The 53,951-nt window shown below is 60.4% G+C and carries 58 protein-coding genes and 1 pseudogene (1 of these 59 running past the window's edge); 30 read left to right on the forward strand and 29 right to left on the reverse strand.

What is annotated here, in order from left to right; translation table 11 throughout:
• From urtA to urtE, 5 genes are all read left to right on the forward strand, one after another.
• Positions 1-1,207, forward strand: the 3' portion of a protein-coding gene (gene urtA, locus A1WC_RS13465; protein ID WP_012968272.1) for an urea ABC transporter substrate-binding protein. It extends 65 nt beyond the left edge of the window; 1,207 of the gene's 1,272 nt are visible here — the last part of the coding sequence; its start codon lies off the left edge, out of view; the stop codon is at positions 1,205-1,207.
• 61 nt (positions 1,208-1,268) lie between these two features.
• A complete protein-coding gene (urtB, locus tag A1WC_RS13460) occupies positions 1,269-2,843 on the forward strand; it encodes an urea ABC transporter permease subunit UrtB (protein WP_016160987.1) in 1,575 nt (524 codons plus the stop codon).
• Positions 2,843-3,916, forward strand: a complete 1,074-nt coding sequence (gene urtC / locus A1WC_RS13455; RefSeq protein ID WP_008804969.1) for an urea ABC transporter permease subunit UrtC — start codon at positions 2,843-2,845, stop codon at positions 3,914-3,916. Before urtB ends, urtC begins: the two co-directional genes overlap by 1 nt.
• Positions 3,916-4,713 (forward strand): urea ABC transporter ATP-binding protein UrtD, encoded by a 798-nt coding sequence (gene urtD / locus A1WC_RS13450; protein ID WP_002904321.1) that lies wholly within the window; start codon positions 3,916-3,918, stop codon positions 4,711-4,713. Before urtC ends, urtD begins: the two co-directional genes overlap by 1 nt.
• Before the next feature lie 9 nt (positions 4,714-4,722).
• Entirely contained in the window at positions 4,723-5,421 is a 699-nt protein-coding gene (urtE, locus tag A1WC_RS13445) for an urea ABC transporter ATP-binding subunit UrtE (RefSeq protein WP_016160988.1), read from the forward strand.
• Between the two features lie 35 nt (positions 5,422-5,456).
• Here urtE and A1WC_RS13440 read toward each other — a convergent pair whose 3' ends face one another.
• Together A1WC_RS13440 and ydeE are read right to left on the reverse strand one after the other, a co-directional pair.
• A complete protein-coding gene (locus A1WC_RS13440; protein ID WP_012541779.1) occupies positions 5,457-5,939 on the reverse strand; it encodes a helix-turn-helix domain-containing protein in 483 nt (160 codons plus the stop codon).
• Positions 5,940-6,068: 129 nt separating this feature from the next.
• Positions 6,069-7,262, reverse strand: a complete 1,194-nt coding sequence (ydeE, locus tag A1WC_RS13435) for an efflux MFS transporter YdeE (protein WP_012541778.1) — start codon at positions 7,260-7,262, stop codon at positions 6,069-6,071.
• A 194-nt stretch (positions 7,263-7,456) separates the two neighbouring features.
• On the opposite strand from ydeE, the gene eamA reads away from it, so the two are divergent.
• Positions 7,457-8,356, forward strand: a complete 900-nt coding sequence (gene eamA, locus A1WC_RS13430) for an O-acetylserine/cysteine exporter (RefSeq protein ID WP_008804965.1) — start codon at positions 7,457-7,459, stop codon at positions 8,354-8,356.
• Between the two features lie 46 nt (positions 8,357-8,402).
• On the opposite strand, the gene marB is transcribed toward eamA, so the two are convergent.
• From marB to marR, 3 genes are read right to left on the reverse strand one after another with little or no spacing between them, the layout of a single operon-like run.
• A complete protein-coding gene (gene marB, locus A1WC_RS13425; RefSeq protein WP_008804964.1) occupies positions 8,403-8,621 on the reverse strand; it encodes a multiple antibiotic resistance protein MarB in 219 nt (72 codons plus the stop codon).
• Positions 8,622-8,661: 40 nt separating this feature from the next.
• Positions 8,662-9,036 (reverse strand): MDR efflux pump AcrAB transcriptional activator MarA, encoded by a 375-nt coding sequence (gene marA / locus A1WC_RS13420; protein ID WP_002904397.1) that lies wholly within the window; start codon positions 9,034-9,036, stop codon positions 8,662-8,664.
• 19 nt (positions 9,037-9,055) lie between these two features.
• Positions 9,056-9,490, reverse strand: a complete 435-nt coding sequence (gene marR, locus A1WC_RS13415) for a multiple antibiotic resistance transcriptional regulator MarR (RefSeq protein ID WP_008804963.1) — start codon at positions 9,488-9,490, stop codon at positions 9,056-9,058.
• Between the two features lie 261 nt (positions 9,491-9,751).
• Here marR and A1WC_RS13410 point away from each other — a divergent pair, with 261 nt between their 5' ends.
• Positions 9,752-10,420: a MarC family NAAT transporter gene (locus tag A1WC_RS13410; RefSeq protein ID WP_002904403.1), complete on the forward strand. Its 669-nt coding sequence runs from the start codon at positions 9,752-9,754 to the stop codon at positions 10,418-10,420.
• A gap of 70 nt (positions 10,421-10,490) precedes the next feature.
• Here the strand turns inward: A1WC_RS13410 and A1WC_RS13405 are convergent, their stop codons facing one another.
• Positions 10,491-11,690, reverse strand: a complete 1,200-nt coding sequence (locus tag A1WC_RS13405; RefSeq protein ID WP_008804962.1) for a sugar transporter — start codon at positions 11,688-11,690, stop codon at positions 10,491-10,493.
• Between the two features lie 201 nt (positions 11,691-11,891).
• Here A1WC_RS13405 and A1WC_RS13400 point away from each other — a divergent pair, with 201 nt between their 5' ends.
• The gene (locus A1WC_RS13400; RefSeq protein ID WP_012968269.1) at positions 11,892-12,683 is read left to right on the forward strand and encodes a PhzF family phenazine biosynthesis protein; all 792 of its coding nucleotides are present in this window, start codon (positions 11,892-11,894) and stop codon (positions 12,681-12,683) included.
• Between the two features lie 63 nt (positions 12,684-12,746).
• Here A1WC_RS13400 and A1WC_RS28390 read toward each other — a convergent pair.
• The 6 genes and pseudogenes from A1WC_RS28390 to A1WC_RS13370 form a co-directional block, all read right to left on the reverse strand.
• A pseudogene (locus A1WC_RS28390) lies at positions 12,747-13,425 on the reverse strand (SDR family NAD(P)-dependent oxidoreductase).
• A complete protein-coding gene (locus tag A1WC_RS13390; protein ID WP_016160990.1) occupies positions 13,422-13,895 on the reverse strand; it encodes a YhcH/YjgK/YiaL family protein in 474 nt (157 codons plus the stop codon). Before A1WC_RS13390 ends, A1WC_RS28390 begins: the two are co-directional and overlap by 4 nt.
• On the reverse strand, positions 13,892-15,058 hold the full coding sequence (locus tag A1WC_RS13385) for a sialidase family protein (RefSeq protein WP_016160991.1): 1,167 nt from the start codon (positions 15,056-15,058) through the stop codon (positions 13,892-13,894). The genes A1WC_RS13390 and A1WC_RS13385 overlap by 4 nt, the downstream gene beginning before the upstream one ends.
• Before the next feature lie 3 nt (positions 15,059-15,061).
• Positions 15,062-16,471, reverse strand: coding sequence for a sodium:solute symporter family protein (locus A1WC_RS13380; protein WP_004151621.1), 1,410 nt, complete (start codon positions 16,469-16,471; stop codon positions 15,062-15,064).
• Between the two features lie 76 nt (positions 16,472-16,547).
• Positions 16,548-17,432 carry a dihydrodipicolinate synthase family protein gene (locus A1WC_RS13375; protein ID WP_016160992.1) on the reverse strand — a complete coding sequence of 295 codons (885 nt, stop codon included), beginning with the start codon at positions 17,430-17,432 and terminating at the stop codon, positions 16,548-16,550.
• Between the two features lie 13 nt (positions 17,433-17,445).
• The gene (locus A1WC_RS13370) at positions 17,446-18,594 is read right to left on the reverse strand and encodes an iron-containing alcohol dehydrogenase (RefSeq protein ID WP_016160993.1); all 1,149 of its coding nucleotides are present in this window, start codon (positions 18,592-18,594) and stop codon (positions 17,446-17,448) included.
• 175 nt (positions 18,595-18,769) lie between these two features.
• Between A1WC_RS13370 and dtnK the strand changes: the two genes are divergently transcribed.
• The 3 genes from dtnK to A1WC_RS13355 are packed head-to-tail and all read left to right on the forward strand — an operon-like array spanning position 18,770 to position 21,747.
• The gene (gene dtnK / locus A1WC_RS13365) at positions 18,770-20,005 is read left to right on the forward strand and encodes a D-threonate kinase (protein ID WP_016160994.1); all 1,236 of its coding nucleotides are present in this window, start codon (positions 18,770-18,772) and stop codon (positions 20,003-20,005) included.
• Positions 19,998-20,984: a D-threonate 4-phosphate dehydrogenase gene (locus A1WC_RS13360; protein ID WP_012541770.1), complete on the forward strand. Its 987-nt coding sequence runs from the start codon at positions 19,998-20,000 to the stop codon at positions 20,982-20,984. Before dtnK ends, A1WC_RS13360 begins: the two co-directional genes overlap by 8 nt.
• 1 nt (position 20,985) lies before the next feature.
• A complete protein-coding gene (locus tag A1WC_RS13355) occupies positions 20,986-21,747 on the forward strand; it encodes a DeoR/GlpR family DNA-binding transcription regulator (RefSeq protein ID WP_012968265.1) in 762 nt (253 codons plus the stop codon).
• Positions 21,748-21,761: 14 nt separating this feature from the next.
• Here A1WC_RS13355 and A1WC_RS13350 read toward each other — a convergent pair whose 3' ends face one another.
• The gene (locus A1WC_RS13350) at positions 21,762-22,706 is read right to left on the reverse strand and encodes an L-lactate dehydrogenase (RefSeq protein WP_012541768.1); all 945 of its coding nucleotides are present in this window, start codon (positions 22,704-22,706) and stop codon (positions 21,762-21,764) included.
• A 145-nt stretch (positions 22,707-22,851) separates the two neighbouring features.
• Here A1WC_RS13350 and A1WC_RS13345 point away from each other — a divergent pair, with 145 nt between their 5' ends.
• Positions 22,852-23,334 (forward strand): GNAT family N-acetyltransferase, encoded by a 483-nt coding sequence (locus A1WC_RS13345; RefSeq protein WP_008804952.1) that lies wholly within the window; start codon positions 22,852-22,854, stop codon positions 23,332-23,334.
• On the opposite strand, the gene ptrR is transcribed toward A1WC_RS13345, so the two are convergent.
• A complete protein-coding gene (gene ptrR / locus A1WC_RS13340; protein WP_012968263.1) occupies positions 23,288-24,166 on the reverse strand; it encodes a putrescine utilization regulator PtrR in 879 nt (292 codons plus the stop codon). The genes A1WC_RS13345 and ptrR overlap by 47 nt on opposite strands.
• A gap of 106 nt (positions 24,167-24,272) precedes the next feature.
• Between ptrR and sad the strand changes: the two genes are divergently transcribed.
• The 7 genes from sad (at position 24,273) to A1WC_RS13305 (ending at position 31,447) form a co-directional block, all read left to right on the forward strand.
• On the forward strand, positions 24,273-25,658 hold the full coding sequence (gene sad / locus A1WC_RS13335; RefSeq protein ID WP_008804950.1) for a succinate-semialdehyde dehydrogenase: 1,386 nt from the start codon (positions 24,273-24,275) through the stop codon (positions 25,656-25,658).
• A 60-nt stretch (positions 25,659-25,718) separates the two neighbouring features.
• Entirely contained in the window at positions 25,719-26,666 is a 948-nt protein-coding gene (glsB, locus tag A1WC_RS13330) for a glutaminase B (protein ID WP_022065782.1), read from the forward strand.
• Complete coding sequence (locus A1WC_RS13325; RefSeq protein ID WP_016160995.1) at positions 26,666-27,034, forward strand: DUF4186 domain-containing protein; 369 nt, start codon at positions 26,666-26,668, stop codon at positions 27,032-27,034. Before glsB ends, A1WC_RS13325 begins: the two co-directional genes overlap by 1 nt.
• Before the next feature lie 114 nt (positions 27,035-27,148).
• Positions 27,149-28,573 (forward strand): GGDEF domain-containing protein, encoded by a 1,425-nt coding sequence (locus tag A1WC_RS13320; RefSeq protein WP_016160996.1) that lies wholly within the window; start codon positions 27,149-27,151, stop codon positions 28,571-28,573.
• Between the two features lie 77 nt (positions 28,574-28,650).
• Positions 28,651-29,181 carry a GNAT family N-acetyltransferase gene (locus A1WC_RS13315; protein ID WP_016160997.1) on the forward strand — a complete coding sequence of 177 codons (531 nt, stop codon included), beginning with the start codon at positions 28,651-28,653 and terminating at the stop codon, positions 29,179-29,181.
• 113 nt (positions 29,182-29,294) lie between these two features.
• Positions 29,295-30,746, forward strand: coding sequence for a tagaturonate reductase (locus A1WC_RS13310; protein WP_016160998.1), 1,452 nt, complete (start codon positions 29,295-29,297; stop codon positions 30,744-30,746).
• 254 nt (positions 30,747-31,000) lie between these two features.
• Complete coding sequence (locus tag A1WC_RS13305; protein ID WP_012968261.1) at positions 31,001-31,447, forward strand: GNAT family N-acetyltransferase; 447 nt, start codon at positions 31,001-31,003, stop codon at positions 31,445-31,447.
• A 211-nt stretch (positions 31,448-31,658) separates the two neighbouring features.
• Here A1WC_RS13305 and A1WC_RS13300 read toward each other — a convergent pair whose 3' ends face one another.
• The 5 genes from A1WC_RS13300 to A1WC_RS13280 all read right to left on the reverse strand — a co-directional run bounded on the left by A1WC_RS13300 (position 31,659) and on the right by A1WC_RS13280 (position 35,165).
• The gene (locus tag A1WC_RS13300; protein ID WP_016160999.1) at positions 31,659-32,039 is read right to left on the reverse strand and encodes a tautomerase family protein; all 381 of its coding nucleotides are present in this window, start codon (positions 32,037-32,039) and stop codon (positions 31,659-31,661) included.
• Positions 32,030-32,350: a carboxymuconolactone decarboxylase family protein gene (locus A1WC_RS13295; RefSeq protein ID WP_008804942.1), complete on the reverse strand. Its 321-nt coding sequence runs from the start codon at positions 32,348-32,350 to the stop codon at positions 32,030-32,032. The genes A1WC_RS13300 and A1WC_RS13295 overlap by 10 nt, the downstream gene beginning before the upstream one ends.
• 156 nt (positions 32,351-32,506) lie before the next feature.
• Complete coding sequence (gene tam, locus A1WC_RS13290; protein ID WP_012541762.1) at positions 32,507-33,268, reverse strand: trans-aconitate 2-methyltransferase; 762 nt, start codon at positions 33,266-33,268, stop codon at positions 32,507-32,509.
• Between the two features lie 202 nt (positions 33,269-33,470).
• On the reverse strand, positions 33,471-33,761 hold the full coding sequence (locus tag A1WC_RS13285) for a hypothetical protein (protein WP_008804940.1): 291 nt from the start codon (positions 33,759-33,761) through the stop codon (positions 33,471-33,473).
• A 216-nt stretch (positions 33,762-33,977) separates the two neighbouring features.
• Entirely contained in the window at positions 33,978-35,165 is a 1,188-nt protein-coding gene (locus tag A1WC_RS13280) for an MFS transporter (protein ID WP_008804939.1), read from the reverse strand.
• 229 nt (positions 35,166-35,394) lie between these two features.
• Between A1WC_RS13280 and A1WC_RS13275 the strand changes: the two genes are divergently transcribed.
• Complete coding sequence (locus A1WC_RS13275) at positions 35,395-35,841, forward strand: VOC family protein (RefSeq protein ID WP_016161000.1); 447 nt, start codon at positions 35,395-35,397, stop codon at positions 35,839-35,841.
• A 38-nt stretch (positions 35,842-35,879) separates the two neighbouring features.
• Here A1WC_RS13275 and A1WC_RS13270 read toward each other — a convergent pair whose 3' ends face one another.
• The gene (locus A1WC_RS13270; protein WP_016161001.1) at positions 35,880-36,305 is read right to left on the reverse strand and encodes a VOC family protein; all 426 of its coding nucleotides are present in this window, start codon (positions 36,303-36,305) and stop codon (positions 35,880-35,882) included.
• Positions 36,306-36,513: 208 nt separating this feature from the next.
• On the opposite strand from A1WC_RS13270, the gene A1WC_RS13265 reads away from it, so the two are divergent.
• Entirely contained in the window at positions 36,514-37,671 is a 1,158-nt protein-coding gene (locus tag A1WC_RS13265; RefSeq protein ID WP_008804936.1) for a YbfB/YjiJ family MFS transporter, read from the forward strand.
• Here the strand turns inward: A1WC_RS13265 and A1WC_RS13260 are convergent.
• On the reverse strand, positions 37,668-38,513 hold the full coding sequence (locus A1WC_RS13260; RefSeq protein ID WP_016161002.1) for a LysR substrate-binding domain-containing protein: 846 nt from the start codon (positions 38,511-38,513) through the stop codon (positions 37,668-37,670). The genes A1WC_RS13265 and A1WC_RS13260 overlap by 4 nt on opposite strands.
• Positions 38,514-38,602: 89 nt before the next feature.
• Here A1WC_RS13260 and A1WC_RS13255 point away from each other — a divergent pair, with 89 nt between their 5' ends.
• Entirely contained in the window at positions 38,603-39,661 is a 1,059-nt protein-coding gene (locus A1WC_RS13255) for an NAD(P)H-dependent flavin oxidoreductase (RefSeq protein WP_012968253.1), read from the forward strand.
• A gap of 10 nt (positions 39,662-39,671) precedes the next feature.
• Here the strand turns inward: A1WC_RS13255 and A1WC_RS13250 are convergent, their stop codons facing one another.
• From A1WC_RS13250 to A1WC_RS13235, 4 genes are read right to left on the reverse strand one after another with little or no spacing between them, the layout of a single operon-like run.
• Positions 39,672-40,331 (reverse strand): methionine ABC transporter permease, encoded by a 660-nt coding sequence (locus A1WC_RS13250; protein ID WP_004217626.1) that lies wholly within the window; start codon positions 40,329-40,331, stop codon positions 39,672-39,674.
• Entirely contained in the window at positions 40,328-41,119 is a 792-nt protein-coding gene (locus A1WC_RS13245) for a methionine ABC transporter ATP-binding protein (RefSeq protein WP_008804932.1), read from the reverse strand. The genes A1WC_RS13250 and A1WC_RS13245 overlap by 4 nt, the downstream gene beginning before the upstream one ends.
• The gene (locus A1WC_RS13240) at positions 41,116-41,922 is read right to left on the reverse strand and encodes a MetQ/NlpA family ABC transporter substrate-binding protein (RefSeq protein ID WP_002904638.1); all 807 of its coding nucleotides are present in this window, start codon (positions 41,920-41,922) and stop codon (positions 41,116-41,118) included. The genes A1WC_RS13245 and A1WC_RS13240 overlap by 4 nt, the downstream gene beginning before the upstream one ends.
• Positions 41,923-41,945: 23 nt before the next feature.
• Positions 41,946-42,974, reverse strand: a complete 1,029-nt coding sequence (locus A1WC_RS13235; RefSeq protein ID WP_016161003.1) for an isopenicillin N synthase family dioxygenase — start codon at positions 42,972-42,974, stop codon at positions 41,946-41,948.
• 283 nt (positions 42,975-43,257) lie between these two features.
• Between A1WC_RS13235 and A1WC_RS13230 the strand changes: the two genes are divergently transcribed.
• The 3 genes from A1WC_RS13230 to A1WC_RS13220 all read left to right on the forward strand — a co-directional run bounded on the left by A1WC_RS13230 (position 43,258) and on the right by A1WC_RS13220 (position 44,787).
• The gene (locus A1WC_RS13230; protein ID WP_002904643.1) at positions 43,258-43,521 is read left to right on the forward strand and encodes a VF530 family DNA-binding protein; all 264 of its coding nucleotides are present in this window, start codon (positions 43,258-43,260) and stop codon (positions 43,519-43,521) included.
• 21 nt (positions 43,522-43,542) lie between these two features.
• Positions 43,543-43,854, forward strand: coding sequence for a cupin domain-containing protein (locus A1WC_RS13225; protein ID WP_016161004.1), 312 nt, complete (start codon positions 43,543-43,545; stop codon positions 43,852-43,854).
• Positions 43,855-44,031: 177 nt separating this feature from the next.
• Positions 44,032-44,787: a VOC family protein gene (locus A1WC_RS13220; RefSeq protein WP_008804929.1), complete on the forward strand. Its 756-nt coding sequence runs from the start codon at positions 44,032-44,034 to the stop codon at positions 44,785-44,787.
• A gap of 9 nt (positions 44,788-44,796) precedes the next feature.
• Here the strand turns inward: A1WC_RS13220 and A1WC_RS13215 are convergent, their stop codons facing one another.
• Positions 44,797-45,741 carry an AraC family transcriptional regulator gene (locus tag A1WC_RS13215; protein WP_008804928.1) on the reverse strand — a complete coding sequence of 315 codons (945 nt, stop codon included), beginning with the start codon at positions 45,739-45,741 and terminating at the stop codon, positions 44,797-44,799.
• A 105-nt stretch (positions 45,742-45,846) separates the two neighbouring features.
• Here A1WC_RS13215 and A1WC_RS13210 point away from each other — a divergent pair, with 105 nt between their 5' ends.
• A complete protein-coding gene (locus tag A1WC_RS13210; RefSeq protein WP_008804927.1) occupies positions 45,847-47,085 on the forward strand; it encodes an MFS transporter in 1,239 nt (412 codons plus the stop codon).
• Here the strand turns inward: A1WC_RS13210 and hpxE are convergent.
• Both hpxE and hpxD read right to left on the reverse strand, forming a co-directional pair.
• Positions 47,062-48,036: a molybdenum cofactor-independent xanthine hydroxylase subunit HpxE gene (gene hpxE / locus A1WC_RS13205; RefSeq protein WP_016161005.1), complete on the reverse strand. Its 975-nt coding sequence runs from the start codon at positions 48,034-48,036 to the stop codon at positions 47,062-47,064. The genes A1WC_RS13210 and hpxE overlap by 24 nt on opposite strands.
• Before the next feature lie 11 nt (positions 48,037-48,047).
• Positions 48,048-49,085, reverse strand: coding sequence for a molybdenum cofactor-independent xanthine hydroxylase subunit HpxD (hpxD, locus tag A1WC_RS13200; protein WP_004148366.1), 1,038 nt, complete (start codon positions 49,083-49,085; stop codon positions 48,048-48,050).
• Between the two features lie 125 nt (positions 49,086-49,210).
• On the opposite strand from hpxD, the gene hpxR reads away from it, so the two are divergent.
• The gene (hpxR, locus tag A1WC_RS13195; RefSeq protein ID WP_016161006.1) at positions 49,211-50,134 is read left to right on the forward strand and encodes a LysR family hpxDE operon transcriptional regulator HpxR; all 924 of its coding nucleotides are present in this window, start codon (positions 49,211-49,213) and stop codon (positions 50,132-50,134) included.
• Here the strand turns inward: hpxR and hpxO are convergent.
• Complete coding sequence (gene hpxO / locus A1WC_RS13190) at positions 50,115-51,269, reverse strand: FAD-dependent urate hydroxylase HpxO (protein ID WP_016161007.1); 1,155 nt, start codon at positions 51,267-51,269, stop codon at positions 50,115-50,117. The genes hpxR and hpxO overlap by 20 nt on opposite strands.
• Positions 51,270-51,613: 344 nt before the next feature.
• On the opposite strand from hpxO, the gene A1WC_RS13185 reads away from it, so the two are divergent.
• Genes A1WC_RS13185 through uraH form a run of 3 tightly spaced genes read left to right on the forward strand, consistent with a single transcriptional unit; the run spans position 51,614 to position 53,794 of the window.
• Positions 51,614-52,993, forward strand: a complete 1,380-nt coding sequence (locus A1WC_RS13185; protein ID WP_012968246.1) for a nucleobase:cation symporter-2 family protein — start codon at positions 51,614-51,616, stop codon at positions 52,991-52,993.
• The gene (gene uraD / locus A1WC_RS13180; protein ID WP_016161008.1) at positions 52,971-53,471 is read left to right on the forward strand and encodes a 2-oxo-4-hydroxy-4-carboxy-5-ureidoimidazoline decarboxylase; all 501 of its coding nucleotides are present in this window, start codon (positions 52,971-52,973) and stop codon (positions 53,469-53,471) included. The genes A1WC_RS13185 and uraD overlap by 23 nt, the downstream gene beginning before the upstream one ends.
• Positions 53,468-53,794, forward strand: a complete 327-nt coding sequence (uraH, locus tag A1WC_RS13175) for a hydroxyisourate hydrolase (RefSeq protein ID WP_016161009.1) — start codon at positions 53,468-53,470, stop codon at positions 53,792-53,794. Before uraD ends, uraH begins: the two co-directional genes overlap by 4 nt.
• Positions 53,795-53,951: the final 157 nt, after the last annotated feature.

The following is a 53,951-nucleotide window of genomic DNA, read 5'->3' on the forward strand; positions in this document are numbered from 1 at the left end:
ATTCCAGGCCTATGCCGCCGACACCATCAAAGTCGGGATCATGCATTCGCTCTCGGGAACGATGGCGATTTCCGAAACGCCGCTGAAGGACGTCGCGCTGATGGCCATCGACGACATCAACGCCAAAGGCGGGGTACTGGGCAAGAAGCTGGAGCCGGTGGTGGTCGACCCGGCCTCCAACTGGCCGCTGTTTGCCGAGAAGGCACGCCAGCTGCTGGCCCAGGATAAAGTGGCGGTGGTGTTTGGCTGCTGGACATCGGTCTCACGTAAATCGGTGCTGCCGGTGTTTGAGGAGCTGAACGGCCTGCTGTTCTACCCGGTGCAGTATGAAGGGGAAGAGATGTCCCCCAACGTCTTCTATACCGGCGCGGCGCCTAACCAGCAGGCTATCCCGGCGGTGGAATACCTGCTAAGTGAGGATGGCGGCGGCGCCAAACGTTTCTTCCTGCTGGGGACGGATTACGTCTATCCGCGCACCACCAACAAGATCCTCCGCGCCTTCCTGCATGCCAAAGGGATCCAGGACAAAGATATCGAGGAGGTCTACACCCCGTTCGGCTACAGCGATTACCAGACCATCGTCGCCAATATCAAAAAATTCTCCGCCGGTGGCAAAACGGCAGTGGTCTCCACCATCAATGGCGATTCCAACGTGCCGTTCTACAAAGAGCTGGCTAACCAGGGTCTGAAAGCGACCGATGTGCCGGTGGTGGCCTTCTCGGTGGGGGAAGAGGAGCTGCGCGGCATCGATACCAAACCGCTGGTCGGCAACCTCGCGGCATGGAACTACTTTGAGTCCGTCGATAATCCGACCAACAAAGCCTTCGTCGCCGACTATCGCGCGTACGCCAAAGCGCACAAGCTGCCGAATGCCGATACGGTGGTGACCAACGATCCGATGGAAGCGACCTGGGTGGGTCTGCATATGTGGGCGCAGGCGGTGACCAAAGCGGGCACCACCGATGTCGATAAAGTGCGCGAGGCGATGGCCGGGCAGACCTTCAACGCGCCATCCGGTTTTACCCTGACCATGGATGCCACTAACCATCATCTGCATAAGCCGGTGATGATCGGTGAAATTGAAGGTAACGGTCAGTTCAACGTGGTCTGGCAGACCGATAAACCCGTTCGCGCGCAGCCGTGGAGTCCGTGGATCCCCGGTAACGATAAGAAACCTGACCATCCGGTGAAAACCGTCAGCCAGTAAGCGCCAGGGCCGACGGGGCTGGAGCATAGCGCCCGTCGGCTGCTGACCAGAGGAGAACGACATGAACGCATTGCGTCTCATGAGTGTGTTGGCGCTACTGCTGATCCTGCTGCCGTGGCGGGCGCAGGCCGCGGAGGCGGACGACTTTGTTGCCGCCAGCCGCAGCCAGCAGGCGCAGCTGTTGACCCAGTGGGCGGCAGCGCCGCAGGCGGATCGTTTGCCGCTGCTGCGGGCGTTGACCACCGAGAGCCTGGTGATGGACGACGGAAAACATGCTTTCCGCACCCGACAGGGCGGATTACAGCCATTGGGCGCTGCCGCCGCGCCGCAGGGCGAAACCCGACCGGTCCGTCTGACCAACCGGCTACGCAATCTGGCTGCCGGCGCGCTGGCCAGCCACCTTATATTAAGTGACAACGTCACGGAGAGGGCTTCCGCCGCGCGCACGCTTCAGCGGGAAGCGACCCCGGCCATGGCCGCGCTGCTGCAACAGCGGCTGCAGGCGGAAACCGATGAGAATGTGCGGGGCCTGCTGGAGGTGGCGCTGGCGCGCCTGCAGTTGACTCAGCCTGAGGCCAGCGCGCGGCTGGCCGCCGTGACGCTGCTCGGCCATTCCGCGGACCCGGAAACCCAGGCGCTGCTGATCCCCTTTACCGATGCCCAGCATGAGCCGGATGCGGCGGTGCGCGAGGCGGCCAGCGACAGCCTGCAAAAGATCAAACATCGTCTGCTGCTCGGCGATCTGCTGGGCCAGGCCTTTATGGGGCTGTCGCTGGGATCGGTGCTGTTGCTGGCCGCGCTGGGGCTGGCGATCACCTATGGCCTGCTGGGGGTGATTAACATGGCCCACGGTGAGATGTTAATGATCGGCGCCTACAGCTGCTGGCTGGTACAGCAGGCGCTGGCGCAGCTCGCGCCGCAATGGCTGGCCTTTTATCCGCTGGTCGCGCTGCCGGTGGCGTTTCTGGTGACCGCCGGGATCGGCATGGCGCTGGAGCGCACCATTATTCGTCATCTGTATGGTCGGCCGCTGGAAACGCTGCTCGCCACCTGGGGGATCAGCCTGATGCTTATCCAGCTGGTGAGGATGCTGTTTGGCGCGCAGAACGTGGAGGTGGCAAACCCGGCCTGGCTCTCCGGCGGCGTGCAGGTCCTGCCGAACCTGATCCTGCCGTGGAACCGGCTGGCGGTGCTGGCGTTCGTCCTGCTGGTGCTGTGTTTTACCTGGCTCATCCTGAACCGTACCCGTCTGGGGATGAACGTCCGCGCCGTGACGCAGAACCGGGCGATGGCCGCCTGCTGCGGCGTGCCTACCGGGCGGGTGGATATGCTGGCCTTTGGCCTCGGCTCCGGTATTGCCGGGCTGGGCGGCGTGGCGCTGTCGCAGCTTGGCAACGTCGGGCCTGAACTGGGTCAGGGATACATCATCGACTCGTTTCTGGTAGTGGTGCTGGGCGGCGTCGGCCAGCTGGCCGGCAGCGTGGCGGCGGCCTTTGGGCTGGGCATTTTCAACAAAATTCTCGAACCCCAAATGGGCGCGGTGCTGGGCAAAATCCTGATCCTGGTGATGATTATTCTGTTTATTCAGAAACGCCCGCAGGGTCTGTTCGCGCTGAAAGGGAGGGTTATTGACTGATGAGCCAACCAATCACCTTAACGCTGGCGCAGCGCGCGCCGCGGCCTCTGCGCTGGCTGGGGATCCTGCTGGTGCTGGGGCTGCTGAGTATGCCATTCCTGGCGCTGCTGCCGGCCTCGCATCCGCTGGCGGTGCCGAGCTGGCTGCTGACGCTGAGCGGCAAAATCCTCTGCTACGCCATTGTGGCGGTGGCGCTGGATCTGGTCTGGGGCTATGCGGGTATGCTGTCGCTGGGGCACGGGATCTTCTTTGCCCTCGGCGGGTACGCCATGGGGATGTACCTTATGCGCCAGGCGGCGGGCGACGGTCTGCCGGCGTTTATGTCTTTTCTCTCCTGGAGCGAGCTGCCCTGGTTCTGGTGGGGCACGCAGCATTTCGCCTGGGCGATGGCGCTGGTGGTGCTGGTTCCCGGTCTGCTGGCCCTGGTTTTCGGCTGGTTTGCCTTTCGCTCGAAGATCAAAGGGGTCTATTTCTCGATCATGACCCAGGCCCTGACCTATGCCGGTATGCTGCTGTTCTTTCGCAACGAGACCGGGTTTGGCGGTAACAACGGCTTCACCGGTTTTACCACGCTGCTGGGTTTTCCGGTCACCGCCACCGGCACCCGCGCCACCCTGTTTATGGCCACGGTTTTGCTGCTGTTGCTGACCCTGTGGCTGGGCTCGGCGCTGGCGCAGAGTAAGTTTGGCCGGATCCTCACCGCGGTACGTGACGCCGAAAACCGGCTGATGTTCTGCGGGTACGACCCGCGCGGCTTCAAGCTGCTGGTATGGACGCTGTCGGCGGTGCTCTGCGGTCTGGCGGGGGCGTTATATGTCCCGCAAGTCGGGATCATCAACCCCAGCGAAATGTCGCCGACCAACTCCATCGAGGCCGCCATCTGGGTGGCGCTCGGCGGCCGCGGCACGCTGATCGGCCCGGTGCTTGGCGCCGGTCTGGTCAACGGCGCGAAAAGCATTTTCACCGTGGCGATGCCAGAGTACTGGCAGCTGTTTCTGGGCCTCATCTTCATCATCGTGACCCTGTTTTTACCCCGCGGAGTGATGGGCCTGCTGCGTCGAGGAGACCGCTAATGCAACCGGATGAAGGACTGTTTACCCGTCAGCTGCCCGGCGATCGCTTTCGCGAACAAACCGATCCGGTGCTGCAGCTGGAGAATATCAACGTCAGCTTTGACGGTTTCCGGGCGCTGACGGATCTGTCGCTGGCGATAGGCGTCGGCGAACTGCGCTGCGTGATCGGCCCCAACGGGGCGGGCAAGACTACCCTGATGGACGTGATCACCGGCAAGACCCGGCCGCAAAGCGGCAAAGCGCTCTATGACCAGTCGGTGGATCTGACCACTCTTGACCCGGTGGCCATCGCCCGCCAGGGCATCGGGCGCAAGTTTCAGAAGCCGACGGTCTTCGAAGCGCTGACGGTGGCGGAAAATCTCGCCCTGGCGATGAAGGGAGATAAATCGGTGTGGGCCAGCCTGCGCGCCCGGCTGAGCAGCGAACAGGACGATCGGCTGAATGAGGTACTGCGCCTGCTGCGTCTCGATGGTGAGCGCTACCGCCAGGCCGGTCTGCTGTCCCATGGCCAGAAACAGTTCCTTGAGATCGGCATGCTGCTGGTGCAGGAGCCGCATCTGCTGCTGCTTGATGAGCCGGCGGCCGGCATGACCGATGCGGAAACGGAGTATACGGCGGAGCTGTTTCGTACCCTGGCTGGACAGCACTCCCTGATGGTGGTGGAGCACGACATGGGATTTGTCGAGACCATCGCCGACCGGGTGACGGTCCTGCATCAGGGCCAGGTGCTGGCGGAGGGATCGCTGCGGGAGGTGCAGGCCAATGAGCAGGTCATTGAAGTTTATCTGGGACGTTAAGGAGCGCCAATGTTACAGGTGAGTCAGCTACATCAATACTACGGCGGCAGCCATATTTTGCGTGGGGTGGATTTTTCCGCCCGTCAGGGCGAAGTCACCTGCCTGCTGGGGCGCAATGGCGTTGGTAAGACCACGCTGCTGAAATGCCTGATGGGGCTGATCCCGGCGCGCAGCGGTGAGGTACGCTGGCAGGATCAGAACATCACCCATCGCAAACCGCACCAGCGGGTGCAGGCCGGGGTCGCCTACGTCCCCCAGGGGCGCGAGATATTTCCGCGCCTGACGGTGGAAGAAAACCTGCTGATGGGGCTGTCGCGCTTTCCCGCCCGCGAAGCGCAGCAGGTGCCGGAGGAGATCTACCAGCTTTTCCCGGTGCTCAAGACCATGAAGCAGCGGCGGGGCGGTGACTTATCCGGCGGTCAACAGCAACAGCTGGCGATCGGCCGCGCGCTGGCCAGCCGTCCGCAGCTGCTGATCCTCGATGAACCCACCGAGGGGATCCAGCCTTCGGTTATCAAAGAGATTGGCGAGGTGATCCGCCAGCTGGCGAGCCGCGGGGATATGGCGATCCTGCTGGTGGAGCAGTTCTATGACTTTGCCGCCGGGCTGGCGGACCACTACCTGGTGATGTCGCGCGGCGCCATCGTCCAGCAGGGCAAGGGCGGTGATATGGAGCGCGACGGCGTGCGCGCCATGGTGACCATCTGACCAGGCCGGCGGCGTGCGCGCCGCCGGTTTGCGGGCTATTTGCGCAACAGCCGCTGCAGGCGCGCCTGGCGCCAGTTTTTGATCCATTCGCCGAACACGAACAGGCGTAATCCTCTCACCACCAGCAGGGCGCCCCAGATCAGGGCGACCCAGCCGGACCAGTAGTACTGCGGATTAGTGAAGCGGTTAAGCACCGCCAGCAGCACGCAAACCACCAGCGCCACCGACAGCGAACGGAAAAAGCGGCTCTCCTGATGCACCCGCGCTTTGGCTTCCTCTATGCGCAGATCCAGCGAGGCTTCCGGGCCCGGCGCACCCTCCCGCGAGGCTTCGCCGCCGATCTCGGCCACCGTGACCTCAAAGACCGCGGCGAGGGCGCTGAGGGTCTCCAGCCCCGGGCGTTCTCCATTCTCAATGCGCTGGATCGTGCGGACGCTGAGACCCGCCATTTCGGCCAGCTGCTCCTGGGACCAGGCGCGCTGTAGCCGTAATTGTTTGACCTGATTGTTGCTGTTCATATTCGTATGCTCCATGACGTTCTGCGGATGTAAACCTGTGATGGAGTATGGTGAACCGGGCCGCCAGCCACCACGACAGCGACCCGACAGCGGCCCGACATCAACCCGACAGCCGCATGCCAGCTGGCGTCAGGCGTTAGCCAGCGGACAATCCGGCTGCCAGGGACGGGCATTCATCCCGCGGAAAATCATCAGCCAGGCGGCGACAATCGCCACGATAAGAATGACAAAAAGCGACCAGTGCGGCAGATGGGTGAGGATCATCCCGGTGAACATCGGGTTGAATGCCGCGCCCAGCCACCCCAGCGACTGGGCGGAGAAGTAGCTGGCCTTCATCCCCGGCGGGGCAATATGGTCAATCAGCATATACTCCCCGGGGGCATAAATCACTTCCCCGAGGGTGAAGATCGCCGCCGAGATCCCCCACGCCCACAGGCTGGCGCCAGAGAACATAAAGCCCACGAGGCCGATAACAAAGCAGACGGTGCCGAAGGTCATCAGCGGGCGAATATTTCTGGCGCTCAGCCGCCGGCCAACCGCGTACTGCAGAGCAACCACCACCGCGGCGTTAACCGGCAGCACCACGGCCACCACTTTCTCGGCGAAGTCACTGCTGGCGACCACCAGCACATACTGCGAGAGACAGGAGGCGAAAGCGCCGCTGACGAAGGAGGCCAGCAGCCCGGAACAGGTAAACCACAGCAGCGCCCGGTCATGCAGCAACACCGAGGGAGACCAGGCGACAGCGCCCGGCTGGGCCACGGCCACCTCCCGCTGGAGAAACAGCTGAATAAACACCAATGGAAAGGCGGCGCAGGCGGCCGCCAGCCAGAACGGCAAATTGATACTGTGCATCACCAGCAGCGTGCCGATGGGCGGCCCGACGGTCCAGCCGATATTGAGGATGGTATAGTTCAGCGAGAAGATACGCGCTTTTTTCTCCGGCGTCAGTCGGTCGGCGAACCAGGCTTTTAGCACGGTGGAAAACACCGAGTAGGCGCAGTTGATCAACGCAAAGAAGATCACCACCAGGATAGCGTTATTGACCAGCGGTATCGCGCTAAATCCCAGAATAAACACCAGCACTGACCACACCATATAGCGCTTTTTGTCGAACTTATCCGCGAGGATGCCAAAGCCCATGCTGAACAGCACGCCGACCACCAGCGCCAGCGACAACGCGTAGCCAATCACATCGACATCCAGCTGATAACGTCGGGTGAGGTAGATAGTCATAAACGGCAGTGTGGCCCCGCGGCCAATAGTTAGCAGTAACGACGATGCCAGCAGCGCGATGGTGGAGCGCCTGAGAGTGGTGATCATGATTTCCTTGCCTGTCATGTTGTTATAATTTTACGTCTTCGATCACAAATAACACGCTCATTACGCCTTGTACAGGTCAGCCCGGTCGCCGGTCGCACTTCCTGGCCTGCCAAAAATAATGATCTATCCTGGCGGCCGCTTTTTGGTTACTTTGATTTTGTTCACAAAAATTCTAATAACGACAGAGGCAGGGTATGACGAGGAAAGATGGACTACTGGCGCTGCTGGTAGTGGTGGTGTGGGGGCTTAACTTTGTGGTGATTAAGCTGGGATTACACAATATGCCGCCGCTGATGCTGGCGGGGCTGCGCTTTATGTTGGTCGCCTTCCCGGCGCTGCTGTTTGTATCCCGCCCGGCTATCCCGCTGCGCCTGCTGCTGGGTTATGGCCTGACCATTAGCTTTGGTCAGTTTGCCTTTCTGTTCTGCGCTATCGGCCTGGGTATGCCTGCCGGGCTGGCTTCGCTGGTGCTGCAGGCGCAAGCCTTCTTCACCATCATTCTCGGCGCCTTCGTCTTTGGCGAACGTCTGCAGGGCAAGCAACTGGCGGGGATCGCCCTGGCGATCTTTGGCGTGCTGGTGCTGGTGGAGGGCAGCCTTGGCGGGGAGCATGTGCCGCTGGTGGGCTTTATGCTGACCCTGGCGGCGGCGCTCAGCTGGGCCTGCGGTAATATCTTCAACAAGAAAATCATGTCGCATGCCGCCCGGCCGCCCATTATGTCGCTGGTGGTGTGGAGCGCGTTGATCCCGGTGCTGCCGTTTATGCTGGCCTCATGGCTGATTGATGGCCCGCAGACCATGCTGGCGAGCCTGCAACACATCGATCTGCTGACGATACTGTCGCTGCTCTATCTGGCATTTATCGCCACTATCGTCGGCTATGGTATCTGGGGATCGCTGCTGGGGCGCTATGAAACCTGGCGGGTGGCGCCGCTGTCGCTGCTGGTGCCGGTGGTGGGGATGGCCAGCGCTGCGCTGTTGCTGGGGGAGACGCTGAGCGGACTGCAGCTCACCGGGGCGGTACTGATTATGGCCGGGCTCTATATTAACGTCTTCGGCTTACGTCTGGTGCGGCCGGGTATGGCGCGCGGATAAAAAAAAGCCCCGAAGAAGGGGCTACACAATTATGCGTGTAATGGCATCACAGGTCGTGCTGCTGGTAGTACGGCACGCCCAGTTCGTCGGATTTATCACTGCCAGCCGCCATATGATTGAAATCAAATGGCGAATCGTTATGTTCCGAAGGGATAATCATTGTATCACGCTGGTTTTGACGCACCGGCGTGGTGTTTTGCTCCGCATAGCTGAGGCTGGAGACCAGCGACAGGAGTACGATAGCTGCGGCAGCGAATAGTTTCATGATTTCCTCAATACGTCTTTGATAATACAGGCGATTAACATCAGTTATTTAGCGGATGCAGATAGCGGGATTCGCCAGGTACATTCGTTATGCGATACTTGTGGGGCGGAACATCGAAATAGTTCTTGAACGTTCGCGTCAGGGTCTGCTGCGACTCGAAACCGTAGCGTTCCGCCAGGTACAAAATGGGCTCATTGCTCTGCTTGAGCTTTTGCGCAATCTCCGTCAGCTTGCGGCTGCGGATGTACTGGCCGAGGGAATGGCCGGTCTCTTTCTTAAACATACGTTGCAGGTGCCACTTGGAGTAACCTGAACGCTCAGACACTTTTTCCAGCGACAGGGGCGATTCCAGGTTATCCTCGATCCACGACAAAATACTATGGATAGTGATGGCGTCATTATTACGTCTGGACATCATCTTACCTCTTCTTATTTTACGGCAGGACCTTCTTGAGTAGTTGCTCAAGCGCGACGACTTCGTCCGCCGACAGATTTTTTGTTAACTCCTGGTGTAACTTCTGACCCACAACCTGATGACACTGCTCGCAAAGGGCTGCGCCGTCCGGTGTCAACTGCACCAGCACGCCGCGCTTGTCAGCGGGGTTGGGTAACCGTTCAATCCAGCCTTTGCACGCCAGGCGGTCGAGCATACGCGTCATCGCGCCCGGGTCGACGGAAAGCACGGTTTTCAGCTCAACGGGGGTAATACATACCTCGCAACGAATGGAACAGAGCACGCGAAACTGGGTCGCGGTAATATCCATGGGTGAGAGGTAGTCGTTGAGCAGGCGATCTTTTTTCTGGTTAACCATCTGGATCAAGCGGCCCAACGGGATCATTTCATTAAACAGGTCGCTGGTACTTTTCATGATGGTTGCCCAGGCAAGTAATTAGTTGCAGGTGATACTATTGCCCAGGCAATCATAAGTCAACATTATGAATTGGCCGATGCCACGATTTGCTAAAATAAAAAAATCTGACGTGGGTCACTGTTTGTGGTTTTGCTAACGCTTGTTAATTTTTAGCGGAAGTGGTTTACCAGCAGGCTGGCGGCGAAAGTGTCGAAGCCGGTATACTCACGGAACGAAACAATACTTAAAAAATGAATATTAACGGGACTTTAATTAACTATGTTCGATTTGTTTAAAGCAATAGGGCTTGGCCTGGCGGTGCTTTTACCGCTGGCAAACCCACTCACAACCGTGGCGCTGTTCCTCGGCCTGGCGGGCAATATGAACAACGCCGAGCGGAACAAGCAGGCGTTGATGGCATCGGTGTATGTGTTCGCCATTCTGATGGTGTCGTGGTATGCCGGTCAGGTGGTGATGAATACATTCGGCATATCAATACCTGGGCTGCGTATCGCCGGGGGATTGATTGTGGCCTTTATCGGTTTCCGCATGCTGTTCCCCCAGCAAAAAGCCCACGATTCGATGGAAGCGAAGATCAAATCGGAAGAACTGCAGGATGAACCGACCGCCAATATCGCCTTTGTGCCGCTGGCGATGCCAAGCACCGCCGGTCCGGGAACCATCGCGATGATTATTAGCTCCGCCTCGACCGTTAAGCACGGCGTGGACTTCCCGGAGTGGGTGGTACTGGCGGCGCCGCCGATCATCTTTTTGCTGTTAGGGGTGATTCTGTGGGCTTGTCTGCGCAGTTCCGGCGCGATTATGCGTCTGGTAGGCAAAGGCGGCATCGAGGCCATTTCGCGGCTGATGGGCTTCCTGCTGGTCTGTATGGGCGTGCAGTTTATTATTAATGGCGTGCTGGAGATCATTTCGACCTGGCACCCCTGATCGCCCCGGATGGGATGAGAGACAACAGCCTGCCGGTAGCCATGCCGGCAGGCTTTTTTATCGCGGTAACTCAGGAGTGGTGCGGTTGATGGTCTTCCAGCGATACCGGCCAGCGGCGGAAGATCATCAGAGACCATACCAGCGCGGCCAGCGCCGGGATGGCACCGATGTAGCCGATGGAAGCCATCGACAGATGCAGACTCACCTGGCTGCCCACCAGCGCGCCAGCGCCAATACCAATATTAAAGATGCCCGAGAACAGGGACATGGCGACGTCGGTGGCATCCGGCGCGGAAGCCAGCACTTTTACCTGCATACCGAGGCCGATAATCATGATCGCCACGCCCCAGAAGATACTGAGCAGCATCAGATGATGTGCATTGTCCGAGGCAGGCAGGAGCAACAGCAGGCAGGCCAGCAGCAGGCCGATAGCGATGCTAATCAGCCCGGAAGCGTGCTGGTTGCCGAGCTTACCGAACAGAATGCTGCCGATAATACCGGCCCCGCCGAGGATCAACAGCAGCACGGTAGCAAAGTTGCCGCTCAGGCCCGCCACCGTCTGGACAAAGGGCTCGATATAGCTGTAGGCGGTATAGTGGGCGGTCACCACCACCACGGTCAGAATATAAACGCTGACCAGCGCCGGGCGGCGGAACAGCACCGGCAGGCTTTTCAGCGAGCCAGAATGTTCGCTCGGTAGCGTCGGCAGCAGTTTTACCAGACAGGCAAGGGTGGCTAACGCGCCGAGGCCAATCGCCAGGAAGGTCATTCGCCAGCCAAAATACTGGCCGATGATGCGGCCAATCGGAATACCGAACACCATCGCCAGGGCTGTACCGGTGGCGATCAGGCTCAGCGCCTGCGCCCGTTTGCCAGGCGGCGCCATACGGATGGCCAGCGCTGAGGTAATTGACCAGAAAACCGCATGCGCAAAAGCGATGCCAATGCGGCTAATCACCAGGACATCAAAACTCCACGCAAAAAACGACAGAACGTGGCTGGCAATAAACAGAATAAACAGGCCGATGAGCAGCCGCCGGCGCTCCATTTTGCTGGTCAGCAGCATAAACGGCAGCGACATCAGCGCCACCACCCACGCATAAATGGTGAGCATCATGCCCACCTGGGCGGTTTCCATGCCGAAGCTGCCGGCAATATCGGACAGCAGACCGACAGGGGCGAATTCTGTGGTGTTAAAAATAAACGCGGCGATGGCCAACGTCACGACACGTAGCCACGCTACCTTGCGTGAGACCGTATTCGTAGTCATAAGCTCTGGACGGGTGATTCAAGGGAAGATGTGACGGTGATCTTAAAACGATTACTGGCGAAAAGACAATCATTTTGTGATCTGCATCTCATTTCGCTGCAAGTGGCTGGCCGCGGTTAAGCAATTAATTTTGCTATGGATAGTGTCAGGGGAGCGCTTTTATGTCATGTTGAAGGAAAGTAAAAAAAGTAAGGACAGTGTATGCAGGAAATTCAATTTTATCTGGTCGATGCCTTCAGCGATAAAAACTTTGGCGGTAATGCCGCGGCCGTTTGCCCGCTCAGCGAGTGGTTAGCGGACGATGTATTGCTGAAAATGGCCCAACAGCATAACCAGTCCGAAACGGCGTTTTTCGTCCACACCGACGAAGGCTATGAGCTGCGCTGGTTTACCACGCTGGGCGAGATCAACCTCTGCGGCCACGCCACCCTGGCGACGGCGCATGTTATTTTCGAGTATCTTGACCATCCCTCGGCGACGATTACCTTCAGCACCCGTTTTGTCGGTGAACTGCGGGTGACCCGCAGCGGCGACTGGCTGACGCTCGACTTCCCGGCGTGGACGACCACCCCGGTGGACAACCCGCCGGCGGATCTGCTGGCCGGACTGGGGCTTGAGTCTGCCGTCGAGGTGCGGGAAGGGCGTGATTATCTGGTCGTGCTGGCGGATCGCCAGCAGGTTGAAGCGGTGCAGACCGATATGGCACGTCTGCAGAAGCTCGGCAAAATGATCTGCGTCAGCGCGCCGGATGAGGAGTATGACTTTGTCAGCCGCTTCTTCTGCCCGGGAGAAGGGGTGCCAGAGGATCCGGTGACCGGCTCCGCCCACAGCATGCTGATCCCCTGGTGGGGCGAAAAGCTGGGGAAAACCACCATGATGGCGCGCCAGGTCTCCGCCCGCGGCGGCGACCTGCGCTGCCAGTGGCAGGGCGACAGGGTGCTGATTAGCGGCCAGGCCACCACCTATCTGCGCGGAACGGTTTACCTGCGTTAATCATCGCCACCGCGTCGCCCCGGGGAGCGGTAATCTACTTCCGCTCCCCGGGGCGACATAGCATCAGCCCAGCGATGCGCCGCCACACATCACCAGCTCCTGTCCGGTCATCGCCGATGCGCCCTCGCTCAGCAACCAGCTCACCAGAGAGACCACTTCCTGCGGAGTAATGAGTCGCCCAAGCGGCGGAAGCCGCGGCGGGGAACTTTCTCTGCCTGGCTGATGGAGCATCGGCGTATCGGTTGCCCCGGGAGCCACGACGTTGACCGTCACCCCGGCAGGCGCCAGCTCTGCCGCCCAGCTCCTGGCGAGAGCGACCAGCGCGGCTTTTGGTGGCCGCATACTGCGAGCGACCAGCGGCGCCTCGTGACGTACGGCTTCCCAGCAGAACGATCCTCCCGCCTGGCCCCATGGTCGGGGCGAAGTGATTGACCAATGTCTGAGCCGCATCGACGTGTAAACGCCACAGCGACTCGCTGCGCTGAGGGTCCAGATTGCCCAGAGTGGCGGCCGCCATTGAACCCGCGGCGTGAATGATGGCCTGAGGGGGCTCAATCTGCTCCAGCGCCGCCAGCAGCGCGCTGCGTTGGCTGACGTCGACCATCAGATGGCGAAAGTTCGGCTGTGAGAAGGGCGGCAGCGAACGGCTCATGCCGATCACCTGCCAGCCGTCCGCCAGCAACTGCCTCACCACTGCGGCGCCGATCCCGGAGCTGGCCCCGGTTACCATTGCCCGCTTCATCGCGCCTCCAGCATCTCAGCGGGGATTTTGAATACCGCCTTTCTGACCGGCGCTGGCGTCGAAACCGCACACAGCGCCTGGTGCGGTTCGCCGGGGTAAAAGACCGCGAAGTCGCCGGGACGCAGCAGAATAGAGACACTCTCCGGGGCTGGCTGACATATATAGACGTCGGGCTTAAGCTCATTATCTTCCGGGCGCATCGCGGGAGCCATGCCCGCCTGGATCCGCTCCTCGCCGGCCAGGATGACCTGAATATCCGCCCACTGGCGATGATATTCCGTATGCCGCTCGGCCGCAGGCTGGGTTTGCACCACGCTGAGGGTGCAGAACCACGGCGCGCCGTCGGGCTGGAAGCGGCCATTCTCTCTGGCACTGAGGGCAGCCAGCGAACAGGCCTCGCTGCTCAATAGCTGCTTTAACGCCGGCGGCAGGCCAGCCTGCTGCAGCGCCTGCAGATTACCGATAATCATGCGCTTTCTCCTTTCACCCACTGTGGCGAAACGCGAACATACTTGATCGCCTGGCGATACCAGGTGTAGGCGATATGCAAATTACCGTCTGCTCCCTGTTTGATGCTGGGGTAGGAGAACTCCCGGTTCAGCTTCTGCTCCGAGTTATTGGTCATGCAGTAGCCGTCACCCTCATCGAGATTGCGCAGCCACGGCCAGCTTTCACCACCATCGGCTGAAATAGCGACGGTCATCGGCGCGCGTGGTGCGCCCCAGAAGGCGCTTTTCCCGGTCGCTTCCGGCTCCCTACGGCCATCGTCGTCAGCAATTTCATCATACAGCGAGGCGCGGCGTTCCGTGGCGCCGGCGGCGCTCATATTATTGAACACCAGCGCCAGTTCGCCATTGTCCAGGGTGGTCGCCTGAATGGACGAGTTGTTGTTCGGAAGCGTCGTCGGTACCGGCGCAGACCAGCTCTCTCCCTGGTCGCTGGACTGGCTGAACCAGATATGATCCGCCCAGCGGCTGCGGAAGAAGGCTGCCAGTCTGCCGTCCGGAAGCGGAGTGATACTCATATGGACACAACCCAGGCTCTCCGGGACCGCCACGTCACGCCAGCTTTTTCCGCAGTCTGAAGAGATCTTCACCGCGCTGACGTCATTGTTACCCACCCATTTCTCGCCGGGTTCGGTACGGCAGTAAAAGACCGGCAGCAGCCAGTTGCCGTCAGACATAACGCTTATTGGCTGGCGAATAAAGGTACCCGGTTGATCCAGCAGCGTATCGATGGCCCCCCAGCTTCGTCCGCCATCGTGGGAGAGGCGGTAGCGCACAATGGCGGTATCCTGGTTTCCGGCAAATTGCGCTGTCCACAACAGCCACAGCACGTTATCGGGCGCCTGAAATAGCACCGGGTTTTGTTCTGAGCGGTCTGGATCATCAGATAGCTTGACTGCCTCACTCCAGCGGTCACTGCCGGGGGCTAACCGCGATCCCCAGATAGAGATATCGGCTTTTCCCTCCTGGGAGCCGCCAAACCAGACGCACATCAGGCTGCCGTCATCCAGCGGCAGCAGATTGGCGGCATGGTTCTGCGGGCAGGCGCAGGGAAGCATTGCCCATGCGATGTGTTCATCTTGCTGGTGTTGGCGAATGACGCCGTCAAAAGGCGGAATTACGGTCATGTTTTATACTCCACGTTGCTCAACTGGGGCGGGGGATGGTTGTGATTTATTTGGGATCAGGCGGTCAATCACCATGATGATGGCCGGGGTTGCCAGGGCGACATACATGTTATTGATGCCGAACGGGTCGCCGAGTAAATACCAGACGGACGTCACCACACAGGCGCCGATCAGGCCGGCATTCGCGCCCCGAGTGCTTCTGAAGAAGGGAGCATAGAAGGCGATGACCGCCACCACGGTAATGGAGAGGCGAATGGCGCGGGTAAAGAAGGAGAGTTTCAGCACCTCCGGTACCAGCAGCACAAAGATCAGCGGCAGGAAGCCGATAATTAGCGACGCCCAGCGTGTGGCTCTGAACTCCTGGTCCGGCGTTGGGTTGCGCCATGGTACGTAAAAATCCTTCACCACCAGCGAGGCAATGGCCAGGGCTACGGTACTTACGCTGACGAAAATCGATGCCACAAGTGACGTTGTCACCAGACCTGCCAGCCACGGGTTCATGTCCTGCAGAAAGACCGGGAGGGCATACAGGCTGTTGATCTCGGGATGCAGGTATTTCGCCGCGACGCCGATAATGGCGATGGCAAAGGCGATAGGCAGGCAGAAAAAGAAGGCGATCCAGGTGGAGCGTTTCGCTGACCGAACGTCTTTGGTTGAGCTAATGGCCTGAATGACAAACTGGGTGCAAAAAATGGAGCCGATAGTGCCGATGAGCCAGGCGAAGATCGTGCCAGCACCAATGTTGCCATCCCATGTCCAGTAATAATCCGGCATCTTCTCCATCATCGGCGAGAAGCCGCCGGTTTTGGACAGGGCAAAACCCAGAATGATCAGCAGACCGGCGTATTTCAACGCGCTGTGTAACATGGTGACCCACGCGACGCCCTTCATGCCGCCGAACGCGAAATAAAAGGTACTCACAATGGCGGTAATAAAGGCGGCTACCGGTAAATTCACTTTTAATACGGTGGAGATGGCTGCGGCACCGCTGACGTAGTTGCCCACGTTAACCAGCAGCAGCGCATAAATCATAATCAGGGAGATAATATTTTTGGTACTGTTGCCATATTTTTCAGCGATGGCGCCGGAAATGGTAATTTTTCCGGTGTTATAGATGCGTTTCACCAGGATTAAACCGAACAGCGGAAAGCCGATGGCTGCCCCCAGCACGGACCACGAGGCGGCAATTCCGCTCTCAAAGGCGGCCTGGGCAGTACCGATGGTCGATTTGGCGCCAATATATTCTGACATCAGTAATATACCGACAATAAAGGCCGGCATGGCGCGCGAGCCTTCCATAAAATCCCCGGAATTTTTACTACGAATACGGAATGTCAGCCAGGTGGTAAACAGAATATAGGCAATAACAATGCCGACAATAATAAAGGTATCTTCAGCGGTAAAATGATTCATCTTAGCCTCTCTCTGGGCGTACGAATCCTGGGCACGGCGGTACCCGGTCTGTTTTATTAAAAAAGCGCAGCAAGTATTACGCTAAATAACGAGCGATGATGTCGCGTATCTGCTGCAGCTGTTGGTCACTGAACTGCACCGCGTAGCGGCTGTCGCCCACCTCATGACCCATCAGTTGCAGGGCTTTTTTCACTGCCGCGGGTGAGAACGCCACCTTATACAGATCGGTGCGCAGGCCCGTCACGCGCTCCTGCGCCTGGCGCGATCCGGCGATATCTCCGGCGTGAAACAGCGACCAGATCGCGTTGATTTCAGCGGGGGCGACGTTGGCAAGCCCTGAGATGCAGGCCGAACAGCCGTCGACATACCCCTGATGGATAAGGGAGTCCGGCCCGTTCAGAACGTCGAAACCGTCAATGTCGCGTACCGCGTCAAGAAAGCCTTTCAGGCTATCGTAGCTGCCGGCGCTGTCCTTAATGCCGACGATATTCTCGTGTCGGGCCAGCTGGCGTGCCGTCTCCGGAGCAATGGTGTTCCCGGTGCGGGCGGGAATGTTATAAAGAAAAAGCGGGACGCTCAGCGCGTCGGCGATCGCCGTATAGTGGTTAATCAGCTCTTCCTGCTTCAAGGGTACGAACCACGGGGTAATGGCCGATACCGCGTCAACCCCGAGGCGGGCGATCTGCTGGCCCAGCCGGCGAGTCTCACGGGTGGAAATCTCCCCGATATGCGCTACCACCGGCGCGCGTCCGGCGGCTTCTTCCACGCAGGTTCTGGCGACGGCGATCTTCTCCTCCTCATTGAGGACAAAAAACTCGCCATTGGTGCCGCCGCAGAAAATCCCGTTGCCTGCGGCGAGCTGGCGCTGCACCTGCTGGCGTAGCGCTGGCAGGTTAAGGGCTCCCTCGGCGGTAAAAGGGGTGACGATGGCGGTGAGTACGCCGCTAATGGCTCTCTTCATTTTCTTTCTCCTGTTAGGCATGTTCTGGAAACAGCGTTTGATAGATAGCCGCAATCTCTTCGCGGCTGACGCTGCAGGGGGCGTTGTTCATCAGGCGCTTGACGTTTTGCGCCGCTGCGCTGAGAGCAGGGATGCTCTCCCTGGGCACGCCGAGCGCGGCCAGGTTGTCCGGCAGGGGCAGTCGTTTCACCAGCGCCGCCAGCCACGCGACCAGCGCATGGGATTTCTCTTCCTCACTGAGCGTGCGATCTGCGTCGGGGATCAGATCCCAGACCTGAGCGAATTTTGCCACCGCGTAGGGGCGGACCACCCGCATGCAGGGCGCCAGCAGAATGGCGTTAGCCACCCCGTGCGGCAGGTGCCAGGTACCGCCAAGCGGATAGGAGAGCGCATGCACCAGATGGGTGCCGGCATGGTTGATCGCCGCGCCGCCGTACCACGAGGCCCAGAGCATCTCCAGCTTCGCCGTCAGATCCTGCGGCTGATCCACCGAGCGTTCGATATGCCGCACCAGCTTGTGTAAACCGATTAACGCCGCGTTGTCGCTCACCGGATTGGCGACGGTGGCGGTAAAGCACTCCAGCAGATGACACAGGGCATCGATACCGGTCGACGCCGCGATGCTGGCTGGCATGCTGGTGGTCAGCTCCGGCAGCAGGGCGACATAGTCCGGCAGCAGCACCGGGGAGATGATCCCCACTTTGGTCTGCTGCTCGGGGATCGCCAGAATGGCGTTCGGAGTCGCTTCGGAGCCGGTGCCGGCGGTGGCCGGGATCAACAATGAGCTAATCCGTCGTTGCGGCAACTCGCCTGCCAGCATGGCCGTCAGAGAGGGCGCCTCAGTATGCAGGAGCACCGAGAGCAGTTTCGCCACATCCAGTACGCTCCCCCCGCCGATGCCCACGATCATCTGGGGCTGACTGGCGCCCAGTTGGCTGACAATCTGCGCCACATCGTGATGGCTGGGCTCTGCCGGTACTGTGTCAATGACCTCAACCTTACGCCCTTCGGCCGCCAGCAGGCGATGGATCGCCTGGGTCGCTTCCAGCGCGCCAACGTTCTGGTCGGTCACCAGCAGGATGCGGGTTTTACCTGACAACAGCGGGAGCAGGGCCGTTGAGGCGCCCGCCCCGCTGATGATTGTGCTGTGTATCGTCGCCACGCGTTTCTCCTTGGTAGTAATTGATTGAATTCAATCATTCATGAATCGTGTCACTCGTCTGGTGGGGAAAAGTTATAATTTATACGGCAGTTTAATAACTTGAGCTTGCTCACATTTAATCAAATATGATTGAATATAATCAGTTTCAAATTTTCATCGACCACAAGGCAGAACAATGAACGATGGTAATAACCAGGTGCTGGTGCTGGCAGATGACTTTACGGGAGCCAATGACGCCGGTGTCAGCCTCGCTGAGGCGGGCATGTCGGTGGAAGTGGCCTTCAGCGCCGGGCAACCATCAACCGCCCGGGCGTTAATTCTCAACAGCGACAGCCGGGCAATGAGCGCCGCCGCCGCCGCGGACAAGGTCACCGGTCTGCTGCGCGGCGCGGCAAGATTTGTCCCGCACTGGCAGGTAAAGAAGATCGACTCCACGCTGCGCGGCAACCTTGGCGGCGAACTGGAGGCAATGATGGCGGCGCACGGCTGCCGGCTGGCGGTGGTGGCCCCGGCGTATCCGGCGGCCGGGCGGCATACCCGGGACGGGCGCTGCTATGTGCATGGGGTGGCCCTCGATCAGACCGAATTTGCCAGCGATCCGAAAACGCCCGTGAGCCGGGCGGAGATTAGCGAAATTATCGCCATGCAGAGCCGTCTTCCCTGTCTGATGTTGAACGCTGCCCAGCTTCCGGCGGCATTAGCGACGGCGGGCGAGGAGAAGCGAGTGTTGATTGTCGACGCCTGGGAAGACAGCCATCTGGACCAGGTGATCGACGCCGTTGCACCCCATGCGCGGGAGACCCTGCTGGTCGGCTCGGCGGGACTTTGCGAGGCGCTGGCGCGCCGCCTGCGCCGCTGCGAGCAGGGGCCGCTACTGGCGCTGGTTGGTTCGATGAGCGAGATGGCGCAGCGCCAGGTCGCTGCGCTGCAGGCTCATTCCCGAGTGAGAAAGATCGAAATAGATGTCGAACAGGCCTTTAGCAGATCGCCGAAGGAGGAAGCCTCGCGGATCGCCGAGGTGCTGCGTGAGGGTCATCACTGCGTGGTGACCACCCGCCCGAATAACGCCGCCCGGCACGGGATTGAAGCCCAGTGTAACGAACGCGGTCTCAGCCGCGCAGCCTACGGGGAGCACATCTGCGCCTGGCTTGCCGACGTCACGGCGCAGGCGGTGGCGCTGTGCCCACCGGGCGCCCTGTACCTCTCTGGCGGCGATGTAGCCATCGCCGTCGCGCACGCGCTCGGCGCCACCGGATTTCAGATCCGTGGGCGGGTGGCGCAGTGTGTGCCTTACGGGCACTTTCTCGGCGGTCGCTGGTCACGGCCGGTGATGACCAAAGCAGGGGGATTCGGCACCGACACTACGCTGTTAAATGTTGTGAATTTTATTGAGGAGAAACTGAGTGTCTAACATGATTGCAGTGACAATGGGCGACCCGGCAGGGATTGGTCCGGAGATTATTATCAAATCCCTCGCCGAAGGGGCGCTGAGCGGCGCGCCGGTGGTGGTGGTGGGCTGCGCGCAGACGCTGCGGCGGATCCTGGCGCTGAATATTACGCCGCGGGCGGAGCTGCGCATCATTGACCATCCCGCCGAGGCGAGTTTTTCCCCAGCGACCATCAACGTTATTGATGAACCGCTCAGCGACCCGCAGGGGCTGCGCCCTGGCGAAGTTCAGGCCCAGGCAGGGGACCTCGCGTTTCGCTGCATCAGGCGGGCGACCGCGCTGGCGCTGGACGGCGCGGTCGCGGCCATCGCTACCGCGCCGCTAAATAAAGAGGCGCTGCATCTCGCCGGGCACGCTTTCCCCGGCCATACCGAACTGCTGGCCCACCTGACGCAGACCACCGATTACGCCATGGTGCTCTATACCGAGAAGCTCAAGGTTATCCATATCACCACCCATATCGCCCTGCGCCAGTTCCTCGATACCCTCAACCAGCCGCGAATCGAGACGGTGATTGGCGTAGCGGATCGGTTTTTGCGCCGGGTCGGCTATCAGCGTCCGCGCATTGCGGTTGCCGGCGTTAACCCGCACGCCGGGGAGAACGGCCTGTTTGGCGATGAAGAGATCCGCATCGTCGCCCCGGCGGTCGCCGCCATGCAGGCGCAGGGGATAGAGGTCACCGGCCCCTGTCCACCGGACACGGTGTTTATGCAGTGTCACGAAGGTATGTACGACATGGTGGTGGCGATGTACCACGATCAGGGGCATATCCCGCTGAAGCTGCTCGGGTTCTATGATGGGGTGAATATCACCGCCGGGCTGCCGTTTATCCGTACCTCAGCGGATCATGGCACCGCGTTTGATATTGCCTGGACAGGTAAAGCGAAGTCTGAGAGCATGGCAACCTCCATTGAGCTCGCCATGCACATCGCGCAGGAATAACATGAAGGGATATAACCGGTTAGAGCAGATTATGGACTTCCTGAAAAGCCATAATCTGGTGACAGTCGACCAGCTGGTGGCGGCGACCAACGCTTCGCCGGCCACCATTCGTCGCGACCTGATCAAACTCGATCAGGAAGGGGTGATCAGCCGTACACATGGCGGGGTGACGCTGAACCGGTTTATTCCTTCCCAGCCGACGACGCTGGAGAAAGCCCAGCGCAGTCCGCTGGAAAAGCAGGCTATCGCCAGCGCGGCGGCCGCGCTGGTGAAGGCCGGCGACGCGATTGTGCTTGACGCCGGCACCACCATGATTGAGCTGGCGCGGCAGATCACCCATCTGCCGCTGCGGGTGATCACCAGCGATTTACATATCGCGCTGTTTTTGTCAGAATTTAAGCAGATAGAAGTGACGATTATCGGTGGGCGCATCGATGACAGCAGCCAGTCGTGCATCGGCGATCACGGCCGCCGCCTGCTGCAGACCATCTGGCCGGACCTTGCCTTCGTCAGTTGCAACGGCTGGGACCTCGAGAAGGGGATCACCGCCCCGACGGAGGAGAAGGCTGCCCTGAAACGTGATCTGATGGCTAATGCCCGGCGGCGCATCCTGCTGGCGGACAGCTCCAAATACGGCGCCTGGTCACTGTTCAATATTGCCCCGCTGGAGTCGTTGACCGATATCGTCACCGACGCCCATCTGCCGGAGGCGACCCGCGAGGCGCTGGTGACCCTTTCCCCACAGCTGATCATTGCTGACTGACTTGCAGGCTGCCGTCAGGGCAGACGGGCGATATTGGCCTTGATCACCGCTATCGACTGACTGAACTTCGCCTGCTCCTCGGCGGCCAGCTGCAGTTCAATAATCTGCTCCACGCCACCCTGGGCCAGCACCGCCGGCACCCCAGCCGCCGCGCCGCTGACCCCGTATTCACCGTCAAGAATGCAGGAGACCGCCAGCGCGCGGTGGCTGCCGGTGAAGATATTGCGGCAGATCTCGGCGATGGTGCCTGCCACGCCATATTCGGTGCAGCCTTTACCCGCGTAGATCTCAAACCCCAGTTTTCGTACTTTTTCGGCCATTGCCTCGCGGTCGAGCGGGTGGCCAGTGCGCTGCTGGTAGAGGTCGGCGATCGGCGAGCCATACACCGAGGAGTGTGACCATACCGGAAACTGGGTATCGCCATGCTCGCCGAGGATAAAGGCGTCGATGCTCTGGGCGCCAATATCCAGTTCCTGCGCCAGCAGGCGACGCAGGCGGGTGGTATCCAGCCAGACGCCGGTGCCCAGCACCTGACTGCGCGGCAGGCCGGAGAGCTGCCATACCTGCCAGGTGATGATGTCGCAGGGGTTGGTGGCCACCAGAAAGATGCCGTTAAACCCGTTGGCCATCATCGTCGGCACAATACTTTTCACAATCTTCGCCGTCGTGGTCAGTTCATCCAGCCGACTCTGACCGGGGCGCAGCGCACCGCCGGAAACGGTGATCACCGCGATATCGACATCAGCGCAGTCGCTGGCTTCCCGGGTGGAGATGGTCATCATCCCCGGCAGATAGGCCGCGGCATCGCTGAGATCCTGGGCATGGGCCTCGGCGCGCTGTTGGTTAAGGTCGACGAGGATCAGCTCCTCGCAAATGCTCTGGTTGAGCAGGGCGTAGGCCGCCGACGCGCCGACATTGCCGGCGCCAATAATCATCACTTTACGGGCTTTGGTGTGCATATTCAGATCTCAAGTACGAACGGCAGGGGATAAAATTACTGTGTTTCAGCGAGTTAGCGCAAGAGGTGGGCAGCAATATAAGTTAATGCTATGGCGGAAACGGGCCGAGGGCGCGCTACAGTGGCGTAAAAAAAGGAGTTCACCTATGTATACCGTTACCGACATCGCCCCCACCGACGCAGAATTTACCGCCCTGATTGCCGCTCTCGACGCCTGGCAGGAGACACTCTATCCGGCAGAGAGCAACCATTTGCTGGACCTCAGCCAGCTGCCGCCGCAGACGGTGATCGCCCTGGTCATCCGCAGCGCGCAGGGCGAGGCCGTTGGCTGCGGGGCTATCGTCCTCAGTGAGGAAGGTTTCGGCGAGATGAAGCGGGTCTATATCGATCCGCAGCACCGCGGACAGCAGCTGGGAGAAAAGCTGCTGGCGGCGCTGGAAGCGAAAGCGCGCCAGCGCGACTGTCATACGCTGCGGCTTGAAACCGGTATCCATCAGCATGCGGCCATCACCCTCTACACGCGCAACGGCTACCAGACCCGCTGCGCGTTTGCGCCGTATCAGCCCGATCCGCTCAGCGTGTTTATGGAGAAACCGCTGTTTGCCGATCTTCGTTCAGCAGCGCTATAAACGCCTCCAGCTGGCGGGTTTTGGCGCCCCGGCGCCACACCAGCCAGGTGGTTAACCAGCGCCACTCTTCGGCCAGCGGCCAGGCGGAAACCTGCTGATGACCGGGCATACTCTCCAGCATACTGCGCGGGATCAACGCCAGGCCCGCGCCGGCGATCACGCAGGCCAGCATCCCATGGTAAGACTCCATCTCGTGGATCCTGCCCGGGGTTGCTCTGTCGGCATGGAACCAGCTCTCAAAATGCCGGCGGTAGGAGCAGTTGGCGCGAAAGGCGTAAACGTTGGCCCCGTTCACTTCGCTGGCGCGGGCGATGGGCGCGTGGCCGTACGGGGCGACGATCATCATCTCTTCCGGGAACACCGGCAGCCCCTCCAGACCCGGATGCACCAGCGGGCCGTCAACGAACGCGGCGCTCAGGGCGCCCTCCAGCACGCCGTCGATCATCGTCCCGGAAGGGCCGGTGGAGAGCGCCAGGTGAATTTTCGGGTAGCGCTGATTAAAGTGGGCCAGGGTGGTGGGGATCCGTACCGCCGCGGTGCTCTCCAGCGAACCAAGAGAAAACAGTCCCTGGGGTTCATCGCCTGCCACCACCATCCGCGCCTCGTCCACCAGGGCGAGGATCTGCTGGCTGTAGCGCAAAAAGCTGTGTCCCGCAGGCGAGAGGCGCAGGCGCTGGTTCTCGCGGATAAACAGCTCTACGCCGAGGTCTGCTTCCAGCTGGCGGATGCGGGTGGTGAGGTTGGACGGCACGCGATGCACTTTCTGCGCCGCCTGGGTAATGCTGCCGGTGGTGGCGACAGCGTTAAACATCTCTAGCTGAGTCAGGTCCATACTATTCTTCTTTTGTGAATGCGTTGCTTAATATTATTCATTTTCAATGAATGGAAAGGTAAGCCAGAATACGGTTACTTCGCAAGCAACGAGAGAGAGAATAACGATGAATTTATCTGCAACGCACGCGGTTTCCGTCAACCCGACTACCGGTGAGGTGGTCTCCTCGCTGCCCTGGGCCAGCGAACGCGAGGTCGATGCGGCTATCGCTCTCGCCGCGGCAGGCTATCGCCAGTGGCGTCAGACGCCGCTCGCCGAGCGCGCTGATGCGCTGCGCCGCATCGGGGCCGCGCTGCGCGCCCGCGGGGAAGAGGTGGCCCAGATGATCACCCTCGAGATGGGCAAGCCGATCGCTCAGGCGCGCGGCGAGGTGGCGAAATCCGCCAACCTCTGCGACTGGTACGCCGAGCACGGCCCGGCGATGCTGGCGACGGAAGCCACCCAGGTGGAAAATAACCAGGCGGTGATTGAGTATCGTCCGCTGGGCGCCATTCTGGCGGTCATGCCGTGGAACTTCCCGGTCTGGCAGGTGCTGCGCGGCGCGGTGCCGATCCTGCTGGCCGGCAACAGCTACCTGCTGAAGCATGCCCCGAACGTGATGGGCAGCGCCCGCCTGCTGGGCGAGATTTTTGCCGCCGCCGGCCTGCCGGATGGCGTGTTCGGTTGGGTGAACGCCACCAATGACGGCGTTTCGCAGATCATCAATGATGACCGCATCGCGGCGGTGACCGTCACCGGCAGCGTCCGCGCCGGCAAGGCGATTGGCGCCCAGGCGGGGGCGGCGCTGAAGAAATGCGTGCTTGAGCTGGGTGGCTCCGATCCCTTTATCGTGCTCAACGATGCCGACCTGGATGAGGCGGTGAAGGCCGCCGTCACCGGTCGCTATCAGAACAGCGGCCAGGTGTGCGCCGCGTCGAAACGCTTCATCCTCGAAGCTGGCATTGCCGACGCGTTCACCCGCAAATTCGTCGACGCCGTGGCGGCGCTGAAGATGGGCGACCCGCGCGATGAGCAAAACTACGTCGGGCCGATGGCGCGTTTCGACCTGCGCGATGAACTGCACCAGCAGGTAACGGCGACCCTTGATGAAGGGGCAACTCTGCTGCTGGGCGCGGAAAAAATCGAAGGAGCGGGCAACTACTATGCGCCAACGGTGCTGGGCAATGTCACCGCCGGGATGACCGGTTTTCGTCAGGAGCTGTTTGGTCCGGTAGCAACCCTGACCACCGCTCGCGACGCTGACCATGCGCTGGCCCTCGCCAACGACAGCGAGTTTGGTTTGTCGGCAACGGTCTATACCACCGACGAGGCGCAGGCCCAGCGCTTCGCCCGCGAGCTGGAGTGCGGCGGCGTCTTCCTCAACGGCTACTGCGCCAGCGACGCCCGCGTGGCCTTCGGCGGCGTGAAGAAGAGTGGTTTTGGTCGCGAGCTGTCACATTTTGGTCTGCACGAGTTCTGTAATGCGCAGACCGTCTGGAAAGACCGTCGCTAATCAACGTTAGCCCCCTGACGACCGTCGTCCACGTCTGCTATACTCGCCCACCAAATTTCGATGGTGGGCAAGGAGCTGCATGTGGCGGCGGTGATCAATAACGCAATGCTGGAAGCCATTCTGGCAGAAATCAGGCCGCTGATTGGCCGCGGTAAAGTGGCGGATTACATTCCGGCGCTGGCCAGCGTCAGCGGCGATAAGCTTGGCATTGCGATCAGTACGGTAGACGGGCAGCACTTCGCCGCCGGCGATGCGCATGAACGTTTTTCCATCCAGTCTATCTCCAAGGTATTGAGCCTGGTGGTGGCCATGAACCACTATCAGGAAGAGGAGATCTGGCAGCGGGTGGGGAAAGATCCGTCCGGCCAACCCTTTAACTCCCTTTTGCAGCTGGAGATCGAGCAGGGCAAACCGCGAAACCCGTTTATCAACGCCGGGGCGCTGGTGGTCTGCGACATGCTGCAGAGCCGGCTCAGCGCCCCGCGTCAGCGGATGCTGGAGATTGTCCGCCGCCTGAGCGGCGTGGCCGATATCGCCTACGATCCGGTGGTGGCCCGCTCTGAGTTCGAGCATTCGGCGCGCAACGCCGCCATCGCCTGGCTGATGAAATCCTTCGGTAACTTCCATAACGACGTCGCCACCGTGCTGCAGAACTATTTCCACTACTGTTCGCTGGAGATGAGCTGCGTTGAGCTGGCGCGAACCTTCCTGTTCCTCGCCGATCGCGGTATCGCCCCGCACCTGGAGGCACCGGTTATCGCGCCCATTCAGTCCCGTCAGGTGAATGCCCTGATGATGACCAGCGGCATGTACCAGAACGCCGGCGAATTCGCCTGGCGCGTTGGCCTGCCGGCGAAATCGGGCGTCGGCGGCGGAATTGTGGCGATTGTGCCGCAGGAGATGGCGATCGCCGTGTGGAGCCCGGAGCTTGATGACGCCGGGAACTCGCTGGCCGGCGTGGCGCTGCTGGAAAAACTGACTCAGCGGATGGGGAGGTCGGTGTTCTGATGGTTGAGCAGGATCGGTTGTTTGCCCGTCTGGCGCGCTCGACGTTTCGTTCACGCTTTCGACTCGGGGTCAAAGAGCGGCAATACTGTCTTGATAAGGGGCCGGAGATCATCGACCAGCACGCTGGGGATTTTATCCGCCAGCGGCTGGCGCCCGCCGAACCGATGAACGACGGTAAGCAGACGCCGATGCGCGGCCATCCGGTATTTATCGCCCAGCATGCGACCGCCACCTGCTGCCGCGGCTGTCTGGAAAAATGGCACGCCATTCCCCACGGCCGCGCGCTGAGCGAGCAGGAGCAGCGCTATGTGGTGCAGGTGATCCATCACTGGCTGGTGCTGCAGATGAACGGCCCGTCTGTGCGGTAATCTGCATTTGATCGGCGCCGGAGTATGCCTGATAAATATTCTCATGTTATGATAATCCGCTAACTAATTATTAACATAATAATTGCCTGAAACAATTAGACGGATAATTACTGAATGTCTTCACTGTCGATTCGGTCATTTACGCTGTTTCGTGAAGAGCAGCCCGTGCGCGACGCACTGGTATTATTCACGTTAACGCTACTACTGCATTTTCTGGGGGCTATGCTGCGCCTGGTGCAGGAGCTCTCATTCTTCTGGCCGCTCAATGCCGTGATGGCCGGGATCTTTGCGCGCTATGTCTGGCTTAATCGCAGCTATTTTTATGCCGTCTGTTTTGCGGCAATGCTGGTTTATGACGGACTCACTTCGCGCTGGGGGATGGGCTTTGCCTCATTGCTGATTAATTTCTCCAATATTGTCTTTATTGTGGTGCTGGCGCAGCTGGTGCTGTGGGATAAGCGACGCGCCGACTCCATGCCCGGCCCGATTAATGCGCTTAATTTATTCTGTTTTTGCCTGTTTGCCGCCTTATTGTGCGCCGCCGTCGGCGCCCTGGGGTCGGTGGATGTTGAACGCGCCACCTTTATTCCCCAACTGGCAGACTGGTTTAGCGAACAGTTCTCGACAGCGGTGCTGATCCTGCCGTTTATTCTGACCCTGACGTTGCCTTCGGCATTAAGCGGTTTTCGTTTTCGCCAACTGCTGCCCGCGCTGGCGCTGGTGCTGTCGATAGCCCTCGGCGTGGCGGTGGGCGGCGCCGGCAGCATTACCTTCCCGTTGCCGGCCCTGATCTGGTGCGCCGTTCGTTATCCGCTGCCGCTGACCTGCCTGTTAACCTTTCTCACCGGCATCAGCGAGATATTGCTGGTCGCCAACTCGTTAATTCACTTTTCGCCGGATGCGCGAATGCAGCCGTGGCAGCTGTTCTCCACCCGCCTCGGCATTGCCGCTATGCTGATTAGCCCGGTGATTGTCGCTTCCAGTGTCGAAGCGATTAACACGCTGGTGAAACAGCTGGCCCTGCGCGCCGATTTTGATTTTCAGACCCGGGTGTATTCCCGTTCCGGACTGAGCGAGGCGCTGAAGCGTCAGGCGTTGCCCGCCGATAAGCTGCTGACGGTGATGGTGCTGGATATCGATGGCTTCAAACGGGTGAATGATGCTCTGGGCCATGAAGGCGGCGATTGCGTATTGACCCAGTTTGCCCAGCAGGTTCGGCAACTGGTGGACGAGCAGGGGATGGTTGCCCGCATTGGCGGTGAAGAGTTTGCGGTGGCGGCGGTCGTCGACAGTACCCAGCAGGGCTATTTACTGGCGGAAAAAATCCGCCATGGGGTGGAGTCGCAACCCTTCGGCCTGGGGCAGAATCCAATCCACCTGACCATCAGCATGGGGCTGGAGACGCGCGAGGTGGGGTACGCTCGCATCACGGAGCTGTTTAACCAATTGCTGATGGCGGCAGACGAGGAGATGGTCAAAGCCAAACAGACCGGTCGCAATCGCATCTGTATGCCAGCGCTAACCGAAAGTGCACCATAAGAAAATCCTATACGGAATCCGCTTGTGTTAATTTTTGGTTAAAAACATAGTGATGTGGTCAATTACAGGGAGCTTCCATGACCACATCCTTTTCACTGCGCACGCTGTCGCGTGACGATATTCTGCACCACCTCCCGGCATTAAGCGATATCCTGGCAAGCTGCGTCAACGGCGGCGCCTCGGTAAGTTTTATGCTGCCCTTTAGCGCGCAGACGGCCACCACTTTCTGGCAACAGACCGCCGACAGCGTGGCGGCCGGCGAGCGCATCGTACTGGTGGCCCTCGACGCCAGCGAGCAACCCATCGGTACCGTGCAACTTATTACCCGCCAACCGGAAAACCAGCCCCATCGTGCGGATGTCGCCAAACTTTTGGTTCACCAAAATGCCCGTCGCCAGGGGATTGCCAACGCGCTGATGAGCGAGCTAGAGCATGTTGCCCGACAGGAAGGGAAGACGGTGTTGGTGCTGGACACGGCAGCCGGTAGCGGGGCGGAGCAGTTCTATGTCCGCTGTGGCTGGGAAAAAGTGGGGGAAATCCCGCGCTATGCGCTGATGCCTGACGGAGAGATGACCGCCACCTCACTGTTCTATAAGTTTTTGCCCTGACGGTCGCTATTGCAGAATGCTTTGATCAAAACGGGGTTTCACTGGTAGAAAAACCTGATAACTTATTGGACCAATTACTCAGGTTGTATGACTACTATTAGAGGGAACCCATTGTGAAAACATTAAACCGTCGTGATTTCCCCGGCGCGCAGTACCCTGACCGTATCATCCAGTTTGGTGAAGGCAATTTCCTGCGCGCATTCGTTGACTGGCAGATAGATCTCCTCAACGAGCATACCGACCTGAATGCGGGCATCGTGGTCGTCCGTCCTATTGCGACGGATTTCCCGCCTTCACTGAGCACCCAGGACGGCCTTTACACCACCATTATTCGCGGTCTGAACGAGCAGGGTGAGGCGGTGAGCGACGCGCGCCTGATCCGCTCGGTCAACCGGGAGATCAGCGCTTACGCTGACTTCGACGCTTTTTTACGTCTGGCGCATAACCCGGAGATGCGGTTTGTCTTCTCCAATACCACTGAGGCGGGCATCAGCTATCATGCCGGGGATCGTTTTGACGACGCGCCGCCGGTCAGTTATCCGGCGAAACTGACGCGCCTGCTGTTTGAACGCTACCAGCATTTCGCCGGTGCGGCCGACAAGGGATGGGTGATTATTCCCTGCGAACTGATCGATTATAACGGCGAGGCGCTGCAGGCGCTGGTGCTGCGCTATGCTGCTGAGTGGCAGCTGCCGCAGGCCTTTATCCGCTGGCTGACCTCGGCGAATACCTTCTGTTCAACGCTGGTGGATCGCATCGTAACCGGCTATCCGCGTGATGAAGTGGCGGCCCTTGAGGCACAGACTGGCTATAAAGATGCCTTCCTTGATACCGCCGAGCATTTCTACCTGTTTGTGATCCAGGGGCCTGCCTCGCTGGCGGCCGAGCTGCGTCTCGATAAACTGCCGCTGAATGTGCGCATTGTGGACGATATCAAGCCGTATAAAGAGCGCAAAGTGGCGATCCTCAACGGGGCGCATACCGCGCTGGTGCCGGTGGCCTTCCTGGCCGGGATCGACACCGTGGGTGAGGCGATGAACGATGCGGAGATTTGCGCGTTTGTCGAAAAAGCGATTTATGACGAGATTATTCCGGTGCTGGATCTGCCGCGCGATGAGCTTGAGTCATTTGCCAGCGCCGTGACCGGGCGCTTCCGTAACCCGTATATTAAACATCAGCTGCTCTCGATTGCGCTCAACGGCATGACCAAATACCGCACTCGCATTCTGCCGCAACTGCTGGCAGGGCAGCAAAAGAGTGGGCAACTGCCGCCGCGGCTGACTTTTGCCCTGGCAGCACTGATCGCCTTTTACCGGGGAGAGCGGGAGGGTGAACGCTATCCGGTACAGGATGACGCCGAATGGTTGACGCGATATCAGACGCTGTGGGCCCGGCATCGGGATCGCCAGATGAGCACCCGCGAGCTGGTGACTGCGGTACTCAGCGTAGAGGCTCATTGGGAACAGGACTTGAGCCAGATCCCGGGTCTGGTGGAGCAGGTGACTGCCGACCTCGATGCTATCCTGTCCCGCGGTATGTGCGATGCTGTACAGCCTTTGTGCTGATAGCGGACGTCATTCACCCGGCTGCGGCCGGGTTTTAAAGCTACCTCATTAGTTACAACATACTTTTTATCATAGTTAACAAGCCGGTCTGTTACTCCGCTGCGAAAAAAGCCTTTTAGTGCCAAATCGCCCCTTCAGGGAGAGAATTGCCGCTAAGCCGCTTGAACATATGCCTGTGCAGGAAAATAATGGTTCGAACCCATTTTCCCTGCCAATGTTCGCAGGCTAATTCATTCATCTGTAAGGAAACTCGCATGGTCATCGATATCCGGGAAATACGGCCGCACGACAAAGCCGAATGGCTTAATCTCTGGGAAGGCTATACCCGCTTCTACGGCAGCCCGCAGCCGGAAGAGGTGACCGAATGCACCTGGCAGCGAATGCTGGACATGAACTCCCCGGTGCTGGGCAGGGTGGCTGTGGTCGATGATACGGTGGTGGGGTTCGCCATCTGCATTCTTCACGAGGGAACCTGGGTCACCACGCCCATCTGCTATCTGGAGGATCTGTTTGTCGATCCTGCCTTCCGTGGACAAGGCATTGCCAGAACAATCATTAAGTCGCTGCAAACCGAAGGGGCAGACAAAGGCTGGTCGCGGCTGTACTGGCATACGCGCCGTGATAATCCCGCCCGTCATCTGTATGATGAGTTTACCCCGGCTGACGATTATGTGCGCTACAGGATCACGCTTGGGTCCTGAAGCGGTAAGAGGTTGTTAAGCTTTTCCCGCTATAACAGGGGAAACCGGCTCAGGAGAAGCAACGATGGAAAAACGTCTCGACACAGTGGTCAATCTGATTATGTTTCTTTCACTATTGGCTACGGCCTGGGATCTCTCACTGGTGCATCATCTCGCCTGGTAGCAAATAATATAGTGCTGAAACGCGGCGCCTCATGCGGCGCCGCCGGCGTTATTCAATAGCCATCCTCCCTGCGCTAAAACTCCAGTCCTCCTGCTGATTAAACTGGATAACCACCATCACGTCCTGCGGGCTGACCGCCATCTCATCGGCTAACCGCGCACAGAGCCGACGATAAAGCCCCTGTTTCTGCGCCCGGCTGCGCGGTTTACCGGCGAAAATATGAAACAGCACGAAGCGGGCGCTGCGTCCGTCGCTGAGGTAGTTCGGGTCGTAAATGCGCTGCTCGTCGGCGGCCTGCTCGATAAACTGAAATTTATCTGCTGACGGCACGTCGAACTCTGCCACCAGACATTCATGAAAGAGCGCCGACAATTGAGCAAACTCCGTGGGACGCCAGGCCGTGCCAAGCGATATGCGGGTCAGGGGCATGGTGTCTCCTGCTCATTCAGACAGGTCAGGGCGCTGGCCGCCGCTGGCCAGCCGGCATAGAACGCCAGGTGGGTGAACAGCTCGACGATTTCGGCCTGGCTCAGGCCATTTTGATAGCCGAGAGCGATATGCCACGGCAGTTGCTGGGTTTTACCCAGCGCCGTCAGGGCAGAAAGGGTGATCAGGCTCCGTTCGCGGGGCGACAGATCGCGGCGAGCCCAGATATCACCAAACAGTACCGTTTCGGTCAGTTCGGCCAGTTTTGGCGCAATGGCGGCCAGGGTGTTGCGATTAACAGCGCTATTTTCCACAGTGACTCCCGTTATTGGGTGTTGAGATGGCAATCACTGTCGCATGCCGGGAAAGAGGTTGAATATCGCAATGTTCAGGATGTTTCATCCTGATAAGCAGGACGATTTTTCGCCCTGTTTTCCATACCCATTACCACGCTTACGAGCTCATTCCGGTTAGACGTCGATTTTTCGCGCCACGATAAACAACCTGGGGAATCGCAGGAGCACCTTTCCGTTACACTGTAACGGATAGTGTTCGGCCAGTAGTTCGACATAGCGTGTCAGAAATGCGTTTCTGGACTGCTCGTCCAGGCCGGCCAGATAGGGACGCAATCCGGTCCCCTGCAACCAGTCGCTTATCGCCTGATGGGAAGCGAGGGGATGAAAATAGGTGGTGCGCCAGATATCAACTTCACAACCCTGACGGGTCAGCATGTCATACCAGGCGTCCGGCGGGAGTAAGGGCTGGCGCCCGCGGTCCGGTAATCCCTGCTCGTCGGCGACCTGGCGCATCAGGGTATGCGAAGGTTCCTGCCAGTTATCCGGCATTTGCACGGCCAGCGTTCCGTTGACGGCCAGCTGCGCCACCAGATGTGGAAACAGCGTCTCATGATCCGCCAGCCACTGCAGAGAGGCGTTCGCATAGATCACGTCTACCGGTTGCGCAGGCCGCCAGCGGGCAATATCGGCGTCGATGAACTCACAGTCGGGTAAGGCCTGTGCCGCCTGAGCCAGCATGGCCGGGGAGTTATCGATACCGGTGATTGCCGCCAGCGGCCAGGCGGCGCGCAGCAGGCGGGTGCTGTTTCCCGGCCCGCAGCCAAGGTCGACAACGTGCTCAACCTGCAGATGGGCAATACGCGAGAGCAGGTCGGCCGCGGGGCGGGTACGTTCAGCGTCAAATTGCAGATACAAAGAAGGGTTCCAGTCAGCCATAGCGCGGTCCTGTGTGAGGGAAGACTGGGCAAAGCATAGAACGCTACTGGCAGCCTGTCAGCCGCCGAATGTTACCAGCGGTAACCCACTTCGTGACAGTGTCACAAAAAGAATAAACATCAGTGGGCTTTTCGCGTCTGGTCGGTACGCTCAGGGAGGCGGTGGGATGGACAGTCACTGCGCCCGTTGCGGGCGCAGTGACTTATTCGGCGTTCTTGAGCGCTTCAGCGCGGCTGGCGGTGGCGTAAACAAAATCCAGCATCGGTTCGAGATCGGTGTCGTAACCGGCCTGAATGATTTTACCTCGCAGCCATTCAATTTCGCTGGTGATATCGGGCGGGAAGATGTTGTTATCCTGCGCCCGGCGCAGCCATTTCAGCAGAAAGTTATTCTTTCCTCTGATACCGCCCGATTTTTTCGACTTTCCGTGCATCTTCAGCGCGACCAGGACGCAGTAATAGAAATGAACGCGCTGATTAAAACTTTGGTGCATGTCTGTGTTTCCCGCCAGAATCAGGAATTCACCGTGTGGGTCAGTGATTCGGATTGGACTACGGCGCCGGGCTGGATCGTTGTGCGATCTCTGTTGTTCTCCGCTACCGTCCTTGCATCTGTTGTCAGACGCTGAGGAGGATGTTGGCATGGAAGCCGAATCGTCGTCAATTGCCGATTCGTTTTTTGCCCGCGGCGATCCGCGGGCCAGGGCTGACTACGTTCCTGAGACGGCTCGCTGTTGTCGCTGGACGCGTAAAATGAGCAGGAAAGCGAACACCACGACAATCGCCGCCAACAGATATAGCGTGGCGAGGTCGTAGAAGCCGGCGACCCATCCGGCCAGCGGCCCGGTGAGTCCCAGCGCCAGGTCAAGAAACGCCGAGTAGGTGCCGAGGGCGGTCCCCTGGTTTTGCTCTTCCACCTGTTTGACTGCCTCGACCCCTAGCGCCGGGAAGACCAGGGAAAAACCCGAGCCGGTGAGAAAGGCGCCGACGCCAGCCACCCAAGCTGACGGCGCCAGCCAGATCAGCAGCAGGCCGAGACACTCGATCACAAAGCAGACCAGCGAGACCGGGACCCCGCCATAGCGGGTAATGGTATTTCCCAGCACCAGGCGGACGCAGATAAAGCCGACGCTGAACAGGGAGAGGGTAAACGCCGCGCCCTGCCAGCTGTGCGCCGCAAAATAGAGGGTGATGAAGGTGGCGATAACGCCGAAGCCAACGGTACCAAAGGCCAGCCCCAGGCCATAAGGCCAAATTTTTCGTACCACTGCGTGAAAGGGCGCTCTGACACCGGCAGTCACGCTGACATCCTGGCGGGTGCGGGCGAACAGCAGGCCGATGGCGGCCACCACCACCACCACCGTGGCAAATCCGCTAATGCCGAAATAGTGGTTAAGGGTGACCCCCAGCGGCGCCCCGATCGCCATGGCGACATAGGTTGCCACGCCATTCCAGGAGATCACCCGCGAGGTATGGATCGCGCCGACGGTTTTGATCCCCCAGAGCGTGGCGCCGGTCGCGGTAAAGCTCTCGCCGACACCAAGAAACACCCGGCCCGCCAGCAGCGCGGCGATGGCCAGCATCGGCGTCGCCTGCAAAAGCACCGCCAGCAGGGTGAATGCTCCGCTCAGCAGACAGCAGATGATCCCGAGACTGACCACTTTTTTCGGGCCCCAGATATCGGTATAGCGCCCGGCGTGCGGTCGACTGATCAGCGTTGAGATGTATTGCAGGCTGATCACAATCCCGGCGACAAAGGTGCTGTAGCCCAGCTGATAGTGAATGTATCCCGGCAGTACGGCCAGCGGCAGGCCGATGGAGAGATAGCAGATACAGGTGAAGACAACGATCGAAATGATGCGCAAATTGAGTTGCGTGGTGCTGACGGAAGTGCTCATAGGGATAAGTGATTAATACAAGGGATGTTTAGCATAGCGCGCCGCGAGGACGCTGGCGAGTCGCGAGGGCGTTTTATCTGTCACCGATGAAGTCGCCGTCTGTACGAAGGGGCGCAACGGTCTGTACCGTCGATGATGTTGTGAATGCGCCCGCCATTAATCGGGTTTGCCGCTGGCGCCTGCGTACGGGCATGATGGCGTTAGCTTACCGCCGCGTTCAGGAGAGAACATGTCCCACGATTTCGCTGATATTGACGTTTTGTTCATTGCGGGCTTCGGTCCCATCACCCGCAGCACGTCGCAAAGCCGTGACTTCTATTGTCAGGCGTTGGGTTTGCCGCTAAAGCCGATGCCGGGTAACGAGGCGTATCTCCTCAGCGAGCAGGATGCCATCGGCGGGGTGAAACATTTCGCGCTGTGGCCGCTGGCGCAGGCGGCGCAGTCCTGCTTTGGTCAGGACCAGTGGCCGGAGACGGAGCCGGTGCCGCAGGCATGGATTGAGTTTGAGGTCCGCGACCTTACTGCGGCGACGGCGCGGCTGCAGCAGCGGGGATACCGCCTGCTCGTCGCGGCGTGCGACGAACCGTGGGGACAGACGGTCACCCGATTGCTCAGTCCGGAAGGGCTGCTGCCCGGGCTCACGGTGACGCCGTGGCTGCGGGCGGAAGAGCCATAGCGCCCGCGCCGGACGCGGTGCAGGACACACAGGAGAGGTTATTGATTCTCCTCGTGATCGGAAGCGCTTCGTACTTCTCCCCAGGCGCGGTTTTGCAACACGGTGCGATAGCCGTCGCGGTCGACGAAAGTAACGCCATTGACTTCCCAGTAAGGGTTAAACGCCGTGACCCGCAGAAAGCCGGCGGCGTCCATGGCGGCGCACTGTGCTTGCCATTCCGCCTGCTGTGGGTAATACAGCACCAGCAAATCTTCATCTCCTGGCGAGGGAGTGACGGGATGGTGGCGACAGTGGGTGAATTCCAGATGCCAGCCCGCGTCGGGCGCGCCGAGCATAATCCCGCTGAATCCTTCATGATCGGTAAAGCTGCCGAGTTGCTGAAGCCCCAGCCCGGCGCAATACATGCTGGCGGTGGCGTCCAGTTCACTGACCGGTCTGGCAATACGCATATGGCTGAACAACATAATGGCTCCCGTTAGCAAAAGCTCAAGTTGATACTGTACCGGTAAATCGGCCCGGCGTGTGTTAAGACGTGCCCGGGCGCCATTTTCTCTCTGTCAATACCATAGCGGATTAACGTCCGCCTTGCGCCGACATTCTCTCTTAATCATAATAAAAAAAGAATTATAAAATACTATTGTTCTTAATATGAGAATCATTGTGAGGTGGTGGATGAATAACAGATCGCGCCAGGCCATATGGCTGGCACTGGCTGGGTCGATAGTACTGATGATCGGCATGGGCTACGGGCGCTTTGCCTTCACCGGCGTGCTGCCGCTGATGCTTAATGAAGGTCTGTTGACCCTGCACCAGGGCAATCTCGCCGCGTCGGCCAATTACGCTGGTTATCTGGTCGGCGCGTTGCTGCTGGCGCGGGTGCAGCCTGGGGCCGCCAGCCGACTGAGCATTATCTCCGCCGGGTTGACCATCGCCAGCCTGGCGCTGCTGGCCTGGGTGAGCTCGCCGTGGACCATTATTGCGCTGCGCGCCGTCGCCGGCGCGCTGAGCGCGATAACGCTGATTGCCGGTTCGCTGTGGCTGCTGGAACATATGGGCCATCATCACGGGGCGCCGTTGCTGTATGCCGGGGTGGGGCTGGGGATATTTATCTCTGCGGAGGGGATCGCCCTTGGACATGCCCTGAGCCTCACCAGCCAGCAGATCTGGCTGCTCTGCGCATTATGCGCCGGTCTGCTGCTGGCGCTGGCGATCCGTTGGCTGCTGACTCCGCCGGCTGCACTGGTGAGGGTTTCCCATGTTGAGACCTCCTTGCCTGAGGCCGGGAGCGATACGCGTCGCGCGGCGTGGCGACTATTGATGGTTTACGGCCTGGCGGGCTTCGGCTATATCATCACCGCCACTTATCTGCCGTTGTTTCTGTCCGGTTCGCTGCAGAGCGTTGACCCGGTCCATCTGTGGGCGCTGTTTGGTCTGGCGGCCGCGCCGTCCTGCCTTATCTGGCATAAGCTGGTGCTAAAGTGGGGGTACCGGCAGGCGCTGACCCGCAACCTGATCGTCCAGGCGCTTGGCGTGATCCTTCCAGCCTGCAGCGCTTCACTGCTGTTTTGCGTGCTAAGCGCGCTATTGGTGGGCTTTACCTTTATGGGCACCGTCACCATTGCGCTACCGAAGGCGAAAAGTCTCAGCCATCAGGTGAGCTTCAATATGATTGCCGCGATGACTGCACTGTACGGCGTGGGACAGATTGCCGGGCCGCTTATCGCCGGCGCGCTGTATCAGATCGCGGCTTCATTTAACCCGGCGCTCTATGCTGCGGCGCTGGCGCTGCTGATTGCCGCAGGGCTGGTCTTTACCGAACGCCGGGCTTAGCCAATCGCCACGCTTTGCAGCAGCTTGCGCCACTCGCTCAGAGCGGGGGCGTTCAAGCCGCTGCGCCAGATAAGCTGGGTGGTCGCCTCGCACAGCGGTTCGCTAAGGCAGTTTTCGGGAAGCGTCATCTGCGACAGCACGCTCTGCGGCAGCAGGCAGGCGTAGCGTCCGGAAGCCACGCAGGCGAGCATGCTGTGATAGGAGTTGACCTCATGCACCTCGACGGCCGCCTGCTGCTCCGCCAGCCAGCGTTCGCCCAGCGCGCGGTAGCTGCAGCCGCTGGCGAATGCCGCGAACCGCAGCGGGCCCGGGGTCTGCGGACGGACCAGCATCAGCGTTTCATAAAACACCGGGGTGCATGCCAGCTCGGCGGGACAGGCCGGTTGACCATCGGCCCCAGGCGGCAGGCAGACCAGCGCGGCATCGAGGGCGGCGGTTAACACTCCCTCGGTTAACTGGCGGGTCGGTTGGGTGATGAGGGTGATATCCACCTGCGGGCACCGTTGTTGAAAGCGGGTTAGCAGCGGCGGCAGCCGGCTGGCGGCGGTCGCCTCCATCGCGCCCAGACGCAGACTGCCGCCTGGGGTTGTCGGATGCAGAGCCTGCTTTGCCTCTTCCGCCAGGCTCAGGATCCGCCGGGCATAGCTGAGAAACTGTACGCCTGCCGGGGACAACACCATTTTTTTGTTGCCGCGAACGAAGAGCTCAACGGCAAGCTCCTCTTCCAGCTGCTGAATGCGGGTCGTGATATTGGACTGTGCGCGGCCCAGCCGTTTTGCTGCCTGGGTGACGCTATGCGTTTCTGCCACCTGAATGAAGATCTCTAGTGTGCTGTGGTTCATATTTTTCTTCTCAATACGATAATGATGTTGATCTTACCATCTTTAAAGGAGATGGTAAGCCTCCGGCACCGCTAATGCATGAGGAAACCATGAGCAACCCGCTGCTTTCGCTTATTGATATTGATTATCCCCTGATTCAGGCCCCGATGGCGGGCGTCTCCACCCCCGCGCTGGCTGCCGCGGTAAGTCATGCCGGCGCGCTGGGCTCGCTGGGGCTGGGTGCTTCAACCGTTGCCCAGGCGGAAGCGATGATAGTCGCCACCCGCCAGCTGACGGACCGTCCGTTCAATGTCAATCTGTTCTGCCATGCGCCGCCCCGGCGCGACGCCCGGCGGGAAGCCGACTGGGCAACAACTTTACGACCCCATTTTGCCCGCTATGGCAGTACGCCACCGGATTCGTTAAGCGAGATCTACCAGACATTTATCGGTCATGCGCCGATGCTGGAGCTGCTTCTCGACCTGTCGCCGGCGGTGGTGAGTTTTCATTTTGGTCTTCCTGAACGTGAGACGATCCAGCGTCTGCGACAGCAGCGGATTGTCACCCTGGCGACGGCAACCTCGCTCCAGGAGGCGCTGCTGATTGAACAGCAGGGGATCGACGTAGTGGTCGCTCAGGGCTATGAGGCGGGCGGGCACCGGGGGATCTTTGCTCCGCAGGAGCCTGATGCCCAACTGAGCACCTTCACCCTGGTGCAACTTCTGCGGCGTCGGCTAACCATCCCGGTGGTAGCCGCCGGGGGCATCATGGACGGGGCGGGGATCACCAGCGTAATGCAGTTGGGGGCGCAGGGCGTTCAGCTCGGTACGGCGTTTTTACTGTGTCCGGAATCGGCCGCCGACGCCGGTTATCGCGCGGCGATCAACAACAGCATTGACGGACGTACGGTGCTGACCTCCGCGATATCCGGGCGTCCGGCACGCTGTCTGGCGAATGCCTTCTGTGCGCTGGGGGAAGCCTGTCCGGCGAGCGCCGTGCCGGATTATCCGCTGGCGTATGATATCGGCAAAGCGCTGGCCGCCGCCGCGAAAGCCCAGGGCGTTCATGAGTATGGCGCCCACTGGGCCGGGCAGGGTGTGGGGTTGATCCGCGAGTGTGACGCCGCCAGTCTGGTTCGTCAGCTGGCGGCAGAGTGCGGCTGGAACTAGTGTCTGACGGTTAGCGACGGTGGGCCAGGCTGCGCACCAGCCGATCGCCGGCCATTTGCACGCCCTGGACCATCGCCACCAGGATCAGCACCGTGCCAAACATGACTTCATTATTAAACCGCTGATAGCCGTAGCGGATGGCGAGGTCGCCGAGTCCACCGCCGCCGATCACACCGGCCATGGAGGAGAAACCAATCAGCATCACGATGGTCAGCGTGATCCCGGCCAGCAGCGTTGGCAGGGCTTCCGGCAGCAGGGATTTAAAAATCACGTGCCAGACGTTACCGCCCATCGACAGAATGGCTTCGATTCTCCCGTAGTCCACCTCGTCGAGCGCGTTTTCCGTCAGACGGGCAAAGAACGGAAAGGCGCCGATGGTCACCGGCACGATGGCGGCGGTGCTGCCCAGCGTGGTGCCGACGATCAGGCGGGTAAAGGGGATCAGGGCGATCAGCAGCACGATAAACGGCAGCGACCTGCCGATGTTGATCACCGCGCCTAACAGCGCGTTCAGTTTCGGCATCGGCGCCAGCCCGTTGGCGCGGGAAATAAATAACAGCACGCCGGTGGGCAGCCCGATCAGAACGGTAAACAGGGCCGCCAGGCCCACCATATAAAGCGTATCCAGCGTGCCGTCGAGTAATAACGGCCACAAATCTTCCCAGCTCATGCTACTCCGCATAATGGCCTCCCCTGAACGCCGTGACGGGTAAGAAAATCTTGTTCAGCCTGCGGGTCGTGCAGCAACGACTGGCGCAGCCGCGACCATGGGGTCACCAGCAGGTCGGCGAGTTTACCGCTCTCGACAATCTCGCCCTGTTCCAGCAGCGCCGCGTGGTCACAAATGGTTTTCACCACCTCCAGCTGGTGCGTAATCAACACGATGGTCAGATTGAGGCGCTGGTTAATATCCGCCAGCAGGGCCAGCACCGAGGCGGTGGTCTCGGGATCCAGCGCACTGGTCGCCTCATCGCACAGCAACACTTCCGGCCGGGCGGCCAGCGCCCGGGCGATGCCGACGCGCTGTTTTTGCCCACCGGAAAGCTGCGACGGGAAGGCGGCGGCCTTTTCGCTGAGATCCACCAGCTCCAGCAGTTCGCGCACCCTGGCCTCGCGAGCGGCCCTCGGCACTCCGGCAATCTCCAGCGGCACCGCGATGTTGTCAGCGACGGTGCGGGCATGCAGCAGATTGAAGTGCTGGAAAATCATCCCGGTGCGCAGGCGATAATCCCGCAGCGCCGCCTTGTTCAACTGGGTAATATCCTGTCCGTTCACCAGAATGCGGCCCGAGGTGGGCCGCTCCAGTAAATTAAGACAGCGGATGAGCGTACTTTTGCCGGCGCCACTGCGCCCGAGAATGCCGTATATTGCCCCTTTCGGTATCTGCAACGCGATATCGTTCAGCGCCGGTCGGCCGGTTCCGGCGTAGGTTTTGCTCAGCCCTTCGATGGTTATCATGACTGAGGGGCCACCGGGATCACCGAGCCGTTGTAGGTTTTACGGATAAACTCCGCCACCTGCGGTGACGTCAGATCTTTCGCCAGCGCCTTAATGCGCGGGTCATTCGCCAGGGCTGGGGTGGTCACCAGAATATTGGCGTACGGATTATGCTCGGCGCTTTCCAGCCCCAGGGCATCTTTCGCTGGCACCAGGCCGGCTTCCAGCGCGTAGTTACCGTTAATCACCGCCAGGTCGACATCGTCGAGGGAACGCGGGATCTGCGGTGATTCAATCTCCAGAATCTTCAGGTGTTTCGGGTTCTCGACAATATCCTTCGGCGTCGCCAGGGTGGTGGCCGGGTCGGTAAATTTGGGATCCAGCTTAATAAGCTTCTGCGCCTGCAGCAGGAACAGCGCCCGGCTCAGGTTGGTGGTGTTATTCGGCACCGCTACGGTGGCGTTTTCCGGCAGTGATGAGAAATCTTTATGCTTATGCGAGTAAATTCCCAGCGGCTCAATATGCACGGTGGCCGCGACGGCAAAGGTTTTACCCAGCGCTTTTTCCTGATCCTTCAGATAGGGAACATGCTGGAAGTAGTTGGCATCCACATCGCCACTGGCCAGCAGTTCATTGGCGTTGACCCCGCTGGTCAGCTCCACCACCTTCAGATCGAGGCTGGGATCGATTTTTTTGATGTAGTTGAGGATCTCCGCGTGGGGAACCGGGTCCGCGGCGACGCGCAGCGCGGCAGCCTGGGCAGACGTCCATGCCAGAGAAAGAGACAGTGCGACCCCTGCCAGTTTAAAAGCGGCATATTTCATGGTGTGTTCCTTTTTAGTTATGGTTAAACGATCAATTGCTCGGCGCGTTCGCGAAACACGTCCTGATAGTAGCGTTCCGCCACGTCCGGATGGGAACGCAGACGGCCCTTGAGATAATTCCAGCCGACATCGCGTAGCAGCGGATTGTGCGGGTCGCTGTCCGGACCTCGCGCTTCACGCGCCAGTTCGGGCGGCAGGGTGTAAACCGGCACCACCGCGTCAAGCTGGGCGCCGAGGAAGAAAGCGATGGAGAGGCGCTGCTGCTGCGCCGGCGGCGACACCACGCGATGGACGGTGGCGCGCAAATACCCGTTGGTCGCCAGCTCCAGCAGTTCGCCAATATTGACCACAAAGCTGCCGGCCAGCGGCACGGCGTCGATCCATTGTCCAGGCGCGACCTCTACCTGCAGTCCTTTCTGTTCGTCCTGCAGCAGGAAGCTGAGGAAACCGGAATCTTTATGGGCGCCGACGCCCTGGCTGCTTTGGGTCTCCTGCTGGCCGGGATAGCGGATCAGTTTGATATGCTCGTTGGGTTTCTCGCCGTAGAGCCGGTCAAAGGCATTCTCCGGGAGCTGCAGGGCTTCGGCAAAAGCGCGCAGCAGGCGGATGCCCACCTGGGTCATCTGCTGTTGCCAGTGAAGTAACACCGGTTTAAGCGACGGCAGGGCGGCAGGCCACAGATTCGGACCCTGCAGGCGCTGCCAGCGCGGGGCGTCGTCGCTGAGGGTCAGCGCCGGACGTTCGGCGCCGATATCAAACTGCTCTCGCCAGTCAGGCTGGCCGCGCGTCAGCTCTGAGGCCGCGCGGTTATAGCCGCGAAAATGGGGGGAGTGGATCATTGCCACCTGCTGTTTCTGCGCCTCATCGAGAGCAAAAAAGCGTTGAGACTGGCGCTGAACTTCATACTGAAGCGCGTCGTCCACACCGTGGTTGATCAAATAGAAGAAGCCGATGTCGCGGGCGGCGTGACGCAGGTCGGCCAGGAAGGCCGCTTTATTCGCGGGGTCCGCGTAGCGGGCCAGGTCGAGAATCGGCAGGGTGGTCGCGTTCATTGTGTTCTCCGAAAACGGGGTAATAAGTTATGGGTTGATTCAGGTTCAGGGTTCGGGCACAACAGCAGCGCATGGTGATTTCCTCTGTCCGGGGCTGAACACAGCTTGCCTCAAGGCCAAATAAGCAACCAATAACGTTATTTTCTAATTTATGACCGCGCGGGGTTCAGTGCTTTTGCGTTAAATAGATATAGGCGCAAAGCGCGTAATGAAGCCGGTTGCGCCCGTCGGTCAGAGCCAGTAAGGTAGGCGCACTTTTTTAATGCGGAACGGACGTATCGTAATGCACAGCTCGAAAGATCCCCTGCACGGCGTGACGCTGGAAGCGTTGCTCAATGCCCTGGTGGCGCGCTATGGCTGGGCGGAAATGGCCCGCCAGGTCAACATTAACTGCTTTAAAAGCGATCCCAGCATTAAGTCCAGCCTCAAATTTCTCCGCCGGACGCCGTGGGCGCGCAAAGAGGTTGAGGCCATGTATCTCGCCTCCCTTGATGATGACGCGCCGGTGGAGAAAGCGGATCCCTGGGCAAACTGGCAGAAAAAATAACCCTTACCACAGGACACCATCATGCAGAGCTGGAGCAGTAAAGATTTCACCGCCGACCGCCCGTGGGGCGCGCTGGATATCGCCAATTTTTCCGGGACCACCGTGCGTCTGCACTGGACCGACCAACCCTATATCTGGCACATCAACGATGGTCAGGAGGTGTTTGCCGTGATGGATGGTCAGGTGGCGATGCATGTGAAAGTCGACGGCGAGGAGCAGGTCATCATGCTGAACGCTGGCGATATCTTCTACGCCGAAGTGGGATGCGAGCATGTCGCCCATCCGCAGGGGGCGGCGCGTATTCTGGTGATCGAGAAAGAAGGGTCGGTCTGATCCCTCCGGCGGGCGGTTCTTAGCCCGCCGTTTCATCACCGGTTAGACTCAACATACCGCGTTGATATAAATCACTTATCCAGCTTTCGATATATTTAATTCTTGTTTGCCATTCCCTTCACCCCAGCACTATCTTTTGCCGCAGGCGCCTGAACAGGCACAATCGCGGGAGAGATCATGGCAACCTTGCAGTGGGACCACGCAGTACAGTTTGTGAATCAGCCGGAAGCGGCCATTCAGACCTTTGCCGACCAGCAGCTGCGGGCGGTGGCCGGAGGGCGACATCCGGGGTGGGGAACCCGCAATGCGCTGAGCTATTTTGGCCTGACCTATATCGAATTCCTCGCCATTTCCGACACGGACGAACTGCGCGCCGCGACGGACAGGTTCCTGCTTTCGCGGGATGCCGAGCGGTTGCTGCCGGAGAACGAAGCGCTGTTTCGGGTGGCGCTGCGCAGCGACGACATCGAGGCCACTCATGACCAGTTGCGTCGCAAGGGGTTGGCGGTATCACCGATTGTCGATGGTCAGCGCAACGATCCGCAGGGCAATATCATCCGCTGGCGGATCTTCACCATCGATGGCGACACTGACGGGCTGGTCTATCCATTTGTGCTGCAGTGGGGAGAAGACGATACCACCCGGCTGGCGCGGCTGCGCGCTCAGGAACTGGACGTGCCGCACCCGCTGGGCGACATTGCGCTTGAGCAGGCGGTGTTCGAGGTGGTCAATCCGCAGGCGGTACGCGATCGCTGGCAGGCGCTGCTGGGCTTCCCGCCACAGGGGGAGCAGGGACTGGACGTGGGCGGCCAGTGGTTTACTTTCCGCGAAGGACCCGCTAACCAGCTGACCGAACTGGTGTTTCGCGTCGCCAACCCGGCGCTTAAGGGGCAGCGCTTTCGCGTCGGCAACGGCGTGTATCGCTTTACATAAAAGCTGAATCTAGCGTGCTGTGGCGCGCAGGGCCCCCGGCGGCTGGCCGGTGATGCGTTTGAAGGCCCGGCTGAAGGCCGCCAGCGATTGATACCCGAGGCTGAAGGCGACCGTTTCCAGCGCCTGGCCTTCGTGGGTGATGTACTGCACCGCCAGCCGCATACGCAGCTCGGTCAGATAGCGGGCGGGGGTGGTGTCTGTCGCGGCGAGAAAACGTTCCGCGAACAGCGAGCGTGAAAGCCCCGCCTCCCGCGCCAGATCTTCCACTTTCCAGTTGACCCCCGGGCGCTGATGCATGGCATAGATCGCTTTTGCCAGCCGGGGATCGCGCAGGACCTGTACCCAACCGGTGGCGTTGCCACATCCGCACTCGACCCAGCCACGGACAATCAGCGCGGCCACCACGTCCGCCAGCCGGGCGAGGATCCCGGCATAGCCTACCTGGCGGGTGAGGGATTCCCGCTCCATCGCTACCAACAGCGGCTGGATCTCCGGCCAGGTGTTTAGCAGGCTGCTGACCCGCATCACCTCGGGCATGGCCTTCACCAGCGGCTGCATGCCGCCGAGCTCAAAATCCATACAACCGCTGAAAATGACGGCGCGCTCCGGGCAGTCCGGGCGGCCGCCGGCGTTGATACAGCTTACCGTGCTGCACACCGTTTCGCTGGGCAGCTGGGCCACATTGACCACCGTGGCCTGCGGATCAGAAAGCAGGGCGTGCCCGTCGCCGTTGGGAATAAACAGTGCATCGCCGCTCTCGAGGGTGAACTGTTCTCCGCTGGCCATGCGCAGCAGCACCGGCCCGCGGCTGATGAAATGGAACTGGGCTTTACCCGCCACGGCGCTAAAGCCGACGCCGAACGGGCGTGCGGTTTCGATGCGCCGGTAGTTAACGCCGGAGAGGCGCATCCCGCGCAACAGTTCGCTGGTCAGGTCGATGCCAGGCTGGCTCATGGTAATTCCGGACGAATAATCAATAACTGAAGAGTATGCATCATATATCGTCCAAAGGTAAGTCCCTAAGATGACCAGGATGTTAATAAAACTGGAGAGATGTATATGAGTTCCTGCATAGCTGCTGACGCGAGCCTGTCACCCGCCAAACCTGCCTGGCGCGCCGTCTATGCCCTGGCCCTCGGGGTGTTCGGCCTGATCGTGGCCGAGTTTCTGCCCGCCAGCCTGTTAACGCCGATGGCCAGCAGCCTCGGGGTCAGTGAAGGGATGGCCGGACAGGCGGTCACCGCGACGGCGCTGGTGGCGTTAGTCACCGGCCTGCTGATCGCCACCGCCACCCGCAATATCGATCGCCGCTGGGTGCTGATGTTCTTTTCCGTGCTGCAGATAGTCTCCAGCCTGATGGTCGCTTTTGCCGATTCGCTGGCGTTTCTCCTGCTGGGCCGTCTGCTGCTGGGGGTCGCCATCGGCGGCTTCTGGGCGATGTCCACTGCCACGGCGATGCGTCTGGTGCCGGCGGCCCATGTGCCGAAGGCGCTGGCGATCATCTTTTCCGCGGTGTCTGTCGCTACGGTGGTAGCCGCGCCGCTCGGCAGCTATCTTGGCGAGCTGATCGGCTGGCGCAACGTATTTATTCTCTGTGCGATACCCAGCCTGCTGGCGCTGCTCTGGCAACTGTGGGTGCTGCCCTCCATGCGTCCGGAGAGCGTCGGGACCTTCTCCACGCTGTTCAGGGTGCTGCGCCGTCCCGGTATGCTGGGCGGCATGCTGGCGACAATCCTGATTTTTAGCGGCCATTTCGCCTTCTTTACCTACCTGCGGCCGTTCCTTGAGACCGTTGCGCAGGCCAGTGTCGAAGGGGTCTCGCTGATATTGCTCGGCTTCGGTATCGCTAACTTTATCGGCACCTCGGTGGCGAGCTATCTGCTGAGCCATAGCCTGCGCCTGACCCTGGCGCTGGTGCCGTTGATGATGAGCGTTCTGGCGCTGCTGATGGTGACGTTTGGCCATCTGACCATGCTGGACGGGCTGCTGGTCGCCCTGTGGGGATTTGCCTTCGGTCTGGTGCCGGTGGCCTGGTCCACCTGGCTTGCCACCACCGTGCCGGATGAAGCAGAAAGCGCGGGCGGTCTGCTGGTCGCCTCTATTCAGCTGGCCATCAGCGCCGGAGCCGCCGGCGGCGGGGCGGTGTTTGATTTGCACGGCGCCAGCGGCGTCTTCACCGGCAGCGGTCTGCTGCTGTTGAGCGCGATGGTGATTGTTTTCGCCGCCGTGCGGGTGAAACCGGTCGCCAGCGCTGACCAGCCGGAGACGGGCCGCTTATCCCGCGAGATCGATAACTAAATTGGCCGACAGGCTGCGGGAGCAGCACAGCGCAATATGCTGCTCTGCGGCCTGTTTTTCCGCCTCCGACTGCACGGTATCCCGGTGGTCGACGGTTCCCTCCCGCACCGGCGTCAGGCAGGCGCCGCAGATCCCCATCTCGCAGGAGAGCGGCACCGCGACGCCATGCTCCTGTAGCACCTGGGCGATGGTTTTGTTCCCCGGGACCGGCCAGCGTTCCCCGGTGGAGGCGAGGGTGATGGTGAAGGTTCCGTCCGCCGCTGACGCTGCCGTCGGGGCGGGCGGCTGGAACGCTTCGCTGTGCAATTGCGCCTCCTCCCATCCGGCCGCCCGCGCGGTATCGCGAACCCGGGCCATAAATCCGGGCGGACCGCAGAAGTAGACCCGGGTGTCGGCGTGCGGAGCCCCCAGATCCTGCGCCAGCCGCTGGCGCGGACTCTGCCCCTCGTCTGAGCAGTGGATCTGGCAGATTCCACCGGTTAGCTGGCGGGCGATCTCGGTGGCGAAGGCGGCCTCCTGCGCACGGCTAACGTAATAGTACAGCGTAAAGCTGGCGCCGGACGCCGCCCGGGCGTGGGCCATCGCCAGCAGTGGCGTAATGCCGATCCCGGCGGCGAGAAGCACCACATGGCCGCCCTCGTGCAGCGGAAAGTGGTTGCGCGGGGCAGAGATCATCAGCGGTTGTCCCGGGCGCAGGGTGTCGTGGACATAGCCTGAGCCACCGCGGGACTGCGCCTCGCGGGCGATGCAGAGCAGATAGTGATCCCGTTCGGCCGGGCTGCCGGTCAGGGAGTACTGGCGGATCAGCCCGCAGGGAAGATGGAGATCGATATGGGCGCCGGGTGTCCACGCCGGCAGCGGTTGCCCCTCGGCGCTCACCAGACGAACGGCCAGATTTTTCGCGCCCTGACGCCACAGGCCATCGACCACCACGGGGAATATGTCGCGCATATGACCTCCACTCATACCAGAAAGAAATCGCCAAAACCCATCTTCTTCAGCCCACGCCGGTAGGCGATGGAGCTACGGTCTGCCGGAATATGCGCCTCAAGGGTCAGATCCAGCGGCAGCCGCTCCGGACGCTGGGTTTCTACCATCAGGCGGTCCTCTTCGAACACCCGCAGGTTGAACGCATGTACGTCTTCCACCGGCACGTGCAGGTCGAAATTGCGGGCAATAGGGGCAAACATCCGCGTCACCCGTGACGACACCGGCGAGGCGGCGTTCATGATCACCAGCCTGGCGTCGGCGGGAAAATGGATGGTCAGCGTAGCGGTGAACGGCAGATGCATTTCAAAGTGACGCAGCCACTGGAACCCTTCCGGCGCGCGGAAATCGGAGCTGGCCGGGTAATTGCCCACCGAGCTCCAGTAGTCGGCAACAAAGCCGAACGGCGTCTCCTGCGGGGTGTAGTCCGGCACCTGCTGGTTGTCCGGATCGGCGAAGGTGTCGGTGTGGATCCACGCGAAGTGGGCGACATCGAGAAAGCCTTCGACCTGGCGGCCGGCAAATCCCTTCACCTCGAAGGCCGGGCAGTTGATTTGCTGAAATCCCGCGTCGTCCCAGTGCGGCATGGTCGGTAACGGCGGCGGATTGTCCGGATCGCAGGCCAGGCAGGTCCAGATCAGCCCGTAGCGCTCCTCCACGGCGAAGCTGGTGAGATGCAGTTTGGCCGGAATGGGTTGCCCCGGGCTGGAGGGGATACGGTTGCAGCGGCCATCCTCACCAAAGCGCAGGCCATGATAGGGGCAGACGATGCCTTCCTCTTCATGAAACCCCAGGGTCAGCGGCACCCCGCGGTGCGGGCAGACGTCGCGGGCGACCACCACCTGGCCTTTAATACGGTAGATAACCAGCTGTTCGTCCAGCAGGGTGGCTTTCACCGGGGCGCCGGTAATATCGCAGGCGCGGGCCACCGGGTGCCAGCAGCGGGCCAGCCGCAGCCAGTCCTCTGGATCAAAGGTGCAATGGGCGGGGGGCGTGGGGGTGATTGTCTTCATGATTTCTCTTCCTGCTCACATCGGTGATTGTTTTATTGTTGTGAGATTATTGTTGTCATATTAGGGTGTTCACATCCATCACCATTAATTCACTCTGCTGTTGCAAAAAAGAGTACAGGGGTGCCATGAGTCCTTTTTCCCGTTTCGCCCACTATTTTATCGCCGTGGCCCGCTGCGGCAGCTTGCGCCGGGCCGCCGAGCAGCTGCATATCTCCGCCTCGGCAATTAACCGCCAGATCCTGCAGGCCGAGGAGGCCTTCGGCACCCCGCTGTTCGAGCGCCTGCCGGAGGGACTGCGGATGACCACCGCCGGTGAACTGCTGTATGACAATCTGCTGCGCTGGCAGAAGGAATTTCGCCAGACCCGACAGAAATTTGATGAGCTGCAGGGGATGAAGCGCGGGAGCGTCAGCGTTGGGATGGTGCAGGCGCTGGCGGAAGGGGGCTTCGCCGCCGCGCTGGCGGAGATCATCGCCAGCTGGCCGTGGCTGGAGCTGGATCTGCAGGTGGCCGACAGCCACACCGTCAGCCAGAAAGTGCGTCAGGCGGACCTGGACGTCGGCCTGATCCTCGATCCGCAGGGGCAGGCCGGACTCAGCGTGCTGGCCTTTGCCGAACTGGATGTGGGGATTGTGATGCGCCCGGACCACCCCCTGGCGGGGGCGAAAGCGCTGTCATTGGGCGAGCTCAGCCTGGAGCGGCATATCGTGCCCGGCGCGCCGCTGATCGTCCATGAGCGGGTGGCGCTCCTCTATCGCCACCATGACTTTGCGCCGGAGAATACCATCAGCTGCAATGATATCCGGCTCATCAAGTCGCTGGTGCTGCGCGGCAGCGGCGTGACGCTCCTCAGCCTGCTCGACGTGCTGGACGAAGTCCAGCGCGGACAGCTGGCCTTTATCCCGCTGCGCAGTACGCTGCTGCGACCGCTGACCCTGGCGCTGTGTACCGCGCCCTCGCGTCAGCTTTCGCGGCCCGCGCAAATGGCCATTCAGACGCTGAGTGCGGTGATTGAATCCATGGCGACGGTCAGCCCAGCGGCCCGCTGAGGATGGTGTCGCACATGCCGTTGATAATGCGCTCCCCGGTCTCCTCGCGCAGCTCCTGGTACCAGGCTTCGGTGAGCTGCATATCCTTCCCGTGGGTAATATCGCAGCGCTTGCGCGCCTTCAGCACCAGGTCACGAACCCGGTCGCAGCGCTGGGCCTCGTACTCGCGCAGCGCGGCCGCAATATCGTGGGTCTGGCGGAAAACGGCGCCCAGCACCACCGCATCTTCCATCGCCGCGCAGCCTCCCTGGCCAATATCCGGGGTGGTGCTGTGTCCGGCGTCGCCGAGCAGCGCGACGCGGCCGCGCACCAGGCGGCTGAACGGCTCGATATCATGGATTTCAATACGGTTGGTGGTCTGCGGGTCGAGGGTGGCGATAAGCTGCTGCACCGGCGGCGCCCAGCCGGCAAAATAGCGGCTGAGGTCGGCGCGCAGAGTGTCGCGATCCTCCGCCAGACCCGCCGGCAGCGGCACATCAAAGAAAAAATAGAACCGGCCGGCGGAGACCGGCATCAGCGAGACGCGCTTGCCTCCGCCGACAAAGGTGGTCCACTGGTCGCCGGGCGCCAGCGCTTCATCTATTTCCACCAGACCGTTCCAGTTGACGTAGCCGGCGTAGCGGCGCTGCGGGGTAAAGCCCAGCACCCACGGACGCAGTGCGGAATGGCTGCCGTCGGCGGCAATCAGCAGATCGCCGCTGGCGCTGCTGCCATCGGTAAACCACACCGTCACGCCGTCGGCATCTTCCTCACAGCGGGTGACGCGTTTGCCGAACTGCACGCTTTCCCGTCCCCAGAAATCCAGCATTTCCCGCTGCAGCTCTGCCCGGGAGACCGGGCAGGGGCGGCTGCCGGTGCGTTCGATCAGCGGGGCGAGACTGAACTGGGTCATGTTCTCGCCGCTGCGGAAATCACGATACGCCATCCGGCGCAGCGGCCCGCCGAAAGTCTCCATGATGTCACCCATGCCGAGGTGGGCCATGCACTTCACGCCGTTGGGCCACACGGAAATCGCCGCGCCGACCGGTTTGATCTCTTTCACCGCTTCATAGACGTCGCAGTCGATTCCCGACTGTTTGAGCGCCACTGCCGCACTTAAGCCGCCGATGCCGGCGCCAATCACGATTGCTTTCATTTTATTCTCCTTATCCAGATGTCGTGACTGACTCCAGCAATTTACGTACCAGTTCGCCGGAGGGAGGAAAACCGCCTGCTCAAAGCACAGCGATAGCTCACGGCGCACCGCATTGGTGCAATGTGACGTATTGGTTGCCTTTTTATGAATCAAAAGTTTCTTAATATTGCATCAGGAATCTATCGTTTCAGCGTGCTGATTTTCAGCGGTGCGGGGGTATACGTTAACAGAGTAATGTAAGCTAATGATTTTGCAGCATTAATGAAATTTTCTGGTCGCTTTTGTCGTCTCTGGCCTGCTTTGTGCACTAGCCCATGCACTTCTCTTTGCTATGGGATTACACCATGTCTGACGAACATCACAGTGGCTTGCTTTACGGCCTTGAACAGCGGATCCCACCGCTTCCGGCCTTTTTCAGCGCTCTCCAGCATGTGCTGGCGGGCCTGGTGGGGATCATCACGCCGCCGCTGATTATCGGCGCTACCCTCGGGCTTGGCGACTGGCTGCCGTATCTCATCAGTATGTCGCTGCTGGCCTCGGGCATTGGCACCTTTCTGCAGTCCAATCGGGTATGGGGCGTTGGCGCCGGGATGATCTGCATGCAGGGCACCAGCTTCGCCTTCCTCGGCGTGACGGTGGCCGGAGGGATGTGGGTAAAAGCGCAGGGCGGCGGGCCGCAGGATATGATGGCGATGCTGTTTGGCGTTAACTTTGTCGCCGCTCTGGTGCCGGTGATTGTCAGCCGTTTTATTGAGCCGCTGAAAAAAATCTTTACCCCCATTATCACCGGCAGCGTGATTGCGCTGATCGGCATCAGTCTGATCAAAGTCAGCGTCATCAACTGGTGCGGTGGGGAAAAGGCCGAGGATTTCGCCAGCATGAGCAACATCGCGCTCGGGGCGGGCACCCTCGGGGTTATCGTCCTGCTGAGCTGCGCCAAAAACCGCTGGCTGCGTCTCTCCTCGGTGGTGGTGGGCATTGCCGTGGGCTGCGTCGCGGCAGGGCTGAGCGGTCAGTTCCATCTTCACAGCCTGGGCGACACTCTGTTTCGCCTGCCGACGCTGTTTCCGTTCGGCTTTCAGTTTAACAGCGCGATATTTCTGCCGGTCGCCCTGGTGTCGCTGGTTTGTATTCTGGAGGCGGTGGGCGATCTGACGGCCAACTCGCTGATTTCGCAACAGTCTATTGATGATCACGCTTTTCGTAACCGGCTGAAGGGCGGTATCCTGGCGGACGGTGTCAGCTGTATGGTGGCCGCCATGCTCTGTGCTTTTCCGAACACCACCTTCGCGCAGAACAACGGCGTGATCCAGATGACCGGGGTGGCCAGCCGCTATGTCGGACGCTACATTGGCGTGATTCTGATCCTGCTTGGACTGTTTCCCCCGGTGGGCGAACTGCTGCGGCAGATCCCGGCGCCGGTGCTGGGGGGCGCCACGATGGTGATGTTTGGCTGTGTAGTGGCGGCCGGGATCCGGATTATTACCCAGACCCCGCTGAGCCGTCGCGATGTGCTGATTGTGGGGCTGGCGTTTGGTGCTGGCCTTGGCGTGGAGTCAGTGCCGGCGTTTCTTAGCCATTTTCCGCCGATGGTCGGCGATCTGTTCGGTTCGGCGGCCACCAGCGGTGGGCTGGTAGCGATAGCGCTGAACCTTATTCTGCCGCAGGAGCAGGCGGCGACGAAAACGATAAGGAGTCAGGATGATCGCGCTGAGTCAGTTTAACGGCCTGAGTAAAGATGAGGCAGTGGGGCTGCTGGTCCCCTGCGTGGCGATCCCGGCCTGGGGCGAGACGCTGGTGAACTTGCGACCTTTCGCCAGCCGTCATGCGCTACTGCAGACCGCCCGTGAGGCGATGGATTACTGGGGAGAGGACGAGCTGAACGCGGCGCTCAGCGCCCATCCGCGGATCGGTGAAAAGCCGACCGGCGGCCAGGCGCACGCGGCGCTGTCGCGCCAGGAGCAGTCGGTGGTGGACAGCGAGAATGAGCGGCTCGCGCAGGCCCTGCAGGAGGGCAATGCCCGCTACGAGGCCCGTTTTGGCCGGGTGTTTTTAATCCGCGCCAAAGGGCGCAGCGGCGAAGCGATTTTACAGGCGCTGACGCGCCGACTGCAGCATACCGCCGACGAAGAAGTGACTGAGGCGCTTGCCCAGCTGCGAGAGATTACGATGTTAAGACTGGAAGGAGTGATTGGCGAATGAGTACCCTGAGCACCCATATTCTGGATATTTCCACCGGCAGGCCGGCGGAAGGCGTGACGGTCAGCCTGAGCCGGGAGGGCGAGACGCTGGCGAACCTGGTGACCAACGCCCAGGGGCGTATCGCCACCTTTAGCGCCGCGCCGCTGCCGGCGGGGCGCTATTGCTTAACAGCGGAAACCGGGGCGTGGTTTGCCCGCGCCGGGCGGGAGAGCGTCTTTACCCGGGCGCAGATTGATTTTGTTATCGGCGAGGCGGCAGATGACCATTTCCATCTGCCGTTTCTCATCGCCCCGGGCGGGTGGTCGACCTACCGCGGCAGCTAAACCCGGCTGCCCGATGCCGGGCGGCGCTGCGCTTGCCCGGCCTACATTGTTACGGAGCGGTGAGAGACAGCTCGTAGGCCCGGTAAGGCGCAGCCGCCACCGGGCATTAATCCGGCAACAGAGCCGGATGCCCATTGCCGGGCGGCGCTGCACTTGC

The sequence above is a fragment of the Klebsiella sp. KTE92 genome (assembly GCF_000398905.1).
GTDB classification, from domain to species: Bacteria; Pseudomonadota; Gammaproteobacteria; order Enterobacterales; family Enterobacteriaceae; genus Klebsiella; species Klebsiella variicola.

Coding starts and splice junctions, on each gene's coding strand:
- urtB (WP_016160987.1), top strand. CDS start 1,269: ATGAACGCATTGCGTCTCATGAGTGTGTTGGCGCTACTGCTGATCCTG.
- urtC (WP_008804969.1), top strand. CDS start 2,843: ATGAGCCAACCAATCACCTTAACGCTGGCGCAGCGCGCGCCGCGGCCT.
- urtD (WP_002904321.1), top strand. CDS start 3,916: ATGCAACCGGATGAAGGACTGTTTACCCGTCAGCTGCCCGGCGATCGC.
- urtE (WP_016160988.1), top strand. CDS start 4,723: ATGTTACAGGTGAGTCAGCTACATCAATACTACGGCGGCAGCCATATT.
- A1WC_RS13440 (WP_012541779.1), bottom strand. CDS start 5,939: ATGAACAGCAACAATCAGGTCAAACAATTACGGCTACAGCGCGCCTGG.
- ydeE (WP_012541778.1), bottom strand. CDS start 7,262: ATGATCACCACTCTCAGGCGCTCCACCATCGCGCTGCTGGCATCGTCG.
- eamA (WP_008804965.1), top strand. CDS start 7,457: ATGACGAGGAAAGATGGACTACTGGCGCTGCTGGTAGTGGTGGTGTGG.
- marB (WP_008804964.1), bottom strand. CDS start 8,621: ATGAAACTATTCGCTGCCGCAGCTATCGTACTCCTGTCGCTGGTCTCC.
- marA (WP_002904397.1), bottom strand. CDS start 9,036: ATGTCCAGACGTAATAATGACGCCATCACTATCCATAGTATTTTGTCG.
- marR (WP_008804963.1), bottom strand. CDS start 9,490: ATGAAAAGTACCAGCGACCTGTTTAATGAAATGATCCCGTTGGGCCGC.
- A1WC_RS13410 (WP_002904403.1), top strand. CDS start 9,752: ATGTTCGATTTGTTTAAAGCAATAGGGCTTGGCCTGGCGGTGCTTTTA.
- A1WC_RS13405 (WP_008804962.1), bottom strand. CDS start 11,690: ATGACTACGAATACGGTCTCACGCAAGGTAGCGTGGCTACGTGTCGTG.
- A1WC_RS13400 (WP_012968269.1), top strand. CDS start 11,892: ATGCAGGAAATTCAATTTTATCTGGTCGATGCCTTCAGCGATAAAAAC.
- A1WC_RS13390 (WP_016160990.1), bottom strand. CDS start 13,895: ATGATTATCGGTAATCTGCAGGCGCTGCAGCAGGCTGGCCTGCCGCCG.
- A1WC_RS13385 (WP_016160991.1), bottom strand. CDS start 15,058: ATGACCGTAATTCCGCCTTTTGACGGCGTCATTCGCCAACACCAGCAA.
- A1WC_RS13380 (WP_004151621.1), bottom strand. CDS start 16,471: ATGAATCATTTTACCGCTGAAGATACCTTTATTATTGTCGGCATTGTT.
- A1WC_RS13375 (WP_016160992.1), bottom strand. CDS start 17,432: ATGAAGAGAGCCATTAGCGGCGTACTCACCGCCATCGTCACCCCTTTT.
- dtnK (WP_016160994.1), top strand. CDS start 18,770: ATGAACGATGGTAATAACCAGGTGCTGGTGCTGGCAGATGACTTTACG.
- A1WC_RS13355 (WP_012968265.1), top strand. CDS start 20,986: ATGAAGGGATATAACCGGTTAGAGCAGATTATGGACTTCCTGAAAAGC.
- A1WC_RS13350 (WP_012541768.1), bottom strand. CDS start 22,706: ATGCACACCAAAGCCCGTAAAGTGATGATTATTGGCGCCGGCAATGTC.
- A1WC_RS13345 (WP_008804952.1), top strand. CDS start 22,852: ATGTATACCGTTACCGACATCGCCCCCACCGACGCAGAATTTACCGCC.
- ptrR (WP_012968263.1), bottom strand. CDS start 24,166: ATGGACCTGACTCAGCTAGAGATGTTTAACGCTGTCGCCACCACCGGC.
- sad (WP_008804950.1), top strand. CDS start 24,273: ATGAATTTATCTGCAACGCACGCGGTTTCCGTCAACCCGACTACCGGT.
- glsB (WP_022065782.1), top strand. CDS start 25,719: ATGGTGGGCAAGGAGCTGCATGTGGCGGCGGTGATCAATAACGCAATG.
- A1WC_RS13325 (WP_016160995.1), top strand. CDS start 26,666: ATGGTTGAGCAGGATCGGTTGTTTGCCCGTCTGGCGCGCTCGACGTTT.
- A1WC_RS13320 (WP_016160996.1), top strand. CDS start 27,149: ATGTCTTCACTGTCGATTCGGTCATTTACGCTGTTTCGTGAAGAGCAG.
- A1WC_RS13315 (WP_016160997.1), top strand. CDS start 28,651: ATGACCACATCCTTTTCACTGCGCACGCTGTCGCGTGACGATATTCTG.
- A1WC_RS13305 (WP_012968261.1), top strand. CDS start 31,001: ATGGTCATCGATATCCGGGAAATACGGCCGCACGACAAAGCCGAATGG.
- A1WC_RS13300 (WP_016160999.1), bottom strand. CDS start 32,039: ATGCCCCTGACCCGCATATCGCTTGGCACGGCCTGGCGTCCCACGGAG.
- tam (WP_012541762.1), bottom strand. CDS start 33,268: ATGGCTGACTGGAACCCTTCTTTGTATCTGCAATTTGACGCTGAACGT.
- A1WC_RS13285 (WP_008804940.1), bottom strand. CDS start 33,761: ATGCACCAAAGTTTTAATCAGCGCGTTCATTTCTATTACTGCGTCCTG.
- A1WC_RS13280 (WP_008804939.1), bottom strand. CDS start 35,165: ATGAGCACTTCCGTCAGCACCACGCAACTCAATTTGCGCATCATTTCG.
- A1WC_RS13275 (WP_016161000.1), top strand. CDS start 35,395: ATGTCCCACGATTTCGCTGATATTGACGTTTTGTTCATTGCGGGCTTC.
- A1WC_RS13270 (WP_016161001.1), bottom strand. CDS start 36,305: ATGTTGTTCAGCCATATGCGTATTGCCAGACCGGTCAGTGAACTGGAC.
- A1WC_RS13265 (WP_008804936.1), top strand. CDS start 36,514: ATGAATAACAGATCGCGCCAGGCCATATGGCTGGCACTGGCTGGGTCG.
- A1WC_RS13260 (WP_016161002.1), bottom strand. CDS start 38,513: ATGAACCACAGCACACTAGAGATCTTCATTCAGGTGGCAGAAACGCAT.
- A1WC_RS13255 (WP_012968253.1), top strand. CDS start 38,603: ATGAGCAACCCGCTGCTTTCGCTTATTGATATTGATTATCCCCTGATT.
- A1WC_RS13250 (WP_004217626.1), bottom strand. CDS start 40,331: ATGAGCTGGGAAGATTTGTGGCCGTTATTACTCGACGGCACGCTGGAT.
- A1WC_RS13245 (WP_008804932.1), bottom strand. CDS start 41,119: ATGATAACCATCGAAGGGCTGAGCAAAACCTACGCCGGAACCGGCCGA.
- A1WC_RS13240 (WP_002904638.1), bottom strand. CDS start 41,922: ATGAAATATGCCGCTTTTAAACTGGCAGGGGTCGCACTGTCTCTTTCT.
- A1WC_RS13235 (WP_016161003.1), bottom strand. CDS start 42,974: ATGAACGCGACCACCCTGCCGATTCTCGACCTGGCCCGCTACGCGGAC.
- A1WC_RS13230 (WP_002904643.1), top strand. CDS start 43,258: ATGCACAGCTCGAAAGATCCCCTGCACGGCGTGACGCTGGAAGCGTTG.
- A1WC_RS13225 (WP_016161004.1), top strand. CDS start 43,543: ATGCAGAGCTGGAGCAGTAAAGATTTCACCGCCGACCGCCCGTGGGGC.
- A1WC_RS13220 (WP_008804929.1), top strand. CDS start 44,032: ATGGCAACCTTGCAGTGGGACCACGCAGTACAGTTTGTGAATCAGCCG.
- A1WC_RS13215 (WP_008804928.1), bottom strand. CDS start 45,741: ATGAGCCAGCCTGGCATCGACCTGACCAGCGAACTGTTGCGCGGGATG.
- A1WC_RS13210 (WP_008804927.1), top strand. CDS start 45,847: ATGAGTTCCTGCATAGCTGCTGACGCGAGCCTGTCACCCGCCAAACCT.
- hpxE (WP_016161005.1), bottom strand. CDS start 48,036: ATGCGCGACATATTCCCCGTGGTGGTCGATGGCCTGTGGCGTCAGGGC.
- hpxD (WP_004148366.1), bottom strand. CDS start 49,085: ATGAAGACAATCACCCCCACGCCCCCCGCCCATTGCACCTTTGATCCA.
- hpxR (WP_016161006.1), top strand. CDS start 49,211: ATGAGTCCTTTTTCCCGTTTCGCCCACTATTTTATCGCCGTGGCCCGC.
- hpxO (WP_016161007.1), bottom strand. CDS start 51,269: ATGAAAGCAATCGTGATTGGCGCCGGCATCGGCGGCTTAAGTGCGGCA.
- A1WC_RS13185 (WP_012968246.1), top strand. CDS start 51,614: ATGTCTGACGAACATCACAGTGGCTTGCTTTACGGCCTTGAACAGCGG.
- uraD (WP_016161008.1), top strand. CDS start 52,971: ATGATCGCGCTGAGTCAGTTTAACGGCCTGAGTAAAGATGAGGCAGTG.
- uraH (WP_016161009.1), top strand. CDS start 53,468: ATGAGTACCCTGAGCACCCATATTCTGGATATTTCCACCGGCAGGCCG.